Annotated in this window: 44 protein-coding genes and 8 pseudogenes; 29 read left to right on the forward strand and 23 right to left on the reverse strand. The window is 60.6% G+C overall.

Going from position 1 to position 48,060, the window contains the following annotated elements; all coding sequences use genetic code 11:
- The 9 genes from AC3WLT_RS32380 to AC3WLT_RS32420 form a co-directional block, all read left to right on the forward strand.
- Positions 1 to 171 (forward strand): PIN domain-containing protein (locus AC3WLT_RS32380; RefSeq protein WP_492595741.1); only part of this gene is annotated, 171 nt, incomplete at its 5' end.
- An 11-nt stretch (positions 172 to 182) separates the two neighbouring features.
- Complete coding sequence (locus tag AC3WLT_RS32385; RefSeq protein ID WP_492595701.1) at positions 183 to 464, forward strand: hypothetical protein; 282 nt, start codon at positions 183 to 185, stop codon at positions 462 to 464.
- Between the two features lie 19 nt (positions 465 to 483).
- The gene (locus tag AC3WLT_RS32390; RefSeq protein WP_492595702.1) at positions 484 to 1,257 is read left to right on the forward strand and encodes a TIGR02391 family protein; all 774 of its coding nucleotides are present in this window, start codon (positions 484 to 486) and stop codon (positions 1,255 to 1,257) included.
- Positions 1,254 to 1,544 carry a hypothetical protein gene (locus AC3WLT_RS32395; protein ID WP_492595703.1) on the forward strand — a complete coding sequence of 97 codons (291 nt, stop codon included), beginning with the start codon at positions 1,254 to 1,256 and terminating at the stop codon, positions 1,542 to 1,544. The genes AC3WLT_RS32390 and AC3WLT_RS32395 overlap by 4 nt, the downstream gene beginning before the upstream one ends.
- Before the next feature lie 768 nt (positions 1,545 to 2,312).
- Positions 2,313 to 2,531 carry a hypothetical protein gene (locus tag AC3WLT_RS32400; protein ID WP_492595704.1) on the forward strand — a complete coding sequence of 73 codons (219 nt, stop codon included), beginning with the start codon at positions 2,313 to 2,315 and terminating at the stop codon, positions 2,529 to 2,531.
- An 85-nt stretch (positions 2,532 to 2,616) separates the two neighbouring features.
- On the forward strand, positions 2,617 to 2,808 hold the full coding sequence (locus AC3WLT_RS32405; protein ID WP_492595705.1) for a hypothetical protein: 192 nt from the start codon (positions 2,617 to 2,619) through the stop codon (positions 2,806 to 2,808).
- Positions 2,809 to 2,901: 93 nt separating this feature from the next.
- Complete coding sequence (locus tag AC3WLT_RS32410) at positions 2,902 to 3,327, forward strand: hypothetical protein (protein ID WP_492595706.1); 426 nt, start codon at positions 2,902 to 2,904, stop codon at positions 3,325 to 3,327.
- A 36-nt stretch (positions 3,328 to 3,363) separates the two neighbouring features.
- On the forward strand, positions 3,364 to 3,540 hold the full coding sequence (locus tag AC3WLT_RS32415) for a hypothetical protein (RefSeq protein ID WP_492595707.1): 177 nt from the start codon (positions 3,364 to 3,366) through the stop codon (positions 3,538 to 3,540).
- A 95-nt stretch (positions 3,541 to 3,635) separates the two neighbouring features.
- Positions 3,636 to 4,031 carry a hypothetical protein gene (locus tag AC3WLT_RS32420; protein ID WP_492595742.1) on the forward strand — a complete coding sequence of 132 codons (396 nt, stop codon included), beginning with the start codon at positions 3,636 to 3,638 and terminating at the stop codon, positions 4,029 to 4,031.
- 139 nt (positions 4,032 to 4,170) lie between these two features.
- Here the strand turns inward: AC3WLT_RS32420 and AC3WLT_RS32425 are convergent.
- A pseudogene (locus AC3WLT_RS32425) lies at positions 4,171 to 4,455 on the reverse strand (VOC family protein); the annotation flags it as partial.
- Positions 4,456 to 4,610: 155 nt separating this feature from the next.
- Here AC3WLT_RS32425 and AC3WLT_RS32430 point away from each other — a divergent pair.
- Positions 4,611 to 5,252: a nuclear transport factor 2 family protein gene (locus AC3WLT_RS32430; protein ID WP_492595708.1), complete on the forward strand. Its 642-nt coding sequence runs from the start codon at positions 4,611 to 4,613 to the stop codon at positions 5,250 to 5,252.
- Positions 5,253 to 5,304: 52 nt separating this feature from the next.
- Here the strand turns inward: AC3WLT_RS32430 and AC3WLT_RS32435 are convergent, their stop codons facing one another.
- Positions 5,305 to 5,466, reverse strand: a complete 162-nt coding sequence (locus AC3WLT_RS32435) for a hypothetical protein (protein WP_492595709.1) — start codon at positions 5,464 to 5,466, stop codon at positions 5,305 to 5,307.
- Positions 5,467 to 6,146: 680 nt separating this feature from the next.
- On the opposite strand from AC3WLT_RS32435, the gene AC3WLT_RS32440 reads away from it, so the two are divergent.
- Positions 6,147 to 7,316: a hypothetical protein gene (locus AC3WLT_RS32440; protein WP_492595710.1), complete on the forward strand. Its 1,170-nt coding sequence runs from the start codon at positions 6,147 to 6,149 to the stop codon at positions 7,314 to 7,316.
- Between the two features lie 225 nt (positions 7,317 to 7,541).
- Positions 7,542 to 7,718: pseudogene (locus AC3WLT_RS32445) on the forward strand (hypothetical protein); the annotation flags it as partial.
- 680 nt (positions 7,719 to 8,398) lie between these two features.
- Here the strand turns inward: AC3WLT_RS32445 and AC3WLT_RS32450 are convergent.
- Positions 8,399 to 9,121 (reverse strand): methyltransferase domain-containing protein, encoded by a 723-nt coding sequence (locus AC3WLT_RS32450; RefSeq protein ID WP_492595711.1) that lies wholly within the window; start codon positions 9,119 to 9,121, stop codon positions 8,399 to 8,401.
- Positions 9,122 to 9,481: 360 nt separating this feature from the next.
- On the opposite strand from AC3WLT_RS32450, the gene AC3WLT_RS32455 reads away from it, so the two are divergent.
- Positions 9,482 to 9,769 carry a hypothetical protein gene (locus AC3WLT_RS32455; RefSeq protein ID WP_492595712.1) on the forward strand — a complete coding sequence of 96 codons (288 nt, stop codon included), beginning with the start codon at positions 9,482 to 9,484 and terminating at the stop codon, positions 9,767 to 9,769.
- Here AC3WLT_RS32455 and AC3WLT_RS32460 read toward each other — a convergent pair.
- Positions 9,766 to 10,845, reverse strand: coding sequence for a TIGR03118 family protein (locus AC3WLT_RS32460; protein WP_492595713.1), 1,080 nt, complete (start codon positions 10,843 to 10,845; stop codon positions 9,766 to 9,768). The genes AC3WLT_RS32455 and AC3WLT_RS32460 overlap by 4 nt on opposite strands.
- A 721-nt stretch (positions 10,846 to 11,566) precedes the next feature.
- Positions 11,567 to 11,983, reverse strand: a complete 417-nt coding sequence (locus AC3WLT_RS32465; RefSeq protein WP_492595714.1) for a plastocyanin/azurin family copper-binding protein — start codon at positions 11,981 to 11,983, stop codon at positions 11,567 to 11,569.
- A 1,276-nt stretch (positions 11,984 to 13,259) separates the two neighbouring features.
- Here AC3WLT_RS32465 and AC3WLT_RS32470 point away from each other — a divergent pair.
- From AC3WLT_RS32470 to AC3WLT_RS32485, 4 genes are all read left to right on the forward strand, one after another.
- On the forward strand, positions 13,260 to 13,382 hold the full coding sequence (locus AC3WLT_RS32470) for a hypothetical protein (protein ID WP_492595743.1): 123 nt from the start codon (positions 13,260 to 13,262) through the stop codon (positions 13,380 to 13,382).
- A gap of 1,032 nt (positions 13,383 to 14,414) precedes the next feature.
- Positions 14,415 to 15,038 (forward strand): DUF1571 domain-containing protein, encoded by a 624-nt coding sequence (locus AC3WLT_RS32475; RefSeq protein ID WP_492595715.1) that lies wholly within the window; start codon positions 14,415 to 14,417, stop codon positions 15,036 to 15,038.
- Positions 15,039 to 15,373: 335 nt separating this feature from the next.
- The gene (locus AC3WLT_RS32480; RefSeq protein WP_492595716.1) at positions 15,374 to 16,138 is read left to right on the forward strand and encodes a hypothetical protein; all 765 of its coding nucleotides are present in this window, start codon (positions 15,374 to 15,376) and stop codon (positions 16,136 to 16,138) included.
- 554 nt (positions 16,139 to 16,692) lie between these two features.
- On the forward strand, positions 16,693 to 16,899 hold the full coding sequence (locus tag AC3WLT_RS32485; RefSeq protein ID WP_492595717.1) for a DUF6494 family protein: 207 nt from the start codon (positions 16,693 to 16,695) through the stop codon (positions 16,897 to 16,899).
- A 175-nt stretch (positions 16,900 to 17,074) separates the two neighbouring features.
- On the opposite strand, the pseudogene AC3WLT_RS32490 reads toward AC3WLT_RS32485, so the two are convergent.
- The 5 genes and pseudogenes from AC3WLT_RS32490 to AC3WLT_RS32510 form a co-directional block, all read right to left on the reverse strand.
- A pseudogene (locus AC3WLT_RS32490) lies at positions 17,075 to 17,226 on the reverse strand (IS5/IS1182 family transposase); the annotation flags it as partial.
- Between the two features lie 501 nt (positions 17,227 to 17,727).
- Positions 17,728 to 18,573: pseudogene (locus tag AC3WLT_RS32495) on the reverse strand (KUP/HAK/KT family potassium transporter); the annotation flags it as partial.
- Positions 18,574 to 18,891, reverse strand: coding sequence for a hypothetical protein (locus AC3WLT_RS32500; RefSeq protein ID WP_492595718.1), 318 nt, complete (start codon positions 18,889 to 18,891; stop codon positions 18,574 to 18,576).
- A 1,190-nt stretch (positions 18,892 to 20,081) separates the two neighbouring features.
- Entirely contained in the window at positions 20,082 to 20,306 is a 225-nt protein-coding gene (locus AC3WLT_RS32505; protein ID WP_492595719.1) for a hypothetical protein, read from the reverse strand.
- A 1,051-nt stretch (positions 20,307 to 21,357) separates the two neighbouring features.
- A complete protein-coding gene (locus AC3WLT_RS32510) occupies positions 21,358 to 22,644 on the reverse strand; it encodes a tyrosine-type recombinase/integrase (RefSeq protein WP_492595720.1) in 1,287 nt (428 codons plus the stop codon).
- Position 22,645: 1 nt separating this feature from the next.
- On the opposite strand from AC3WLT_RS32510, the gene AC3WLT_RS32515 reads away from it, so the two are divergent.
- Positions 22,646 to 23,149 (forward strand): hypothetical protein, encoded by a 504-nt coding sequence (locus AC3WLT_RS32515; protein ID WP_492595721.1) that lies wholly within the window; start codon positions 22,646 to 22,648, stop codon positions 23,147 to 23,149.
- Here AC3WLT_RS32515 and AC3WLT_RS32520 read toward each other — a convergent pair.
- Entirely contained in the window at positions 23,066 to 23,548 is a 483-nt protein-coding gene (locus AC3WLT_RS32520) for a methyltransferase family protein (RefSeq protein WP_492595722.1), read from the reverse strand. The genes AC3WLT_RS32515 and AC3WLT_RS32520 overlap by 84 nt on opposite strands.
- 89 nt (positions 23,549 to 23,637) lie before the next feature.
- Between AC3WLT_RS32520 and AC3WLT_RS32525 the strand changes: the two genes are divergently transcribed.
- Positions 23,638 to 23,916 (forward strand): hypothetical protein, encoded by a 279-nt coding sequence (locus tag AC3WLT_RS32525; RefSeq protein ID WP_492595723.1) that lies wholly within the window; start codon positions 23,638 to 23,640, stop codon positions 23,914 to 23,916.
- A gap of 201 nt (positions 23,917 to 24,117) precedes the next feature.
- Here the strand turns inward: AC3WLT_RS32525 and AC3WLT_RS32530 are convergent, their stop codons facing one another.
- Positions 24,118 to 24,282 carry a hypothetical protein gene (locus AC3WLT_RS32530; protein ID WP_492595724.1) on the reverse strand — a complete coding sequence of 55 codons (165 nt, stop codon included), beginning with the start codon at positions 24,280 to 24,282 and terminating at the stop codon, positions 24,118 to 24,120.
- Between the two features lie 298 nt (positions 24,283 to 24,580).
- Between AC3WLT_RS32530 and AC3WLT_RS32535 the strand changes: the two are divergent.
- The 4 genes and pseudogenes from AC3WLT_RS32535 to AC3WLT_RS32550 form a co-directional block, all read left to right on the forward strand.
- Positions 24,581 to 25,984: pseudogene (locus tag AC3WLT_RS32535) on the forward strand (GGDEF domain-containing protein).
- A 99-nt stretch (positions 25,985 to 26,083) separates the two neighbouring features.
- The gene (locus AC3WLT_RS32540; RefSeq protein WP_492595725.1) at positions 26,084 to 26,479 is read left to right on the forward strand and encodes a response regulator; all 396 of its coding nucleotides are present in this window, start codon (positions 26,084 to 26,086) and stop codon (positions 26,477 to 26,479) included.
- 165 nt (positions 26,480 to 26,644) lie between these two features.
- Positions 26,645 to 28,780, forward strand: a complete 2,136-nt coding sequence (locus tag AC3WLT_RS32545; RefSeq protein ID WP_492595726.1) for a putative bifunctional diguanylate cyclase/phosphodiesterase — start codon at positions 26,645 to 26,647, stop codon at positions 28,778 to 28,780.
- Between the two features lie 40 nt (positions 28,781 to 28,820).
- Positions 28,821 to 29,222: pseudogene (locus AC3WLT_RS32550) on the forward strand (transposase); the annotation flags it as partial.
- A 56-nt stretch (positions 29,223 to 29,278) separates the two neighbouring features.
- Here AC3WLT_RS32550 and AC3WLT_RS32555 read toward each other — a convergent pair.
- The 9 genes and pseudogenes from AC3WLT_RS32555 to AC3WLT_RS32595 all read right to left on the reverse strand — a co-directional run.
- Positions 29,279 to 29,458: pseudogene (locus AC3WLT_RS32555) on the reverse strand (DDE-type integrase/transposase/recombinase); the annotation flags it as partial.
- A gap of 90 nt (positions 29,459 to 29,548) precedes the next feature.
- Positions 29,549 to 29,776 (reverse strand): HNH endonuclease, encoded by a 228-nt coding sequence (locus AC3WLT_RS32560; RefSeq protein ID WP_492595744.1) that lies wholly within the window; start codon positions 29,774 to 29,776, stop codon positions 29,549 to 29,551.
- 98 nt (positions 29,777 to 29,874) lie between these two features.
- A complete protein-coding gene (locus AC3WLT_RS32565) occupies positions 29,875 to 31,329 on the reverse strand; it encodes an ISKra4 family transposase (protein ID WP_492595727.1) in 1,455 nt (484 codons plus the stop codon).
- A 56-nt stretch (positions 31,330 to 31,385) separates the two neighbouring features.
- Entirely contained in the window at positions 31,386 to 31,628 is a 243-nt protein-coding gene (locus AC3WLT_RS32570) for a patatin-like phospholipase family protein (protein ID WP_492595728.1), read from the reverse strand.
- A 245-nt stretch (positions 31,629 to 31,873) separates the two neighbouring features.
- The gene (locus AC3WLT_RS32575; RefSeq protein ID WP_492595729.1) at positions 31,874 to 32,137 is read right to left on the reverse strand and encodes a PAAR domain-containing protein; all 264 of its coding nucleotides are present in this window, start codon (positions 32,135 to 32,137) and stop codon (positions 31,874 to 31,876) included.
- Positions 32,138 to 32,196: 59 nt separating this feature from the next.
- Positions 32,197 to 33,846, reverse strand: a complete 1,650-nt coding sequence (locus tag AC3WLT_RS32580; RefSeq protein WP_492595730.1) for an SEL1-like repeat protein — start codon at positions 33,844 to 33,846, stop codon at positions 32,197 to 32,199.
- Positions 33,847 to 33,857: 11 nt separating this feature from the next.
- On the reverse strand, positions 33,858 to 35,903 hold the full coding sequence (locus AC3WLT_RS32585; protein ID WP_492595731.1) for a phospholipase D-like domain-containing protein: 2,046 nt from the start codon (positions 35,901 to 35,903) through the stop codon (positions 33,858 to 33,860).
- A gap of 38 nt (positions 35,904 to 35,941) precedes the next feature.
- Positions 35,942 to 38,680: a type VI secretion system Vgr family protein gene (locus AC3WLT_RS32590; RefSeq protein ID WP_492595732.1), complete on the reverse strand. Its 2,739-nt coding sequence runs from the start codon at positions 38,678 to 38,680 to the stop codon at positions 35,942 to 35,944.
- A 661-nt stretch (positions 38,681 to 39,341) separates the two neighbouring features.
- Positions 39,342 to 40,265 carry a 2OG-Fe(II) oxygenase gene (locus tag AC3WLT_RS32595; RefSeq protein WP_492595733.1) on the reverse strand — a complete coding sequence of 308 codons (924 nt, stop codon included), beginning with the start codon at positions 40,263 to 40,265 and terminating at the stop codon, positions 39,342 to 39,344.
- On the opposite strand from AC3WLT_RS32595, the gene AC3WLT_RS32600 reads away from it, so the two are divergent.
- Complete coding sequence (locus AC3WLT_RS32600) at positions 40,225 to 40,713, forward strand: SRPBCC family protein (RefSeq protein ID WP_492595734.1); 489 nt, start codon at positions 40,225 to 40,227, stop codon at positions 40,711 to 40,713. The two genes, AC3WLT_RS32595 and AC3WLT_RS32600, sit on opposite strands and share 41 nt — an antisense overlap.
- A gap of 216 nt (positions 40,714 to 40,929) precedes the next feature.
- Positions 40,930 to 42,480, forward strand: a complete 1,551-nt coding sequence (locus tag AC3WLT_RS32605) for an EAL domain-containing protein (RefSeq protein ID WP_492595735.1) — start codon at positions 40,930 to 40,932, stop codon at positions 42,478 to 42,480.
- A 63-nt stretch (positions 42,481 to 42,543) separates the two neighbouring features.
- Here AC3WLT_RS32605 and AC3WLT_RS32610 read toward each other — a convergent pair.
- Positions 42,544 to 42,735 (reverse strand): annotated as a pseudogene (locus AC3WLT_RS32610) (transposase); the annotation flags it as partial.
- Positions 42,736 to 43,308: 573 nt separating this feature from the next.
- Between AC3WLT_RS32610 and AC3WLT_RS32615 the strand changes: the two are divergent.
- The 4 genes from AC3WLT_RS32615 to AC3WLT_RS32630 all read left to right on the forward strand — a co-directional run bounded on the left by AC3WLT_RS32615 (position 43,309) and on the right by AC3WLT_RS32630 (position 45,418).
- On the forward strand, positions 43,309 to 43,506 hold the full coding sequence (locus AC3WLT_RS32615; RefSeq protein WP_492595736.1) for a hypothetical protein: 198 nt from the start codon (positions 43,309 to 43,311) through the stop codon (positions 43,504 to 43,506).
- A gap of 241 nt (positions 43,507 to 43,747) precedes the next feature.
- Positions 43,748 to 44,323, forward strand: a complete 576-nt coding sequence (locus AC3WLT_RS32620; RefSeq protein WP_492595737.1) for a phasin family protein — start codon at positions 43,748 to 43,750, stop codon at positions 44,321 to 44,323.
- Between the two features lie 164 nt (positions 44,324 to 44,487).
- Positions 44,488 to 45,231, forward strand: a complete 744-nt coding sequence (gene phbB, locus AC3WLT_RS32625; RefSeq protein ID WP_492595738.1) for an acetoacetyl-CoA reductase — start codon at positions 44,488 to 44,490, stop codon at positions 45,229 to 45,231.
- A gap of 28 nt (positions 45,232 to 45,259) precedes the next feature.
- Positions 45,260 to 45,418 (forward strand): hypothetical protein, encoded by a 159-nt coding sequence (locus AC3WLT_RS32630; RefSeq protein WP_492595739.1) that lies wholly within the window; start codon positions 45,260 to 45,262, stop codon positions 45,416 to 45,418.
- A 779-nt stretch (positions 45,419 to 46,197) separates the two neighbouring features.
- Here the strand turns inward: AC3WLT_RS32630 and AC3WLT_RS32635 are convergent.
- Positions 46,198 to 47,889 (reverse strand): methyl-accepting chemotaxis protein, encoded by a 1,692-nt coding sequence (locus tag AC3WLT_RS32635; RefSeq protein WP_492595740.1) that lies wholly within the window; start codon positions 47,887 to 47,889, stop codon positions 46,198 to 46,200.
- Positions 47,890 to 48,060: the final 171 nt, after the last annotated feature.

Below are 48,060 nucleotides of genomic sequence, written 5' to 3' on the forward strand. Positions count from 1 at the left end.
GTGGACGAAGAAATCGGCCAACTATGGGGACGGCTCCGCGTGCCGCATCCAGAGCATGCCTTGGACAAACTGATTGCAGCCACAGCCTTGATTCATGACCTGACCGTTGTCACGCGCAACGTCGATGACTTTGCAGGAACAGGGGTCCGGTTGTTGAATCCCTTTGACTAAGGAAAAGCACCATGGACCATCTTGACATACGGACGGATTTGTCCGCTTTGCCAGGCGTATCGGACGTGTCAGCCGACTCCCGACAAGAGCGCGTTGTTGTGAGCTTCGTTGACGGGGCGAAGGCCATTGTCGAGCGCGATCCGTTGGACCTGTTTGCGCGACGCGACTCTTACATCATGAGCCTTTCCAGCCAGCCTCAGGCCTTGCAAGATGTGATCTTTGTAGGCCGGCCGCGAGCAAAGGTAATCGAGCATTTGGCGGAGCTGGCTGCTCGCGCCGCGGACGCCACATAAATATCGGAAAAGCCTCGCGATGACTACTCTGCACGCGCTGATTCCTGATGCGGACATGCTGCTCGCCCTTGCGCCCGAGGAGCTAGCGCCCATCCTCCTACGCCTTGCCAAGCAAGACCGCGTGAACCAAAACAACATGTTCACAACGGCAACCGCAACCCCATACCTGTATGGCGCGAATTTCGATTCGAATGGCGGCTATCCGCGGCTCAAGCAGGTGGAGATCGACATGGCGCTCGCTGAGGCATGGAACTGGCTGCAGGTGACCGGGCTGATTGTGCCGGCAAGCGAGCCGAACGGCCGCAATGGCTGGTTTGTTGTGAGCCGTCGCGGAGAGGCCCTGGTGGATGACCATGGGTTCCGTGCGTTCCGAGAAGCCTTCGAGTTCCCGAAAACACTTCTGCATCCGGTTTTCGCGGAAAAGGTTTGGCTGAGCCTTGCGCGTGGCGACTATGACGAGGCTGTTTTTGCTGCCTTCAAGTCCGTCGAGGTAGCAGTTCGGGATGCGGCAGGCCTCGCGGCTACCGACGTCGGCACAGATCTGATGCGCAAGGCGTTTCATACTGCGAACGGGCCGCTCTCAGATCCGTCGCAACCGACAGCGGAGCGCGAAGCGCTGCAACACCTCTTCGCCGGGGCGATTGGTTCGTACAAGAATCCGCATTCGCATCGTACCGTCACGATTGCCGACGCGCGCGAGGCGCAAGAGATGGTGATGCTCGCGTCACATCTAATGCGAATTGTCGACGCGCGCCGAACTCTGCGGCTGAAATCAAAAGGAATAAAACGATGAGCATCAATCCCGACGACATTGGTTTGCGCGGCAGAGTTAAGACGCCTGCCCAAGTGCTCGCCCAACTCGTACTTGACTATCGCGCCAGCGGCAAGCCAGGCCCGGATCAGGACTTGGCGGTGTGCGCGGAGCAGTTACGAGCGATTCAGCTTGCTGGAGCTACTGCGGCGATGATCGGCGGCCTACAGGCGATGCAGCAACTATTTGTGGAAGTCCAGGAAGTGGACCCGCAAGCAGCGTCGTCGCTCGATTCCCTGTGGGATTTCGTTGGCGACTGGCTCTCCTAACTCGACGGAAAAGCAAACGGCGCGCGAGTGCCCCGCATGTCGGCCGGTAGCCGGAGACGCTTGAGGCGTTGGCTGAGTCCCGTCCCGGACTGATGCCGGCAGAACCAGGAACGCCCGCCCCCTATGGAGATTTTGCCATGACGTTGATCGGATCCGTTACCTCTTTCAATGCGCCGCGCCGGCGTCTGGCGACTATTTGGCGGGCTGTGGATTTGGTCTGCGCGTTGGCCGCTTTTCACGCATTTCCCGCGCATGCGCAAGTGCAAGGCCCTGTGTCATGCCAAGCTGAGGTGCAGCGCGTCGGCCAACAACTGATGTCGGCGAACCGCCCTGCACCGTGCGCCACGTGTGCGATCAGGTTGACGCAGACGCTGGGGACCCTCTATAGCCACGGCACACTGCCAAACTTCTACGTGCAGGTTGCCAATGTCAATTGGCATGATCCGCAACATCGTCCGGCAATGATGTCGGGACTGAGCGTCGGGGGGATTCCAGCGGGCGCTAATCTGGCGGCCGACATCGACAGCGGCCACGGTCCACGTGGCTCCCTTCAGTTGCTCTACACAAAAGGGGGCCGACCGATCGCGGTCGCGTCGACAGATCGTAGGGTGTTGATTCCGGTTTCACCTTGCACACCTTCGCCTACGCAGTAGGCTGCAGAGGCATTCCGCGGAGAGCGACCGTTTCCTATCGAAGTTCGAAATCTGCCGAACGCGAATCAGCCGAAAGCGTAAGCGCCGCTCGGGTCAAATTGGAAGGAAAAGCCATATGAAACTCATCCCTATTGCGCTATCCCTGATCCTCACTGGCTGCGGCCAAGCATCGCATGATGCTTGGCCCACGGCATCAGGCCACTACCAACTGGCTGTGGATGGCGGCGGCAATGCGTGGAGATTAGATACGAACACGGGCGAAATGAAGCGTTGTTGGCAAGGCACCCCACCAGCAAAAACAGCGCCGAGTTGCTATACCGCGACTCAGGAGTGACGCGATCCCCACGCGCCTAACGCAAGGAACCGCGAGGCAGAATCGTCGTCGTAGCAGCATAAGACCCATCATCGACAGAGAAAACATGAATCGAACGATCATCGTCGTCGCGCTGATGCTTGCCGGATGTGCATCACCGGCGGTTTTTCGTGACCCCAAGACGGGGCAAGTGGCTCAATGCAATGCAACAACGCCGGGAATTTTCCCGATCATCGCTCAACACGAGATTGACGATTGCGCAGCAGCTTATGGGCGCATGGGCTGGCAGAAGCAGTAGAGCGTGAATCTGGAGCATGGAAAAGCCTTGGCGATGGTGAGTTAAATGACGCGGCCCAGCAGCAGGACTCGGGTATCACGAAAGAGGACAAGCATGGCATTCAAGATCAAAGCCGCCGATCAGAAGCGCATCGATGCAGCGTTCGGCGAACTGACGGCGCAGCGGAGCACGTTGGGAGAGTCTGTGCGTGTGTTCAATGAGGCGGTTGCGGCTGCACGTGCGAAGCTGGAACTAGACGTGGACGCATATAACGAAAAGGTCGATGCGGTGCGGGGCATGTTAGATGACGTGCATCGTGAGCTTGAAGATGAATTCGATGATAGGTCGGCGAACTGGCAGAACGGCGACAGGGGAATCGCGACGAAGGAATGGATCGATTCGATCAGCGCCTTGGCCGAGGAATTAACCGCGTCGGCGCTCGACGTCTTCCCCGAATCGCTCGAATTTGAGGATGTGATCGGCGATGACCCCGCCGAGGGCTACAACGAACTGGACAAGGAAGCGCCGGGCGCAGAGTAATCAGCGGCGGCCTGGCATACCGAGGAAAAGCAAACCATGTCGAAATTGACCCAAGCACTCGCACTGCGGGCTGCGATTAACGTGCTACGTGACTCAGCCGAGTCGCGCAAGATGCCATCAGGCGAGCCGTTAAATGACGCCGTCGTGCAACTGCACCTGGACGCAGCGGATACGCTCGATGAGTCGTTGGCCGACCTTCGGGACCACGAGTAGGAAAAGCGAACGATGGGGCATCGCGAGTGTCACGGATATCGATAACCGGAAGGCGCGTTCTTGTGGCGCTCGTGCTTTGCATAGGTGTTACGTGCATGGCAATTGGCGCAATGCTACTGTTTCAGTTGTCAGTGATCAACCGTGCCATCAGCGACTTCCGTCTGGACGAGGCAATCGAAAGAGCACGAATTAACCGTGGCGAAAAACCTACTATCGACGATTTCCTTAACCCGCCATACCTGAGGCGATACGGCTTGGACCTGAACTTGTACATGGACAAGCAAGGCCATTTTTCGCCAACCGGCTCTGACTGGCAACGATGGGGTCTTCGGACAAAGGCAGCGGCCACAGTGATGTGGCTGGGTCACGATCCACCCGGAACGTGGTGGACCTTCCTTCAGATAAGATGCGTCGACCGCTTTTACGAAGCTCACGCCGACAGCGAGCCGATTGTCGATGTCGCTGACGCTTGCCTCGGCCAACCACATTGACCACAGTATGCCCAACTGGCGAAGCACAGCCGATCAGGTCGGTCCGATCGGCAGCTGCCACGACATCCCCGTTGGGAACCTTTTCGAATACGGGCGCTTCCTGCATCCCTCCTTCGACACCGATCTCGCCGTCATGAGCGTTCGGTGCGAAGCCGAGTTCGACCAGACGTTGTCGTTCGGCTTTCGCGTCGCCGACGCAGACTGCGACATGGCCCTACCCGTCGCCATGCGTATAGGGTTCGGCGCGGCCCTTGTTCCACATCAGTTCGATCTCCGCATCGGCCTCGCCATTGCGCAGATAAACCAGTGTGAATTCGGGGAAGTCGAGCCGATGCGCGACGCTGAAATGGAAAGCTTGCTGGTAGAACTGCAGCGAGCGCTGCAAGTCCTGCACGCGGATCATCGTGTGGATCAGCTTGGCCATGTCGCACCCCCGTGTTGTTAAATTAAAGTAGGGACGCCAACACGAATGTGGTAATGCACGGCTAAATCGCCTTAGGGACTTGCCCTATGCTGCAAGCGCGTCGGTGTTGCAGGCTTTCGCGCTATGGCCCAGGTTCCAGGGCCGGCGCAGATGGCATGGCGACGCGGTTGCAATGCAGCAGGCCATTCGGCGCGGGAGCGGCGATGCGCCGGCAAGATCCGTCTCGTCGTCGCCACCTGCGGATCCTAAAGTCCTTGCAGCCGCCGGCTTTCAACGAAAAGAAGGGGACCGTCATGCCAAACAGAACCTCCCTGCTCCAGCGCGCGGCAGCCGCCGCTGCTTTCTTTGTGCTGATCGCGAGCCATGTGGCCCGCGCCGAAGATAGCGTCGCGCCGGTTCATCCGGCCGCTCGCGATATTGCCCAGGAAGAGCGCAACCGCGCGCTAGTCGTGAACTTCTACGAGGCGGTGTTCAACCGGCACGATCTCAGGACTGCTAGCACCGTGCTCGCACCGAATTACATTCAGCACAATCCGCATGTGCCCACCGGGTCCGCGCTGTTCATCAGCTTCTTTACCGAATACTTCAAGCATGCCCCTGATGCTCGTTCGGCCATCGTGCGCAGTGCGACTGACGGCGATCTCGTCTTTCTGCATGTTCACTCGACCAGCAACCCGCAAGACCGCGGCAACGCCATCGTGGATATCTTCCGCGTCGAGCACGGCAAGATCGCCGAGCACTGGGATGTGATTCAACCCGTGTCCGAGCAGTCGGCCAACGACAACACGATGTTCTAGTCGATCCGGCGAAACACGCTGTCTTCCGTGGGTCTCGACAGCGCGGCGCGGTTCAATCGCGGCTGCCGAACACCGCCTCCCCTTCGAACAGCGTTATCACCGTGTCGACCTCGGAGATTCGATGCGGCGCAACCTCGCGCAGATCGCCGCTCAAGACCGCAAGCGATGCCGGCCGTCCCGCCGAAAGACACCCCGCCTGATCGTCGAAACGCAAGCTAAACGCCGAATTCTGCGTATGGCGGCCCGCCTTTTCTCCGTTAGCGTTCTTTATCCAGCCGTGATAGCGGCGTTTGCTTCGTTCGCCGGTGCTGCTCTAGCTGCGGGAGGCGCTCTTGCGCCAACTGCATACGACGCTCGGTACTGAGCAATTCGACAAACTGCGTCAGGCAACCGTCACGCTTGCACTTAACGACCTTGAGCAAGTGTCAAATGACACAAAGTCGTCCGGACCCAAAGACCAGTTTATAAGGCACAGCGAGCAGTGCTGGACGACTTTGGGTCATTTCTCGGACAACTTTGTGTCGTTTGACAGCAACGCCCACGGTGTTTGCCGCAGAGGACGAGCAATCGATTGCCCGGACTGTTCCGGCAACTGGCGCAGCGCCAGATGAGTCAGCTCGCGTGAACCGTCTCGGCCCTTTGGACCCGTAACAGGAAGTTCCAGGCCGGCTACCCGATCCCACAAACGTTTGGAGCGGACAACTCATTCATGCGGACCGGTGCGATCCGCACTGCGCTGTCCGTCATGGCTGTGCAAATGCGAAGGAATAAAAGGCTTCGATGTCCGTTTACGCACAGCGACTACCCGCGTTGGTGCATCGCGAGCTCTCGCCGGATACCCGTTGCCTTGCCAATCGACAAGCGGGCCGATCTTTTGCGAAATGGAGTCACGACATGAAAACTCTACGCCATCTGTCTTCTCTCGATCCGATCGCTGACGTCACCCGGCTCGCGAAGCCAAAGCGGACATTTCATGCCGCTGCCCGTGGCCTGCGAAATGCGGCATGCGGGGTGGGCCTGCTTGCGCTGTCGTTGGGCTCCGCGTGGGCAGGCACTGACGCGACGATTCTGCCGCCGTCGTCCACGAGCGCATCGACCGTTCCAGCCAACGGCGACCTCAATCCGTACGGCATTGCTTTCGTGCCAAGCGGCGTGCCGTCATGGAGCACGCTGAAGCCGGGGGACGTCGTGGTGTCCAACTTCAACGCCAAGTCGAACCTGCAAGGCACCGGGACGACCATCGTGAAGCTCGTCACCGACAGCAAGCCGGTCACCTTTTTTCAGGGGCGCGACCTCGGTCTCACTACCGCACTTGCAGTGCTCAAGAGCGGCTTTGTGCTGGTAGGCAATCTTCCGACCAAGAGCGGCACAGCCGTCACCTCACCCGGCTCGCTGCTGGTGATCAACCCGCAAGGCGGGCTCTTCAGTGAACTGAAAAGTTCCACCCTGTTAAACGGCCCGTGGGATATGACGGTGATCGTCGATCAGGGGTCGAGGGTCACGGCATTCGTCTCGAACGTGTTGAACGGCACGGTGGCCAGGCTCGATATCAACATCGGGGAGAGCAACGCGACCCTTTTGCAAAGCTCGCTGATCATTGCGTCCGGCTATGCGCATCGGACCGATCCCGCGGCGCTCGTTGTCGGGCCAACAGGACTGGCCTACGATGCGGCCCATGATGTGCTCTATGTCGCGTCAACCGCTGACAATGCGGTGTTCGCGGTTTCAGGTGCTGCGTCGATCACGCACGATGGCGGCATGGGAAGGGTGATTTACCAGGACAACACCCACCTTCACGGGCCGCTGGCGTTGGCGCTTGCGCCCAATGGCGATCTCGTCACGTCGAATGGCGACGCGGTTAATCCCGACCCGCAGCAACCGAGCGAAATCGTCGAGTTCACGCCTGACGGACGCTTTATCGCGCAGATGCAGATCGATCCGACGTCGGGCTCGGCATTCGGCCTCGCGTTTGGGCGCAGCAGCAGTGGCCAGCCGCAGTTCGCGGCAGTCAACGACAACACCAACACTTCGACTGTCTGGACATTGCGTCAAAGCACACCTTGAGCGAATGCCAGAAGTGCGCGCTATCGAAGCCCACCTCGGCACTGAGCGCCGAGGTGGGTGTGGTTGTACACGGAATAAAGCGCCCACCCGGTCGTTTACCTGTTGCCGCGGTGCAAGACGCGGGCTAGGGCTGGCACGGCGGCTTGCCTCGTTTGCGATCGCGATGCCTCATGCGTCGTGGTTGCGTTTGCGCATTGCTGCCACGTTTCTATAAGGACGGAAATCATAATCAGGATCTTGCTGTGTGCCATTGCCTGCGCTGTGCCTGTCACCTGCCTTGCTGAGGCACCGAGGATTTCGAACGGCATGGTGATCGACGACGATGGGATGACGCTCTACACGTACGATAAAGACACGGTGCCGGGGAAAAGCGCCTGCACCGGCGGTTGTGCAACCATGTGGGTGTGCCGTCAGGAAACGGACGAAAACGTACGATAGCCGCACCGCACAATCAATATAATCAACAGCTTGCGAATGGACTCCGTTTTTCGGCCAAGGGTCGGAACGCAGCGTTAGCGCCAAGCCTTATGCGACAGGGCTTCCCGGACGTCTGGCGTACGATTTCGTCCGTTTCCTGACGGCACCCCTGGACGAGCGCTTCAGGGAATTCACCTGGTCACCGGCCAGGTAGCGCGGAAGACTGACGTCGCGATCCACACGCTGCGCCGTATGGATCTCGCGTCATTCCGGTACCGGTTTACGCGGACCACTATGGGTTGGTTGTTGGTCCGGCGGGTGGCCATCGATGTCGTGGCACGTCGATTTTTGCCCGCGGCGGCCAATCACGAAAGGGATCGTGACAACGGCTGCAGGGGCTACGGACTCGATGGCCATACGTTTGCCGGAAAACTTGTCGCAACTGGAATTTATCCCGCGGATTTCGGGGCCGCGCCCGAATGGCTGGGTGCCGTCAACGGCAACCTGAACCCGAATCGCTACCCCACGGTTTTCATCGCTCCCATGAGCGTCTCTACGAGACTGCGTCCCATCACATCAGGGGCGGCGCAAACGGGGATCGAGGTCACGTTCCGGTATAACGCCGTGACGCCAGACTCAGCACGTATAGTCGATGACCGCCCCGGTCACGGTTTGTCTGCACGTAATGAGACGCTCCTGACGCCGAATTTCTCCGTTGCCCGCTGGGCATTGTCAGACAGGAAGCGATACTTGTCGTTGACCTGCTGTGCGACGACGTGCAGGCCGGCCGCCTCGATTGTCTGCTTGTAGCGTTCGACCTGCCAGGCGCCACCGATGCAGGCGGCCCACAGCGTCGAGTTGCATGAAATGCTTTCGGGCAGATCGACATCGGTCACGATGTCTGCAAGCGCAAGCCGGCCTCCCGGGCGCAGCAGCCGCGCCACCTCGCGGAACACCTGAAGCTTGTCAACGGCAAGGTTGATCACGCCATTGCTGATCACCACGTCGAAGCTGCCATCTTCGAACGGCGCGGCGTCGATGTAGCCCTTGACATAGGTGATGTTGCGCACGCCGTGGCGCCGGCGGAGCGCTTCGGCCTTGGCGCGCTGTGCGTCAGTCATGTCCAGTCCGATCACCGTACCCGTCGGTCCGGTCAACAGGCTGGAGACGAAGGTATCCATGCCCGAGCCACTGCCGAGATCGAGCACGCGCGTGCCCTCCATCTCGTCGAGCAGGTGAAAGAAGTAGCCGACGCCGGCGAACGAATCGATGGCCTCGGCGGGGACGCGGTCCAGGTCGGCCGTCGGGTAGCCGAGCCGCTCGGCCAGCGCGCGGCCCATTTCGAAGTGGAATTCGCCGTGCGGATGCTCGGCGACGTCGCGGTACATCGCCTGGACCTTGGTTTCGAGCTCGCCGCGATCTACTTGGGTGGACATAGGGGGCCTCCAGTCCGGAAGTCGCCCCATTGCAAACGCCACTCGAAGCGCCCGGGTCGACGGTTCTCCCTCGGGAAGCATAGGTCAATCGACCGATGCATGTCATGTCCATCACGGTGGAATCGTCCTTTTCGTGGAAATTCTGGCGCTTTGCATTCAAAATCGCTTACTTATCAAGGGCTTATGAAGTAACGCCTCAACGGGGTGTTGTGATACCGCAAAGCCTTGCTGGACGGTGCACTGCGAGCAGCGACCGCCAGATTTGCGCGAAAAGGACGACTACCCCGAGGAGCGCGCCCCATCGGCGCGGCCGTGCTCAATCGCACGTCCGAAATCCGTACGCCGGGAGCGGCAGCTCGGATAACGTGTGGGGAAGGAAAAATCTCGTCCTCGCTTCGCGCCATGCAACAACGCTATCTCGCGATCAAGCGGATCGGTGCAAGACATCAATCGCCGACTGAACTGCATGCGAATCTGCGGCCGTTTGCCACCGGGATCTCCTTAGCATTCCGGGACGCGCTCAAGGAACGCAAGGTGACTTCCGGGCACACCCTGGTGCAGGTTTCTCCAGTCGCAACGAACGTGCGCGACGATCGCTAGTTCTGCACGTCGATGCGTCCGTAGACGCCGTCCGCTTCGTCATTAGGTCCTGCGGCAAAGAACAGCGTGTTCACAGGCTGATTATCGAGTCCATTACCGAACGCAATACCCCACAGCCCGGCCTGCACGAACGGGGCTCCATTCGGCATCTTGACGGTGCCGACGAATTGGCCGCTGGTCGGATCGAAAGCGTTGATGGTGCCCTCGCCGAAATTGCCGATCAGCACGTCGCCGCTCAACGGACCGAAGTTGGCGGGCGCCAGCGCGACGCCCCAGGGTGCATTCAGCGGACCGGCCGATGCGAAGCGCTGCATGAGATTACCTGCTGTATCGAATACATCGACGAAGCCGAGGCCCGGGCCGTCGAGATTGTCATGCAATGCCGCATTCTGTTTTGCGTAGGTCACGAAGAGCTTCGAGCCGATCGCCTGAATGCCGAACGGCGCGAATCCGGCCGGCAACGTCGGGTCCTGAAACTTGCCAGGCAGCGCGACTTTCGTGAAGGTCCTGTCGAAGACGTCGATCTTGCTGTTGTGAAAATCCGTGGCATACAGAAAGTTCGCGCCACCGTTGCTTGCGAGCGCAAGCCCTTTGTAGACCGCGCCCCCGCTGCCGTCGTCGAACACGGTGATCGCGGCCGTCGGACTGACCGCTGGCGACCATGCAGTAACCGTGCCGCCCTCGCCAACGAAGATGAAAACGCCCACGCCGGACTTGCCGCTCTGGCTGACGACGAAATCCGTGGTGCCGTTGAAGACGATGCCGGTCGGATTTGGCGGACCGCTGCTGCCGTCAGGGATGCTGACGACGAGCGATTGCGGCACGCCGTTGCCGTCATAGAGGGTGGCGACCGACATTGCGTTGTCCGCGACCCAGAAGAAGCCCTTCGGATTGAAAGCGATGCCCCAGGGGTTTTTCAGGTTCGCGTCGGTGTGCGGCGCGGGGACGGCGCCATCCGAAACCAGCGCGGTCGCTGTGAACGATTGCACGTGGACGGACCCGTCGCCACACGCGACCAGACTCGCCAAAGCCGCACCGCCCGCCACGATGCTCAATACCTTAAGCAGAGATTTCATGACAGCGCTCCTCATCTGACCGAAGGTCAACGAGATTACTGAACGTGCGGTAACGCCGCTTTATTCCCTTGCCGGCGAACTATTTCAGGGTGCGCGATGGATTTGCGTTCGGCGGGGTGTCGCCCGAGAGACACACGACAACCAGTAGATCAAGGAACGGCTCACAAAGCTGAACTCGCGGCAGCCTCAAACGCTGGGTTGTACTGCCTGCGGGATGCGGCGCCGTTCGCCCGCGTGCGCTTGAGCAGTGACTCCTGTGCATCTCGGAGGTTGGCCGCTTGCTGACGTTCCTCTCCCTTAAAGGCAGCCCGGGTGCGATCGGCACCCAGGTGGCCATCGCGCAAGAGATCATGCAACGCGGCGGAGACTATTGATCTGTGGGCAAGGACAATCAACCCAGCCTGGCTCTATCTAGGGCCATCGGCAAAGCCCAGGTTTGGGCGCCCAAGTTCATGCACACAATCAGGCAAGGCCAGCTCAGAACGGCTCGGAGTACAACGCCGTCCGCCGCCCAGTAGTCCTTTCGCTAGCCCCAACGCTCTTCCCGCGACAAAACCACCGTAGCAGGCTTGCCCTGGTTACCGGTCGTCCGTCGCCTTCACCCAGCGCTTCTGTTTGAATCTACTAGCGCCTTAACCCGTTTGACTCGACAGCCTCCGACCGACCTCACGCCATCGGCGATAAGTGAAGGCGCATCAAGGAACGCACGAAGCAGGTCGCGTCAGCGCGTGACGACCAAAGACGTATGCATCCCCATAGCGTAGTGTCCGGGCTTGTTGCAGATCAGTACGTAGTGGCCGGGTGCCAACTTGAGCGTCAGACGCCTGTTCTTGCCAGGAGCCATGTCCTGCGCCTCTCCCATTTTTTTGAACTGGCTCTCTGGCACTTGTTCCTTTTTAACTGGCAGCTTATCGGCGGCCAGGTCAGTTTTTAGCACGACCAGTTCGTGTGTCTGAGCCGTGTCCGGTGCGTTGCTTACCTCGAACGTGACTGTACCGGCCTTGACACGACTCACATCAAGCTGGATCGCGTTGTTGAGCAAGGTGGCTTTTATCGTCTCGTTTGCGTAACCGGGACTGCAGACGAGGCCGAGCGCGGCTGCACCAAGGAGGACCGCGGCGCTTGGACGGGAGATCATGACATTTTCCTCTGCAAATCGGCCCGAGCTTCCACGTATCGCTGGTCGCCCTACGCATCATGCCTTGGCCGCTCGCTTCATTGAGAAGGGCCGGAAGAAGCGCAAGGAAACGACGTGCGATCCATCGACCGCAGCACGAGTCAATAGCTAACGGCATAGCGCTGCTGACGCCGCCGTCCGGGTCGTGGTCGTCGCAAGCAACAATGAATCTCAGGATCGAATGCGCTTCGAGGGCTGACCATTCCGCCCGCCTGCTCACTACGGTATTAAAACGTCAGCGCAGCACGGTTATTCCTATGTCCAGGAATTATTTTCATGTCCGTCGCTGTCCAATGAAGATGCATGCCGGATGATGACGTACCCAGCGAATCGGAGTTGTACGCACGCGTTTCGCGCAACGCCAATCACCACCGTACGCACTGACATCGGCGTCGACAACCGGCCATGCCACACACCGATTTGGGGCAAGTCAGCGCCCACGATGGGCGTTGCCGCTACAAGCCCGTACGCGAACGCCGTGCCAGCGGCGCCACGCCGACGCAAACCATTGGCACGCTGACGCTGAAATGCGCGACGAGTCCGATGAAGCGAACTCGTTTCCTTTGAGCGCCCGCTAAACGCGACGGTCAAGTACGCCGTGCGCGGCGCCGATGCGGAGGGCGAATTCGACCGCGCGGATGGCGGCATGAACCGGAGTTAACGTTACGGCCACGGGACCCTGGCCACGCTGAAGGTTCAGGTGAGAGTCAAAAGCAGGACTGACGTGCTTCCACAGTGTCAGCGCGCAAGGGGAAGACCGGCGGGCCGCTTTTGCGGTTTGGTCCGTCCGGCAAAGCCGGAAGTGCAGCCGATCAACAAGCGTTCACGCTCGCCCCCAAGGTTGCGCCTTTGTGCCGAACGCAATTTCGGCTCTGTCACCTTCACCACACCCGATTGGAATAAAGCTGTCCCGTCGCACGTTTATTAACACCAGTGGCATGCGATGCTTCGAGCCCAGATCTGTACCCGGATGTCGTTCCTGACCGGGAAGAAGGCAACGTGCCAGGAACCTGGATCGTACTGCCCGCGTGCGCAAGCCTTGCTGCTCCCCCGTTTGCCGACGTACGCAAGACGGACCTCGGCAAATGGCTCGACGATGATGGCAAGACCCGGTGCGTCATCGACAAGGACACCGTTGCTTGGCGAGAGTGCGTGCGGCGATGCCTGTGCCGCGAACTGGCCACCGACGCCTCGCGGATCCATATGACAAGGCGGCGCGGCATACAAAGGACACCGCCTGTACCGGTTTGCGGCGGACAGGGAATACGGCGATATGAATGGTGACGGCTTGAAGGGCATGCGGCACAGCATGAAACTGCGGTCAGGCGATCGGCTCGCTGGCCGCGCTCACAGGAGATGACGTTGAAAGCAGTTCGACTATTTTCAACATTCCTGATGGTTCTCGCAGTCGCCGTGCGGGGATGCTCGTCCGACGGGAGCATGCATGGCGATGGCGCGACGTCCAGCGGTGGTAACAGCAGTGGCGGCGGCGGATATTGATGATCCTGACGACGTCTTAGGGGCCGCGATTGCCTCCATGCGTTTTCGAGGTCGACCCGGCAGCCCCGGCGGGGCGACGAGCGGGTCCTGCGCGATGTGCATTGCAGGGGGTATTGGTGCCTGCCCGTCGAGCAACGCCGGATCCTGCTGTTGGTCGACTCGCGGCGTTCAGGTATCACGAGGCATCGAACCAGGGTAGCGGGAGGCGGGCCATAATCTACGATAGTGACCGGAGGAGTCGAGGCTCGGGCGAGCCGGATCTGTGGCCGCTGTCGGCGTTTGCCGACAATGAGCTGTCCGCCACGGAGCGCGCGGCCACGCTCGACTGGCTAGCCAATGACCGGGAGGCAGCCGCCCGAGTAGCCGATTACCGCGCCCAGAAAGCTGCATTGATGGCACTGTTCGGCGACCCGCGAGAAGACACTCGATGCATCGTCGTGCGGCGCCGCACGCCGTGGTGGCGGCACGCGTGCGTGGCAGCCTCCTGCCGGGGCGTGGGCGTGGTGCTCAGGTCGGCACCCGGCTGGGTGTCGGCTGGATTCCCGGCCGATCAGCCCGTGTTTGCGAAGCGCGCCGACATCGCTTACGCGGTGTCGGCGCCCGAGCATCGCCACCCCGTGGATGTCATGGCGGCGAACGAGGATCATCTCGACAAGTGGTCGTCCATGCCCCTCCCTCGGCCGTTGCCGGTGCCTTCGCTTCGGGAATATGGCTATCCGCTGGTCGGCAGTCACATGCTGCACGACGAGTCCGGCCCTGCAAGGCAATTCATGTACCAGATCCCCGTCAAGGCCCCGCTTACCCTGCATGTCGCTGTGCAGTCAAAGGGCGCCACGGTGTTTCGCCTGTTTCGTGATGGCACCCGCAGCGCGTTCTTCTGGGTGAGTCAGACATGCTCCCCGATGGCGGCTGCGAATACCGGATGTTCCGGCAGGAGCGCGTGCTCGGGAGATGGCCTGACAGGCCCGATCACATGGTTGTCCGTTACCAGGACATCCCGCGAAAAGTCTACGCAAAATGGCTGCCTGACGGAGACCATGCGGGACAGGAGCTTCTTTACGACGAAACGACGGATCGGGATAGCATCTTCGGCCATCTGGGGGGCTCACTGCATTTCGTGTCAGGCAAGATCGCCATCGATGGCCCGCTCGCGCACACCCAGTCCCGCCATAGCGTCCGCGATCTCGGTCTGCAGTTCATCGCGCGCATCGTCGAGCACGACGCACGCAGCTTTCGAGAAGAGGGTCTTATTGAACGGCCGACCCGCATCGAACTCGTGAACGCCCATGGAATGCGGTTGCTAGCCTGGACGTGGATTGCTCCGTCGGGGCCGCCTGCGCATTATGCACAGCGCGTGAGACTGCTGTTCGATCTTCAGCACCCCTGGCCCCGTGGCGAAGCCGCGTGGGACGACAGCGGCCGGCCACTGGAACTGATCCAGTTCGAAGACGTCGTGCCTCACCACTGGAGCGAGACCACCTTCGACCGGCATAACCCCGAATACGACTTCCAGTGAGGAGGATGCGATGACCGAGACCGTCACGCAACCGTCAGAAAACGCATCCGCGAGCGCGGAGCCGGCGTATTCATCAACCCAGGAGCGTCGAGCTCGCCTGGTGAATGAGGCGCGAGTCAGCGGATTTCATAGTGGCCCTGCTCTTCAACTTCGGCGTATAGCGTGCTCGCCACGCCTGGCGCTTTATGCTGCGGAGTCGACGGAAGTCGGAACCCGGAAAGCCGAGGCTCTCTGCGCGGTCCAGATCCACTGCCCCAGGGCTGACCCTACTTTACGCTGCCGTGCCGTTGCCGTAAGCCACTATTGACGGGTCTGTTAAACACGCAGGTGAACTCATGAAGAAGCTATGGGTTTGGCTACTGTCGATCGCAATGCTTGGCAGCGTGGTGACATGCGGAGGCGACCACCACGATCATCGGCCGTTTGGGGTTGCCGGCATCATGGAGGGAATCTGGAACGGCCATGTGCACTCGAACCTGACGGGCCGCGAAACCGGCATGTTCGTGATCGTGACGGCAGGCGGCGCCCTTAGCCTTATCACCGACGACTGCGCCCAGACCTCTGCAAACATTGCAGCGAGCGGACCCTTTTTCTCCGGTGCCGGCACGACCTATACGCAGACAAACTGCGACGGCGTCGATGTCACTGTGGTGCCGCCGACCTCTAGTGAAGGTGCCGTGCAACCTTTCCAGATCGCTGGGGAGTTCGATGATCGGACCGGCACAGCATTCGCCAACTACACCACTGCGAATGACAGCGGAACGATCTCGTTCCTGAACTTCTATCCGGACTACTTTAACGAGTCGGGCACGCTGCCGCGCGCCGCAGGTGCCTACTCCATCAGCCAGAGACTTACCGCTCTGAACGTCGATGCGAACGGGAATGTCTCTTACCGGGATGCGGCCGGGCAAGCTTTCGCTGGCACATTGTCCGTTCTTGATCCGACGGTGGATGTCTATCGCATGACGTTGCAGGTGGGTAGCCAGACGCTGACCGGTCTGGCTACCCTCGTCGATGACGGGGATGGCAGGAGCAATGACTTCCTGTTTGCCGTCGCCAATGGCGCTCTGGCCTACAACGCGGAACTAAGACGCAACTGACTGAAGCCATCACCATTCCGCGGCCAAAGACCAGCGCGCGTGGCGCGCCTCAACCCGGCGTCGAAAGACTGCGGACGCTGGCCCCGGCGCTTCGGAAACTCGACGCGCCCGATGAGTCGTGGCCGCGAGCGGTCTGACCTGGCAGGCATATCCGGCCGGCGAAAATTGTTGCTGCTGTGGCGCGCAGTTCAGCTTGCGGCGCCGACGTGCGTACGGGTTGGTGTGCCGTCAGGAAACGGACGAAAACGTACGATAGCCGCAGCGCACAATCAATATAATCAACAGCTTGCGAATGGACTCCGTTTTTCGGCCAAGGGTCGGAACGCAGCGTTAGCGCCAAGCCTTATGCGACAGGACTTCCCGGACGTCTGGCGTACGATTTCGTCCGTTTCCTGACGGCACCCCAAATAGGCTTTTGTCCATGCTTGGCGACACCAATTTCGGTGGGACTCCTGCGCGTTGCATTGAGGTATCGCGCGCATACTTGAGGTCCCTCCCCCAACCCATCTGTGTCATCGAAAATTTTCAGGTTCACGGAAAACTGGAGAGCCCAAATGAACGAAGATAGCTTCAACCTCAGTGTACGTAAGTTCTTAAAAATGGTTGGCGTAAATTCTCAGCGTGAGATCGAGCATGCAGTGGCCAAGGCCATTGCTAGCGGTGCCATCGCAGGAACTGAATCTTTTCCCGCGAAAGTTACGTTGGAAGTTCCGGAAGTCAAGCTGAAAGTCGAATTCGATGACTTAATCAGGCTCGAATAAGAGCGCGAGGTACGCCACGGCCCATCGCGCCCACCGCCCCAGCGGCCACGCCCCTTTGCATTTCCAATCCGTCTGCAATGGAGGCTGACCAGGAATTCCGGGCTGGTCCGAACGTTTGTGATTCGAAGCCGGGCAGCTACTCCTCACCGTATGGTGCGCAGCTTATCGGGCGCTTGCGGCCCCGATTGTTTACCGCCTTGAACTTGCTGCCATCAATCGCGACGAGGGCATCGGAGAAAAGATCCAACTGCTCGCATTCTTCACAAACTGGCGGCAGACCGCCCGGATTGCTTTGCCGTTGTCTTTGCGGAAACGGGCGATCGTCTGGTTCTGTAGCTGTTGAGGTTCGTTAATTCCGCTAATGGCGTCCAATCACGCTGCTAATGAGAAATCCCTCTATCTCATTGATTTTTTGACCGAATCCAGAAATTCGCTTCACCGTGGCGCGTTGCGTTTTCGCAACGCGGCGCACGGCTCTTGTCCGTCATTTCTGCGAATACCCCTTTCATATCCGCTAATTGCGCTAATACGTCTTGTGGATGTGCGCGCACGATTTTTCGAATACCGCCCAATCCAACCAGGTTGGCTCGCCTCAATTACCTCGTGACCTGTGACAGTCAATACCGCGCAACCTCTTGCCACACGGCCTTCCTGCACATGCGGGCAGTTCCACCAGCAAGAGTGGAACCGTGAAAACGCTAATCGTTTCTTTACCTGGAATCATCTGATGCCATCAGCCATATAGCGAACTACAGTCGCTGCTCACCTGAAATCAGGCGGTATTAGCAGAATTGGCGTACCCAGTAGCGGAATTAACGAACCTCAACAACTACCAAAATGTCCCATGTCGGCATAGAGCGCTTCGGCGCCCGTGAACGCCAGCAGCACGGCACCCAGCACGGCAAACGAGGCAAACCCGTGCTGCGTCACGAAACCGAGCGCGTGCAGCGGGTTGAGCGCGTGCAGGATGCCAGGATGCTGGACGATGCCGTAGACGCCCGCCGCGGCCAGCGCGACGAACCACAATACGGTGATGGGCCCGAAGAGGGCTCCTATCGTCGCCGTGCCGTGGCGCTGGAGCACGAACAGTGCGATGAGCACGCCCACGGATACCGGGAGGACGTAAGGCTCGAGGGCGGTGGTGCCGACCTCGAGTCCCTCGACCGCCGAGAGTACCGAGATGGCAGGCGTCAGCACCGCATCGCCGTAAAAGAGCGCGGCGCCGAACAGACCCACCAGCAGGATCGGCGTGAGCGGGCGACCCAGCTTTTTCACGGATGTCGAGGCCAGTGCGAGCAGCGCCATGATGCCGCCTTCGCCCTTGTTGTTCGCCCGCATGATGAGGATCACGTACTTGAGCGAGACGACCACCATCAGCGACCAGAAGATCGCCGAGATGCCGCCAAGGATGTTTTCGGGTGCAAGCGGAATCCCATGCGCGGGGTTGAAGGTTTCCCTGACCGCATAAAGCGGGCTGGTACCGATGTCACCGTAAACGACGCCCAGCGCAGCCAGCGTCAGGGCTGCGCGGGATTGCTGCAGGTGCGAGTCGCGAGGCGTTTTGCGGTTCCTCGAATGAGAATCCACGGTTGATACTCCTGATCGGGTCTTATGCAACAGGGCTTTCCGGACCGCTGGCGTACGAAAAAATCCGAATCTTGACGGCACCCCCATCTACTCGTGGTCAACTCGCGGCAGGTCCGCAAGCGTTCGGCCGGGACCGGAATCGGCGGCCACCGTTTCGATACCTTCGCGACCCGCCTCATCCACGACGCGCCGGACCTGCGGACCCGCGACGCGTTGACCATCCAGCGGAAAGACGGTCACCACGTTGTCGCCTCTGGCCAGCGCGTCGACCACCTCAATCACCGGCGATTCGTGCGGCGTGACCTCAAACTGTTCGCCGCTCACGGAAACCTGCCCCCAGAGTACGTGGGTGACCCTTCGCGAATCCTGCTCAAGCCGGACTGCGGTAATCGCGTGTACCGTCATTTGCGCTTCCTCACTGGCTGGAGAAATCCTGGTATGAAGGAACGCCCGCTGCTTTTCAGCGGCGCCGTGGTATGCGCCTGGTGTCAAATGACACAAAGTCGTCCGGACCCAAAGACCAGTTTATAAGGCACAGCGAGCAGTGCTGGACGACTTTGCGTCAATCAAAATTGACGTAAAGTCGTCCATTTTGCTGAAATTGACTTAAAGTTGACAAGTCTTGCTGGACGGGATCGGCACGAGAAGCGAACCGGAAAATTAGCTATGTCGCGGCCGCACACACACGGTCTCCTGCATCTCCTGCGTCCAGTGGTGTTGACTTCTCCCTATCGGGTGCCGCTCACCTTCATGCTGGGCGCCGACTCTCGCTGCCGCGACCTATCGCGAGCGGCCTAACCCTCGAGATGGATCGATACACTTCAATCGATGATTGTTCGCATTGCAAAATACCTTCTTTGAATGCTTGGTTCTCGACGTCCCAAGCGCGCTCACGCCTGCTCCGCACGCTCTTGTCAGAGACGGCGTTGCTCCTGGTGCAATAAGCCCGGGGCACCTCGATGGCACGTTAGGAACCGAGCCTTAGCGCGTGTGGTGCGTATCGCGCGATTCATCGGTGACCACGTAACTCTATGTTCGGATTGCAAAAACGTTCAGCCAACCTCGCGAAATTCCGCAGCCCACCTATCAACCAAACAGGACGACTTTACGTCAATTTTACGGCAACCATTTGATTAATAACGATTTATCCAGATCGTGCGCTCTCGAATTTGCTATTTAGACGACTTTGTGTCATTTCTCGGACAACTTTGTGTCGTTTGACACCGGCGTCACCGGTTATTTCGAGATGACTCAGCCCCTCGCGGAATGCGGCCATCATCGCGTCGAGCCTGGACAGATACGAGCCGTCAACCCGGCAGCGCTGCTCGACCGCACCGATGGTCTGATAGTGCATCACGACTGCATGCCCTTCGAAGCCTCGTGGCGCGAAAAAGACGAGTCATCACGGCCAGCCTGTCGCTCCGGTACGCATTCAGCCTGCTTCCGTCGAACGAGCTGTTGATCGCGTACGGTCTCACAGGGTTGCTGCTGCGGATCACCGGCGTGCCGTTATCTTCATCAGACGACTCGCCGGCTACCCGGCCTGGCACCATGCTTTGCGCCGCTCGGGAAAACGCGCTGCGCGTTAGACCCGGTCAGGTGAAGAACACGAACGGCAGCGTCAGCGTCAGGTAGATCGCGAGACCGGTGGCCGGCAGGCCGGCGGCGATCGCGATTGCCGCGACCGCGCTTCCGACAAGCGCGAGCGCAACCAGCCAGCGTGGGGCAGCTTGCTGAGCGCTGACGTCTGCGCGTGGGCTTGTATCGACGCGATGTTCGTTGTGCCGTGCCACGCATTTTCGGATGTGCAGGTCAAGCATGGCTATTCCCCTCAAGACATATTCGTTGCCCACGATCGCGCGTCCCAGGTGCCTTCACGACCTTTGCGGTGCATGTGTTCGGTCCAGCCCCATTACAGGACCTTCACGCCTGGCACAAGCGTCTCTGCCCCCGTGCCCCGCATCGGTACTCTCATCCTTGCGGCGTCCTTCCGCCTGGATTTCTCTCTTCGCATCGGGACGACAGATTCCCAGGTTCCTAACCGAAGCCTGAATCAAGGTTACCCGCCTATATGCCGGACGCCAATTGGGGGTAGTCGTATTTCTCGTGCAATTTCTGGTGGGTGCTTCCCGAAATTTCATATTTATCAAAGTTATCAAAGGCCTGGAGAATCGCACTTTGGCGGAATGCCGTGCCGCCGGAACGCCTTGCTCCAAGCGGCTCGCCGTTCGACAAGCGCCAGATTTTGCGAGAATCGAACAATTAGCCGTATCAGCCAGCGGATGCTCGATCCCAACGCGAATCCTGACGTACCCCTCATCGCATACCATGCGGTCGGGGTTCCATTGGTAATGTGCTGAACCGCGTGGCTTCGGGTTCCTGCCACGTCCGTCCGGTAGTTCATCGACCGGTATCCCAAGCGCCTTTGCGCGTCGGCATACGGCATCTCGCGAATGCGAAGGTCATCTGGAAGATCCAACAAATCGGTAACCGAATCAGCCGCAGCGTCTGCGCAACGGTCGGCTGGCGCTGCGGAGGTTTCCGCGATAACGGCAAGCCGGGCCGTAACGCTTGCGCGAAGTGCCTGAATGGTAGCGGCCGTCGCTACGCATCCCTGCGTTGATCGGTCTGTTCAAGACAAGACAGGACATCGGCGCGCGTATTCCTCGAAAATCACGATGGAGGCGGAAATCGCAACGCAGATCTGGTGGCGTCCAGTGACAGCCCGGGCGGGCCGCACCCCGGATCCGGTTTGCTTCGCATGTTGGCCCTGTTTGGCCCTGTTTGGCCCTGTTCGTCCCGGTCGTCATCCGTGGCGACGGTCGCTGATGCGGCCTCGCGCCGGCGGGGCGGATCGGCCCGGGTTCGCGGCTAGTCGCGTTCCGGCCGCGGTGCACCGGCACCGGTCATCCGCTGGTAGTAGCCGGCGAGTTCGCGCCGCACGCGCTTCCTTTCCGCCTGCACATAGATCGTGGTGGTCTGCAGCGACGCATGACCAAGCACCTGCTGCACGACGTCGAGCGGCACGTCGACGGCCGCCTGGGTACCGAACGTATGCCGGAACGCGTGCGGGGTGGTGCTGGCGAGCTGCCGGCGCTCGTCTTCCGTGAGATCCAGCTGCGCGAGGATCTGCCGCACCGCCCAGCTGACCAGCTCGCGGAGCCCGTTGCCCGAATAGCCCACCCCACCCTGCTGCCCCTGCCGACCGTGCCCATCCTGCGCACCGGTATGCCGGCGCTGCGCCGCCGGCGTCGCCGGGATCACCAGCGGCGCGGACGGCGGCGGCGCCGCGAGTTCCAGCGCGCGATCCCGCCAGTGCGCGGCCAGCGCCTCGACGCACGCGCCGCTGACCGGCACGGTGCGCTGTTTGCGGCCCTTGCCGAGCACCTCCAGCTCCCAGCTGGCCGGCACCTCGCCATCGGCCGGCACGTAGCGCAGCTGCTCGCGGCGGGCGAGCGCCGCCTCGGCATTGCGCAGACCCGAGTCGCCCATCAGCAGCAGCGCCGCGCGCGCGGCGCGCCAGCGCGGCCCGGCCGGCCCCAGGTTCGCGCTGCGATCTTCGGCGAAGCAGCGCACCCGGCTCCACAGGTCGAGCGGCAGCGCCCGTTCAATGCGCATCGCGTGCGCACGCGTGACCGTCACCGGATCGTCGACCGCCTGCCACGGGTTGCCGGCCAGGTAATGCACGTCGACGAACCAGTCGAACGCGGCGCGCAGCGCGCGCACCGCGTAGCGCTGGCTGTCCGGGCTCAGGCCGTCCGGCGCGAAGGGTCGCCAGCGTGGCGAATTGCGCCGTGTGCGGGGGCCGGTAAAGGCCGCCGACGGTACCGCGAGGAAATCCTTGTAGGCCTCGCAGTCGTCGACCGTGAGCGATGACAGCGCCGTGCCGCGCACGGTGACCGCCCATAACACCAGGCGCTCGAGCTCGCGCGTGTACGCGCGCAACGCCTGCGGGCGGTCGCGGTAGCGGTGCAGCCAGGCCCGTACCGCGTCGAGGTCATGCTGCGCCTTCAGGTAGCACAGGCCCGGTGCGCGGTTGATGCCGCGCGTGCCGTTTCCCTGCGGCCCCTCCCCGCCGGACAGCGCGTGGGGCAGCGCGACGCGCGCGGCGCCCGCCGGCGCCTCGAGCGGATCGGCGAGCTCGACGTCGTCGGCCACCGTGACGCCCAGCGTGCCGGCGCGGCCACGCGACCAGCACCCGCGCGCGCAGCAGGCCGATGCGCGGCACGGCCCGCCACCAGACTTCACGGCGCTGCGCGCGTTCGTGCAGCGCGTGCCGCTGCCGACCATCGCGCGACTGTACTTCGATCCGGACACCGCGCCGCACGCGGCTAGCGCCGACGCGCTCGAGCGCTATCTGCGCACGATGCGCGATGACCTGGTGCACCTCGCGACCTTGCACGGCTCGTCCGTGCTGGCCGACCACCTGAAGGCGTCGACCCGCAACCACGGCAGCGCGAAGCTCACCGCCGTCACGCTGCGGATGGTCGAGCAGGCGTCCCGGCTGGCCGCCGCGGCGCCGGCCGCCACGCACCCGGTCGGCCTGTGGTTCCGGCCGCTGATTCCCGACGGCCGACGCTCACTGACCCCGACCGAGTCGCCAGCGGCGGCCGATCCATCGCGCTACGCGTCGTCGATACGAGAGGTACTGATCCCCGAATAGTTGGGCAAGCGCGTGTTCCTCAGGAATGATCTGCACGACCGTGATGACGATCACGAACAGCGGCGGAACGAGCCATGGACTCGCGCTGCCGAGCCAGACCGCCCAGCCGATCAGGAGCAACTCCAATCCCAGATACATGGGGTTGCGGCTAACGCAAAAAACCCCGTCGGTCACAAGGCGCGAGGCCTTGCTTGGGTCCATGGGATTGGTGGTCGTTCGCGCCTGACGAAAACGGACGAAGGCTGCCACGGCGATGGCGAGCCCGATCGCAGCGGGGAGGCTGCCGAATCGGTTCCATGGCGGGGCGATCCAGTGACCGAGCGGCATCCAGCGGTGCAGTGCCCACATGAGGGCGGCCGCGGCCAGCATCACGATTGGTGGCGGAATGCGAGGCTTCATAGGGGCGAACGAGCGCGGGCGTGGAGAGGCGCTTTGCCGAAAGGCGTTTTCGGACACCAACGGCGTTCAAATCTTAGCAAGCTTATCCGATGAGTGTCTCGCAAGCCACGCAGAGCACGCCACGCAGCAGCTCTCTGGTTGAAAACCTCAACTCCCGGCTGCGCAACTGCCTGACGCTCCGGCGCCATCTGAACGGTAGCCGCGCCTGGCTGGGCCTGCTGCAGTTCTTCTTCAATCACCGCCGCTTCACGCGCAGCCGGTGCGGCAAGCGGCTCGGCAAAAGTCCGCGTGAAGCGATGACGGGAGAAGATCATCCGCACTGGCTGACGCTACTCGGACTCGGTCCGCTTCAGCCCCGGCAAAGTTGATCGCCTGAGGCCGCAGACCTCAAACTGATTCGCATTCCATGTTAATCCTGCCTAAAAATGCAGGAAGAATCAGCTCGTCTGTGTAACGCAAAAAACACGGGTTTGAACCACGCCCAGAAACGCGGGGGGCCGTCACGATCGCTGGCACCGAGCTGGCACATCGCATTCGCAAAGCACAGTTCGATCTCACGAGTCTGCGTCTCAAAGATCTGACTGGGTCTGCTGTCTGGAAGAAAGTTCTTTCAGCTTGATAAGGTAACGGTGAGCACGCCGCTTTTCCTTGATCGCCGCTGTTTGCACCAGAGCCATTTCGCGGTCGAAGTGACGGCCGTTGAACAACCACTCGATGTCTTTCAGCTTACTCATTGCGGGTTCGTGCTCGTCAAAACATAAGCGTAACCCAACGGCCCGTCCGATTTGCACCACAACCTTCCCGGCTACATCCGGCATTGGGCTGAGCGTTACGGAGTGCGATACGGAAATGTCAGCTTTATAGTTCGCCGGCCGATCGTCGTACGCCTATACTTCATATTGAATGATTAATAGTTGAATGCCGCTCGGGCGCCCTGTACACGTTGATGCGAGCCACCGATAGCCTGCACGCGGCTTTGGAACCAATCCGGCGCCGGTGTTGGCGAAATCAACGTGAAACCGGAGGGGGCACATGAGCGCTGTCATCGTCGCCGACGAGCCGCCCCGGGCCGTCCGGCTTGTGACCAGGGTTTATGCCCGCCTGCTCCTCGCGGGCTTTGCGCTGCTTCCGGCCTGGCTGATTGCCTACCTGTTCTTTTTCCAGGATCCCGCCCTCAAATTCGAGAACCACGCGTTCCACGAAATGGCGATCGCCGCAGCCACCCTGGAAGGCCTTTTCGTGACTTACGTCACGTGGCGCTGTTACCGGTCATCCGGCGAACCGCTACTGCGCTGGATGACGCTCGGCTTCCTCGGTTTTGTGCTGGTCTATGCGCTGCATGGCGCGTTCACCGGGCTCGCGCACCACCATATCTGGCTCTTCCTGCTGTATGGGCCGGCGTCGCGGCTCGTGATGGCGATCCTGCTGCTGGTCGCGCTGCTCTCCTACCGCCGACCGTCGGACGCCGAGGACCGGCGCATGAAGCCTCGCCCGTGGCTGACCTGGATAGGACTGTTCGTGCTGGTGGACCTGGCGGTGGCGGGTGTCGCGAATTCGCCGATTGCCGGCAGCCTTGCGGTGCGCCTGGCGATGGAAGGCGGCGCTCTCGTTCTTTCCACATTGAATGTGACGGTGCTCCTGCTGCGCCGTATCCGTTCACCTCTGATGGTGATTTTCGCGATCTCGGTCACGGCGTTCGCGCTGTCGTCGCTTGCGTTCATCCTCGGGCGTCCCTGGAACCACATGTGGTGGCTCGCCCACGCGATTTTTGCGGGCGGCTTTTTCCTGCTGAGTTATGGCGTCGTATAGGCGTTCCACACCACGCGCTCGTTCTCGACGATCTACAGCCAGGAGGAACTGATGGCACGGCTCGCCGAGGCGATGGCGCGTACCGAAAGCGCGCTGCAGGAACTGAAGCGCACCAATCAGACGCTCGAGCATCTTGCCGCGACCGATCCACTGACCGGCGCGGCGAATCGTCGGCAGTTTATCGAGCACGTCGAAGCCGAGATTGCCCGGGCCAGGCGCGGCGGTGCGCCGTTCTCCCTGCTGGCACTCGACCTCGACAATTTCAAGTTAATCAACGATCGCTACGGGCACCAGGTCGGCGATGACGTCCTGAAGGGCTTCGTGCAGAAATGCCTCGATGCGATCCGGCCGTATGGCGGCGTCGCCCGGGTGGGCGGAGAAGAGTTCATGGTGCTGCTGCCTCAGGCGGCACTCGAAGCCGCGCGTGCGACCGCCGAGCGCCTCCGGGCCGCCATCGCAGGCGCATCGTTTGAGAGCGGCACGCAGCAGCTAGGCACGGTCACGGTGAGCATCGGCGTATCGGAGTTCGGCCGCGACGGTGACACGATCGACACGATTCTGCGCGTAGCCGATGAACGCATGTACAGCGCGAAACACCAGGGTCGCAACCGGGTAATCGCGGCATAGGTGTAGCAGTTGGTGCACGGACCTCCGCCTGCTGGTCGGACCTCGGCGGTGATGGATCTCCGGGCGCCCAGGCGGATACCGCCTGGGGAGGAGTGACGTATGACGACGGTGCTATTGGTCGACGACGAGCCCGAGACCCTGGCCGCTTGGGAAATCTGCTGCGAACGCGACGGATTCGAGGTGAAAGCCGCTGGCGATGGTCAGGCCGCGTTGGCCGTCCTGGCGGCGACCGCCGTCGACATCGTCGTGGCCGATTGGCGCATGCCGGTCATGTCCGGCAGTGCGCTCTGTCAGCACATCCGGAACACGCCAGGTCTTGCCGGCACGATTTTCATCCTGGTGTCGGCCGAGCCGAGCCCGCCCGCCTTTGTGCGGTACGACGGCTTTATGCGCAAGCCCGTCGAAGTACCGGAACTGCTGGCGACGATGCGGCGCCTGCTCGCGGAGCACGCGGCTGAATGTGCCGCTACGCGGAGTCACGCCCCGGCGCACTGAACGCGGGTGCAGTCGTCCCGGCCATGCAAACATCGTGACCACGCGCATCTAGGGGGTGGAGCAAGCTGAGCGCGATGCAAGTACTGCCACACACCGTGGCCGACGAGGTGCCGATCGACTGGGCGATTCGAGCCGACCAGTTGCGGCTGGACTCAAGGAGTTTCGATGTACGCTGGCAACTATAATGCGTCGCTTGTCCTGCTTTCATTGCTGGTCGCGATCCTCGCATCCTACACAGCCTTGGACATGGCTGGCCGCATTTCAGCCACACAAGGGCGCGCGGGGCGTTGGTGGCTTATGGCTGGCGCCTTTGCCATGGGTGCCGGCATCTGGTCGATGCACTTCGTCGGCATGCTGGCGTTCAGTTTGCCCATTCCACTGGGCTATGACCCCGCGATCACGTTCTTGTCGTTACTGATCGCGATCATTTCTTCGGCTTTTGCCCTGTGGCTCATCGGCCAACCAGCGTTACCCTGGCTTCGCCTGGGTTGCGGGGCGTTGCTGATGGGCACGGGGATTGCCGCCATGCACTATACGGGCATGGCGGCAATGCGCATGACCCCCGCGATTCGGTACGCGGCTTCGTGGTTCCTCCTGTCCATCGTCATTGCGGTCCTGGCCTCAGGGGCGGCGCTATGGATTGCCTTTCGGCTACGCCGCCATTCGTCCCGGGTTAGGCTGCTGCGCGCGGGTGCGGCACTGATCATGGGCTTCGCGATTGTTGGCATGCATTACACGGGGATGGCGGCCGCGCAATTTCCTCTCGGCAGCATATGTGGAGCGGCGCGCAACGGCGTGAATACGGGATGGTTGGCGTTCTCGATTATCGTCGGCACTGTGGCGATCATGGCGATCGCGTTGACCTTCTCGGTACTCGACCGGCGGCTGCAGGCGCGGACCGCTGCGTTAGCTGCGTCGCTGACCCAGGCTCAGGAACTGACCTACCTCGCACTGCATGACAATCTCACCAAGCTGCCGAATCGCACGCTGCTGGAGCAGCGCCTGGAGCAGGCGCTCCGCAACGCTGATCGCGACAACCGTCGGATCGCCTTGATATTCGTGGACCTGGACGGCTTCAAAGCAGTCAATGACGCGCTTGGCCACCATGCTGGTGATCTTCTGCTGATCGAAGTCGCCCAGCGCATGCGAGCAACCGTACACGTGGAGGACACGCTCGCCCGCATTGGTGGGGACGAGTTCGTACTGCTCATCGATGTCGAAGAACCGGCCGATGCCGCGACCGTGGCTGAAAGAATCCTCACCGCCTTCAGCGGGCAATTCGAGCTTGCAGGCCATGAGCTGCGCGTGTCGGCCAGTCTCGGCATTGCTGTCTACCCCGGCTGTGGCGAAACTCCGCACGACCTGCTGACCAATGCCGACGCTGCGATGTATCGCGCGAAGGCACTCGGGCGAAACGGCTATCGCTTTTATGACATTTCGATGAATGCCAATGCCCGTGAGCAACTACACCTCCTTCAGGAGCTGCGCTCGGCATTGGAGCGAGACGAGTTGGTCCTGTACTATCAGCCAAAATTCAAGGCACCGGACGGTCCGGTGGTCGGCGTGGAAGCCTTGGTGCGCTGGGCGCATCCGACATGCGGGCTGATTCCGCCTGACCAGTTCATCCCGCTGGCGGAGAAGGCCGGCCTGATCGTGCCGATTGGGGATTGGGTGCTGAACGAAGCATGCCGGCAGCTCGCGCAGTGGCGAGACACCGGCTGCACGGACTGGACCATGGCGGTCAATCTGTCGGCTGTTCAGTTCCGCCATTCAAGGCTGGTTCAGACGGTACGTGCGGCGCTGGAGCGTCACGCGCTGGAGCCGAGCTGCCTGATCCTGGAAATCACCGAGTCGACCGCAATGGGTGATGTCGACGCGAGCATGGTGATCCTGCAACAGTTGCATGAGATGGGTGTTCAGATCGCGATAGACGACTTTGGCACGGGCTATTCGAGCCTGCTTTACCTCAAGCGGTTGCCTGCCACTGAACTCAAGATCGACCGCGGATTCGTGCGGGATCTCGCGCATGACCCGGAGGATGCGGCGATCGTGTCGGCTATCGTTGCGCTTGGCAAGACGCTCAATCTCAGGATTGTCGCTGAAGGCGTTGAAACGGCGGCGCAGCAGGCATTCCTCACGCGCCTGGGCTGCCATTCTCTCCAGGGCTTTCTGTTCGGGCGTCCAATGCCGGCGATTCAGCTCATCAGATCGATAGCCCAAAACGATGCTGTGCATGATGTCGGGTCCATACCCCGCACGATTCGGACAATTGCCTCAGTTCCGTCGAAGTATCAGGGGTGAGCGTGAGCACGAAAATCGATGGGAATTCGGGGCGTTTTGAGCAACTTGCGTACCGGATGTCGAAGACGAGGCGTTCCGGGACCTGGCCCGCGCATGGGCAGCAGCGAAAGCGGATCTCAGGCAAGCACGCCAGCGGTTAAAGTCCTTTCTGCTCGCCCACGGCGTCCGCTATACCGGCAATGCCAACTGGGGACCCGCGCACCGGCGATGGGTGAACACATTCTCGTTCCCCAACCACTGGCAGCAACTGGCCTTCGACGAGTGCCGTCGCACGATTGAAGACAGGCTCGCGCAATGTGACCGCCTTGAGGCAGTTCTGCGTGAAGCCGTTGTCGACTGGCGATTCTATCCAGCCGTACTGGGCCTGCAAGCCATGCGCGGCGTCCAGTTCATCACCGCTGTGGGCATGCTCTCCGAATTGGGGGACTTCTCGCGCTTCGAGCGGTTGTGTCGCGATAAGGCGGGCGGGACGAGCAATCCAAATATGATTGGGATTGCTTATATAACCAGCGAATTGAATTGATCGGCTGCGGTTTTGGCGAAGCCATCATCGTGCATCTGCCCCTTGCGGATCATGTGCATCAGTTCGATGCCGGCCAGGATGATGCGAGCACACCGGAAATCCTTGAAGCCCATCATTGGTTTGATGATGCGTTTGATGGCGCGGTGATCCTGGTCGGGTAGCAGCAGCGCATTGCTGCGCTGCTGCCCCCTAAGAACCGTACGTGCGCCTTTAGGAGCATACGGCTCAAGCCTCTACAAAGGCATCTATCGACACCCGGTAGCACAACTTAATTTTCCGGCGTACTGCGGATTTCTACGGCAATTGAGATGGTTAACCTGGAGGTTGCTGGCTGCATCTGTCCCGCCATCGGCTTGCTTCACAATATGCGTAACATCCCAGCGGGTGTTCATTGTGATGGGCTGCTGACAGTTAGAACACAGGCTGTCAATCGAACTAAAGATGCAACCCCCTCGGTGGCCGAAAACCCACACCAATCAACGAACGACCCCACCCAGGGTTGCAAGTTTCTGTCAATTTTAATGAGAGCGTGCAAAAGTCGGGGAGCTTGATTTAATTGGGACTCCATAGTCTACGGCATGGTTGCACGGTCCATTCTGGCCGTTGGTCGGCGCCCGCCTACCGACACCGGCCCGATGCATTTGCCGTAGCCCGAGTCGACAATCTTGAGCGCCGAGATACGACGGGGCGAGAATTCCCCGTTCAGAACCGCAACCCTGACCTGCGCCATGCAGTGCGCTCCTTCGTCAGTCCAGCGCATCTGTCGCTTCTTGGCCATACGGTAGCTGACAACCTGGTTCACCGCAGACTCGGCGATGCTGCTGCTGATCGGCAGGCCCTTGCGATGCCGCGCGCTGTAGTTGACCAACGTGCGCGCGTTGTTCCTCAGATAACTGGAGACAGTGTTCAGATTCCACCACAGCGTTTTGAATTCGTATCCCTCCCTCGCCAGCAGCAGACTGTCCAGTGCCTTGATCCGCTCCAACGCCTTGCTGCCCTTGCCATGCCAGACCAACCACTTCGCGTGGGTGATTTCGGTCTCCACCGATTCCCGTTCCATCGAGTCGATCATCTTGCTGCCGAACACGGAACGCTGCGCCGCCTGGAACTTCATCGCGATGTGGAACCAGTCGAGGATCCGGCCGCGAGCCAACTGACTGCCCTCGACGGTCTTTGCAAATTCACCAGCGTCGTCGCTGATCACGGTCACGCGCTCATCGCTCGCCACACCGTTCCGGCTGAGGAACTGATCGAGGCGCGCTGCAGCCGAGGTGACTTCCCTGTGCACATACGCATACAGTTTCGGAGGACCATCGGTGAACGTCGCCCGCCCGGCGACGATATTCACGTGGCGGCCAGGGTCTCTCCCGGCGTCGCAATTTCGCAGCCACGCCGAATCGACGCTCACGGCGGCTACATGGCTGGATTCGCGAAGCTGTTCGTCTGCAACAGCCTGGGGCGGCCGCACGATCTCGCCCACGAAATCAGCGTCGAGCTGCTTTCCAATATCGAGAATCCGATTCCGGATGCCGCTCGACGAGATGCCCTTGTCAAGCGGCAGCACTTCTTTGAGCATGGCCGTAGCCAGCCGGTATGGCAAATGAGCTGCCCACTTCGCCTGGAGGTATTCCAGCTCCGGAGTGACGCGCCAGATTAGGTCTTTGGACAGGGGATGCACCACATGCTGTGGCGTCCGCGTAGTCCGCTGGCAAGCACAAGACCACAGCCGCGGACTCTTCACCGTCACTTTGCCGTAGACAGTGCGCAGCACCGTCGAGCGATTGTCCTTGTGCTTCAAGGCCGCACCGCAACTCCGACAATGGGTCTGGCCTGAGAGCCACGACTGCACCTGTTTCGAAATCAGTTCGGTCTGCACCTTTGCCAGCAGCGACCGCCCTTCCGCGAGAGTCAGGCCCAGTTCGGCAAGACAGCAGTCAGGGCGCTCAATCACAGCCAGAACTCCGTCACCTTCCTCGACCGTATCATTGTCTCCGTCGGCCAACCTTGCTTCGATGATCAACCGCATGGCTTGCTCCCACCGTTGCGAGACCGATCAGCCTACTCCAGACGAAGCCGATGCCGCTACCGGAAGCACAAGCGGCCCTCCTTGGGAGCCTCCCCAACTTTTGCGCGCTCTCGTTCGGGCGGTGGGGTCGCGCTGCTTATTTGGGCCGCGACCGTCGATCCGGCCGACGTCCCGATGATCAGATCGGCCTCGGTCACATCCAACCCGGCATCGAACAGGCCGGCGATGACGCCGATCTCCCAGGCATTGCCTGCCGATCCGCCACCACCAAGGACCAACGCTCGCTCACGGACAAACATTCTACGCAACCTCTCGGTGATCTCAGCCCGTTACCAGGTGGGTGATGGGGCGGTGCACGTCCGCTCCACGCATCGTCCGCAAGCCTCCGGTACTCAGACTGGAGCCATCGGGAACCGCGACGTGCGCGCCCTCGCGGAACTCCATGCAGTCTCCACTACCGCAATGACCGGCCGTCGTAGATCCGGTTGCACAGACCATATGCGCTTATTCAGCGTCGCGGATAGCGTCGGCTGAGTTCAACAGCCTACCCCATTGACAAGGTAGCACTGCGGCTTACGAGCGTACACCCACATGCAGCCCGGTGACCATGCAGGGCCGCCGGGCTGCCGCCGAACACGCTGTTTCCGTCGCCCTCCGCGATGGTCTGCGTTCCGTGTTCCTTGCATTCGACCGTATCGCCCTTGCGGGCAACCGGCTTGCCGTCCACGATGTCGGCGTTCGAACCGGTCGTGACGGTGCCGCCGTGCGGTGTCAGCGTATCGCCCACTACAATGACCTGACGGACCATCGGGTTCTCCCTTGCAGCTGTGTTTCGTGCCTTGTGGTGACGCGCCTGTCGAGCGTTGCCTACAGGCAGATGTCGCGTATCCCGGGCATCCCCGTGTCTCCGTTGGGACTGCCGAGGTACGTCCATTGCGGGTCCTGGGCGGCGACGTCGATGAACTGCGCCCCGGGCTGCGGGAACGCGTGATCCTTCTCGACAAACGCCTGGCGGTCCCACCGGTTGTACAGCGCGGCCATCGGATGATCGTCGGCGACGCGGCCTTCCCATATCCCTGTTTGCGGGCATTGCTGCTTGCCAGTGCACCGGACTGGCGAAGCGGGTTCAGGGATTTCGCGCAGGAACCCAGTATCGATCATGTGCTTCAGGAAATCGTCACGCTGCGGAGGCAAGGCATAGGCTTCGCCAAGGTAGTGCCATTGCACCTGATCGGCGGTGAGCCATTCGAACGACGACGCCTCGAAGCGCTCGCCGGTTCGATAGCGCTCCGGCGTGTTCCGGCGGGCGGGAGTCAGCTGTGTTTTAGCGGCCGATGCCGGGCCGTAAAGGGCAAGCCAATAGCCATCGCGCGGCACGACCTGGTTACCCGCGACCGCCATCGCGCTTTGTTCCAGCGATGACACGGCGTACCCGTGCGGGATGAATTCACGACCTTGAAGGGCTGCGCCCTGCTGAGCTTTGGGCGTAGGCGATACGGCCTTCGCACCGTCGATCAACGTCTGTGCGTTGCCGTCCCACTTGGGCAACGGCGCAGGAGGCAGCGGAAGCACCTTGTCGAGGTTTGGCAGTTTCAGTCGCCCGTCATAGAGCTTCAGGACATCGCGGATCTTGCTGTATCGCTGGGCACGTGCCTTGTCTACATGGCCGACTATGTTGGTTCCGTCGGTCAGATACATGCCGTTGAATTCGACCGACAGCTTGCTTGCACACTTTTCGCATCCGAGCTTCACGCCTTCGTGAAAAACCTGAAGTGCGCGGGTCTTTGCCTCGACCGTATTGGATCTCTTATAAATAAATCCCAGATCGTATGCTGCGGGACCATATCCTTGTGCAAAGGCACACTCCAACATCTTGACGGCTACCGGCACATTGCCCCAGAACTCACCCTCGGGGTCATCATATGTGCCGGACAGTTTATCGCCAAGGAACGCCATTGCCGCTGGGCTGCCCATATCTGCCGCTCGCTGGAAGAAGGCGTAGGCGCTCGTGGCGTCACCCCCCTTGACCAGCCTGTTGAGGTGATACACGCCCATTCGGTCGTAGGCATCGGGAGCACCCAGCTTCATTGCCTTCTCGACCCATTGGATTGCGGCTTCCGGATCCTGTTCCGGTACGCCGGGGCGTTTGCTCAAGATCAATGACGCGAGATTGAGCATCGCTTTCCAGTGGTTTCGATCAGCTGCCTGCAGATAGAGCTGATACACCTTCGCATAGTCAATCTTATCGATCGGCACATTGGGGTCATCCATTGCCAGTGCCTGCTGAAACCACATCTCGGCCTGCGGATCGAGAGTGGGTATCCGTTGAGCCTGATACACGCAGGTGAAGTCCTTGCGATGCGGGTCGAAGAGCGGCAGTTTTTCGTAACGTGGCAGGTCAGACATGGCAGTGGTCAGCTTGTTACCCAGAGAGGTCAGGGCGCCTGCGTGAGCCGGGGCTACCAGCAGCAGCAAGGCAGCGGTGGCAATACGCAACGCATTGAGAAGTGCTTTCATGCGAGGTCCGGTTAGGCGGCGGTATCGCTTGAGGACGGCACGGAGATCGAGCCGTACAGCGTGGTGGTCGAACGGTGATCTTCAAACGGCAGAAGGAAACCAACCATTGGCTGACCGTTCTTTCGCGAGTCACTGTTGGTTTTCATCAAGTCCTGCCAGTTGCTAAATTCGTCCGGCAGGAGTTTCGGATCGTTGGTACCTTGGACGTGGCCACCGGAGTGCAGCGCGAATACGCGCTGACGCAGATCGGCAGCATAGAGTTGGCCGGTAGCAGCAATATTGATTTCACTGTCGACAGACATGCTGCGCTGATTCAGGTTGGCGCTGCCTACGGTGATGAACACGTCATCGATGATCATCAGCTTCGAGTGGATATAGATTTCGCGATAAGCCATGTTGTGGTCCGCGTCGGGGCCACTTGTGCGCAGGCGTGCGATACACACTTCAAGACCCAGGGTCCGCTCAAGGTCTTCCGCACTCGGACGATCAAGTACTTCGCCATGCCCTCTGGTAGTCTTGCCATAGACAGAATTGAGCTCGCCCTTGTCCGCCAGATCTCCCTGTTCAGCCATCGATGTACCGGCTCCAAGCAAGGTCAGTGTATCGTAAGTACGCGGCACCATTTCTTCGCGCTCCGGATGTGGAATCACGACGAACAGGTGCAGCTTCGGCATCTCGGTGACAGGCTTGTGCGACGTTTTCATCCAGTCGTTGCAGTGCTTTTGCCGCGTCTTTATCAGATTCCGTGCAAACTCGGGGTAAAAGAAGTACTGGTTCTCGATGTAAATATAGTTGCGGGCGCTACTGGTTGCCTGGAAATAGACCTCCTTGATGGACTTCTCCCGCTCGTGGGGCTGCGTGCGCAAGATCTGAACAAGATGCGCCGGATTTCCCGCCACCTTCGGAATCTTCGCCGGTGGCTCTGGTGGAGTCTGGAACGGAAGCGCCTGACCGAGTGCCTCGGCCCACCCGTTCTCGAAGTTGAAGTGCAGTTGCGCAAGCGCTGGACCTTGGACCCGGCATGCGTAGTCCTGGTAAGGCCGGCCGTGCACATAGTGTTCGTGGCCTAACCCGTGTTGTTCCTCCTGTTTCGACACGCTGTTTTTCAGTCCCTGGTAGAGTCGGGTGGGCAGATTGTCCTTGTCCGGTGCTTTCTGCGTTGACAGCTCGCGGTCCAGCTCGTCCTTGATCTGATTGTCTGACAACACCTCACGCTTGGGATCATCGACCGCATGAGCGGTCCGGTCCCAGTAGTCCGTTACCGAATTCAGTCCCATGACGTAGCCGATCGCCTTGCTTCCGTCGTCGTAGTTGTAGTCGATCAGGACTGGTTTCTGGTGGTGTGTTCCATAGTCTTCCAGTTGACTTTTCTCGTCGGTAAAGCCGTGCGTACTTACGGGCTTGTCTTCTTCAACGGGCGCAGTCGTCAGCAATGCGGTCGCGTCACCGTGTGTGACCTCACGCAGGACGATGCGCAGGCGAGGATTCTTTCCGCTATTGCTTTTGCCGCCCGGCAGATTCTCGGCCCACCAGTCCACACACCACTTATGGCGGGGACTCGTTGCGTCACCGTACGGGTTGTCCTGCCGGAGATGGTGAACAATGGGACCGCTTACCCAGTAATCCTGAACATCTGAGAAACCTGGCATGTTGTTTTGCAGAGCGGAGCCCCGGGGAGTGGACCAAATCAGTAGCCGCACCGTGACAGGGTTCTCCTTGCGCTTCGTGATTTCGTCGAGCAGCTCGCCATAACGGATGCCGCGCGGCCAGGTGCCGCCGTCCCGCTCAAGCTCCATGCCCGGATCGAAACCCCAGCAGACGATGTCCGCCGACTGCTTCGCTTCTCGTAGGTCTTTGGCGATCTGCTTGAATCCATCTTCACCGCAGATCATGAAGCTCAGAGTGTTACGCCTGGTGATCGGGCTCGAGCCGTCTCCGTGTCTCTCCTTGATGTCCCGGTGCTCAACGAGATACTGAAGCGCATTCTTCGCCTGCCGGGTCTGCTCGTCGATAGCGACCTTTGCATGCTTGTGAGTTTTGAGTGGAAACTGGGCCAAGTCTGCGTCCTCATTGATAAATAGGGTAAGCGTCGCGCTCAGGTGTGTCGTTCGCCGCTGTTGCTACGCTGGTCAATGTGATCGGGATCGGCGTCAAGCTCGTTTTTCACACCCAGATCATATTCCGCACCGTTGCTCAACCTGGCCTTATACGCTGGTGTGCCGACCTGGTGATCATTCACAACAATTCGCCCAAACTCGTCTGTGACGCCTTCGCCGATCTTGGCGTCGCCCTTGAACAGCTCGTATGGTTCACTGACAATTTGATGCCCTTCGCCCGGCAATGCCTGTAATGCGAAGTGCAGTTGCTCCTTCTCAGGCGGCAACGCAGGAATGGCCGGCGTGCTCACGCTATCCGGTCCGACGAACGTCCGGCTTGCCGAGTGCACCTCGAAGCCGCCCGACGTACCGTGCTTGATCTGCCCAGCCGTCCAGCGGGTGTAGCTGCCGCCGCCGTTGATCTCAACCTCCTGCTGCGCGCTGATGGTGATCTTGGTGGCCGTGACCGTCACGTTGAGCTTCGCGAGGAGATTGATGCTGTCCTTCAGTGCCTTAATATCGATGTCGCCTGCCGCAGCAATGAGCCGCATGCCCGCCTCGGAGACGAACAGACGCAACGCTTTGCGTGCGCTGGCAAAGAAGCCGCCACCCGTGCTCACCGAGACGTGCTCGCCGGTCGTGACCGCAGTGCTCTTGCCGCTGCTCAGGTGAATCTGCTCCGGCGTGCTGGTGGCGACGCCTGCGGGACTCGCCAGCACCAGATGCGGCTGCTCGAACTGCTTAAGCGGACCGCCGCCCTGGATGGCTTTCGCCTGCGCTTTCAGGGTGCTGGCGACGGTCTTCTGCTCGCCATCCTGTGCACCTGCCGACTGCGCGGATTGCGCGAGGCTCGCGGCCGTGTCCTGGGCGCTCGCCAGTTGGAGGTTCACTTCGTCGACGCTGAACGCATCTCCGGTCGCGCCCGAGCGCGGATGAGTCGTCAGCAACAGCCCGCGCGCACCGCGCACGGCCGCATTTCCGTCGGTGCGCAGCTCCACGCCTTCGCCCCGCTTGTCGCCGCGGCCTGCGGGCTCGGTCACCCGCGTGAGGAAGCCCAGGTGCAGACCACTTTCCAGATGGTCGCTCCGCAGTTGGGTCTGCACCTCGCCCGGCGTATCGTCCTTGAGCCAGACGTTGTTCTGCTGGCCGCCGATTTCCTTGCTGACGAAACCCGACAGGGCCTGCTGGCCAGGCAGATTCCACTGCGGACGGTTGGCGCCGTTCCCGACGCGCCCGGTGATGAGAGGGCGGTCCGGGTCCGCGTCGAGAAACGATACGATCACCTCGTCTCCCGCCCTGGGCAACTGGACGCCACCGAAACCACCGCTCGACCAGGGCTGGGCGATCCGCACCCAGCAGGAGCTGCGCTCGTCCCGCTGGCCGATCCGGTCCCAGTGAAACTGTATCCTGGCGCGGCCCAGTTCATCGGTGTGGATTTCGGCTCCCTTCGGGCCGACGACGACCGCTGTCTGCAGGTGCATGACCGGCTTGCGGTGTTCGAACGGGCTGCGATACGGCACGGTCTTGCGCTGCGCTTCTATCTCGACCGCGAAGAAGCCTTCTGAGCCGTCCGCGTGTGCCGCGTTGAACGCCGGGTTACCCGACTGTGCCGCTCGTGCCGCACCGAGCCTGCCTGCCAGGCTATGCGGAAAGTTCGCGCGGGTGTTTGAGACCGGCAGGTTATTCTCGATCAGCCAGACGACCTCGACGACGGCGAAGCACCGCTGCTCTGAAGCATCGCGACTGTGCTCCGGATGATCGGCCAGTTCGAACCAGCGACCGGCATCCATTCCCCGCACTGAGCCCACGCCATAGAACCGCTTGGCGCCCGACTCCCATTGTTCAATCCGCATCTTCGAGAGGTGATCGCCGCGTCCCTGCTCCAGGTAGGTGTAGGCCCCCGTGTACTCGTACACCTCCAGCTGCTCGGGAAGGTCGCCCTGGTGGGGCATCGTCGGCGTGAGCGTGCCCTTGGGATTGAACTGCGACGACGGGGACTTGTAATCAGAGGTGCGCGTGGTCAGCGTCGTGCTTTGCAATGTCCGGCTGCCCGTCCATTGCACGAGAGCGTCGGCCTCGCTGCGCGTGCCGGCGCGAGAGAACTGGACCTGCTGCGGCGTTAGGGGCTCCAGCGTCTCCAGGCGGTCAGTGATGACGAGCGTATGTGATTTTCCGTTCGGGTCCTGCTTCCAGAATCCGAACAGACCTTCATCCTCGATCACGCGATGAACGAAGTTCCAGTCGTCCTCGTACTGCGTGCAGTAAGACCTGGATGGCAACGGTCCCGATAGCGCGAACTGGAACCGCCCCTGAGCCTGCGGGTGCGTGTTGAAAACGTCCGTGAGGATCTGGTCGGCGGACTTGTCCTGCCAGATCCGCTGGTCGCGACGGAATTTCAGAAAGTGCATCCACGACGCGAAGCTGATCTGGTAACTCGTCAGGCCGCCATCTGCGCCGAGCCGGCGTGCGGCGTGCACGTAGCCATGATGCGGCAGGTAGCTTTTATCGGTCTGCTGGAGCCACAGGGTGACCGGTTGGGCGATCAGTTGCTTGAGCTCGATATCATCCTTCGTCGAGACAAGATCCACCGTGAATTCGAAATGGCGGCCGATGCGCGAGCGGCCGGACACCCGTTGCGGCAGCAGCACGTTGTTGCCCAGCGGGGTGTCCAGTCTGAGCAACCGGTCCTGCTGGATTAAACCACCCTGTATCGCCCGCACGATGTCCTGCGCACTCATGGTCATCCTCTTATTGTTTTATGCTTTCTGGATAATTGGTAATTAATCGGCACTCTCAAGTTCGATTTTACAGACTATTAAAATACATAATGTTAATCAAGTTGAAACAATTGGCAATTTTTTCCTGAAAAGTAGCGCTGGCGATACCAGACGCTTCCTTTCCGGATTCGGACCCGAACCGGCTTCAAACAAATAGGGGTAGTGACCACATAGCCGTCAAAAGTGCCATCTGGCTCGGATTCCTCGATCAATAGGGTGCTTGATGTGCAGGAGACGCCCTATCGAAATCCGGAATCCGGTCTATTGATCGGGTTTTCAGCCACGGCGTGATGCTCTCACTGGACCTTGCCGTATCGAGAGAGAACCCGTCGAATGCCTTATGGATAAAGGCTTTCCGCTACAAACGGCACTTTTGACGGCTATGTGGTCACTACCCCAACATGCAAGAACTCGTCCGTCTGAAGGTCATCCAGATATCTTGTCGGACCATGGTCGTCCATCTGGGCGGCGGAGCCATACTTAAAACTTCGAGTTGTATTTGACTCGCTTACACGCATGGTGCTGCCCTTGACGAAAATTATTTCGTGTCTGCCAATTCATTGAATTTGCGCGACCGGCGTCAAGCGCCGAAACGATCAGGTCCCCGGAACGGCCTGGAAGATCATGATCGGCGTCTAAACCATCCCGTGAGCGACATCCGGTCGCGAGTCGCAGGCAATACTTCGTGCAGCATGTCGGCGGATAGAAACACTGCGAGCCGGCTGCCGACTGGCGAGATGTCCTGCGTGCTCAAGCCCTCAGGATGTAGCCGCAACGCACCGCCGTGCTCAGGCAGCCAGTCCGCATTCAGATAGACGATGACGGACACTGTGCGGCTATCGTCATCGCGAAATTGATCGCGGTGTCGCTGATACGAAGCGCCCGGGGCGTAGCATGCGAAGTGGCTTTCGTATTCTTCGAGTCCCAGAAAGAGCCCGCGATTCAACGCAATGCGCAACATTTCCATGATCGCGAGATACCGGTCGCGGGCTTCGGACTGGCCCGCCTCCAGCCACTGAATCCGGTCGCCGCGCACATCGGGCTGAAGAGAACGTGCCGCGCCCTGACCGACAAGCGCCAATGTGAGCGTCCCGGCCGTCGCAAGCGCTGCACATTCCAGCGCCAGCGCGAGCGTCAAATCCGGCGGGAAAAAATTGTCCTGTTCCGACCAGCCATGGTCATGAATGGCATCCACGATACGTCGATGCTGTTCATCTCCGGGTGCATCGAAACGCGCCGGCGAGTGTGATCGGGTCACTGCTTGTTCCTTCGAACGAAGGTGCTGGGTGGAAATTCGAACGGCCGTCCGGGGCGAGTATCGGCAAGGGGGCTTGATCTGAGCCAAAGATAGTAGCACCGACTTCTTTCCGGTCCTGTGGCCAGCTGTCCTCGCGGTCGCCGCATGTGTCCATGCGTAGATGTGAGCGGCGGTCATTTCGCCGGTGATGGCAAGTGCAGTGAGCATCTGACAAAATCTCAAGAAGAATACTAAGAATGGAGGCAGCTTGCGGACGATCGAATACCGCTTTTCCACCATTTGGCGCATCGATGCGCCAGTGCAGGAAGTTTGGGCAGCAATCCAGGATTCGGCGCGCTGGCCCGAGTGGTGGCATAACGTCGAGCGCGTGGACCAGCTAGAGGCGGGTTCCAATCAGGGCGTGGGCGCCGTACAACGCTATACGTGGAAGGGCTGGTTGCCCTATCGCCTCGTGTTCGATATGCGGGTGACGCGCGTCGACCCGTTGGTCGCGCTGGAGGGGGAAGCCAGTGGCGACGTCGAAGGCGCCGGCCGGTGGAGCTTTTCGACCGACGGACGCAACCTTACCGTGGTCCGCTATGACTGGTGCGTGCATATGAACCGCGCATGGATGAATGCATTGGCGCCGTTGTTGCGACCGGTTTTCCAGTGGAACCACGATGCAGTGATGCGCGAAGGCGGCGCGGCGCTAGCGCGGCGGCTGGACGCGCGGCTGCTTGGCATCGAGCATGGATGAAGCCAGCGCGGCAATGGATTGAACGTCAGGATGGGGTATGCCTCAATTTGACGCTCTCCGTTTCGACACAAACGCGCGGCAACCCGGCCCGGCAAAACCGCTGCGACGCTATACATCTTATAATTGCTCTTAAGCGTCGGCTTACCGGACGACAACCATTGCCGCACGGCGTGCGTCATGCAGGCCGAGGCGCGGCAAACGCAAAAGGGGAAGCGAATGCCTGCGACCGTCTTGTGGCGAGAAAGCGTCGCGTCCCGTCGGCGCACAGTGCTCGAAATGGTATTGTTCGTCGCGGTGATCCTGCTGGCACTAACGGGGGGCTATCACATCGCGTCCGAACGGGCGCAAGTCCAGCAAAAGGCCGTCGCCCAGGACATCGATGACTCGATCGACCGCATCGTCACCGATGCCCGCACTGACGAGCGCAAACTCATGAATCTGGCGGGACGGCCCTGTCCCGAGATCCAGGCGAACCTCACGCTCAGGGACGTGTTCATCCCCTATCGCCGGAGCGCGATGATGGTCCAGGATGGGAACGTGTACTGTTCAACCGTACTCGGAGCGGTGTCCATCCCGCTCGCCACCTATCTGGTTCCATCGGGCGATGCCCGGCAGATCGCCTTTCTCGGCGAAACGCAACCGATACCGGACGTGCCCGTCATGGCGATTTATGCTCCGGTCGACCACCGCCACGGCATCCTGTATATCGTCGAGGGTGTGTACGTTGTGGACATCCTTGCGCGGGCAAAGGCGTCGGGCGCCAGGAGCGCGTCGGTCTCCGACGGATCGGGGGCCACCCTCACCAGTGACGGACGCTTCTACAGGAGCACTGCCCGCGCGTCCAGCATGGGCGACATCCTCGTCCAGGTGCAGAGCGACGCCGACAGGCTGCGCACGGACCTGATCTTGACCGAGATTGTTGCATTGTTCGTGGGACTCTCCCTGTTCGCCGCACTGCTCGCCGGCTATATCGCTGGTTGCACGCCCCGTCAACGGCTGGAACGACAGGTCCGCGCGGGTTTGCGGCGCAATGAGTTTTACGTTGAATACCAGGCGATCGTCGACCTGCAAACCGGACGCTGGGTCGGCGCCGAGGCCCTGTTGCGCTGGAAACATCCGCGCCTCGGCCTCGTGATGCCGGGGAAATTCATCGGCGAGATAGAGATGACGTCCGTGATTGCGCCTTTAACGGATTTCGTGCTGGCCACGGCGCTGGCCGAACTGCAGGCCTGCGCCCTCCCGGACGGGTTCCGGGTGAACGTCAACCTGGCACCGAAGCACATCGAAATGCACTGTTTTCCGCACGACATCGGTTCGACGCTCAAGCGAAGCTCCTCCCGCTTTGAGGTCGTACTCGAGATCACTGAACGCGGGTTGCTGCGGGGGCTGGTGGCCAGCCATGACAATCTGATGAGCCTCAAGGTTCTTGGCGTCAAATTCGCTGTCGACGATTTCGGAACCGACAACAGCAACCTCGCGCTGTTACAGCACTTCGCCTTCGACTACATCAAGATCGACCAGCGATTCACCGCTGGCGTTGCGAGCCACGCCCGGCAGCTCGTTGAAGGCATTGCCTATCTCGCGAACAAGCTGGACCTGACCGTGGTGGCGGAAGGCGTCGAAGAAGTTGAGCAGCGCGACGCCCTGAAGGAGATCGGTATCAGGTTCGCGCAAGGTTTTCTGTTTCAGCGGCCCGCAAGTATTCTTGAGTTCGAGCGGATGTACCGCCATTCAACCCATGCCATGTCGCAAGCGGTGGCGTCCTGACCGGCATGATCGAGGCTGAAATTGTCAGCGGACGACTCTACGGATCCATTCACCCGGCGGCTCGGCCGATCCTTTGCCTGTCTCGAACACTTCGGCAACGCGTGCCTGCCATTGCTTCTTCCAGTCCGTTATCTGGTTCGGATGGATATCAAGCTACTGAGCGAGCTCTGCCAATGTCCTGTCGCCCTTGACCGCAGCTAGTGCCACCTTCGCCGTGAACGCCGGCGAGTGCGCACGTCGATTTCGTTTCGTCATCTTCTGGTTCCTTGTCGCCGGCGGACATGGTGAAAGTGCAACGAGCCGATGTGGTTTTGCCGATATCTCCTGGTCCTTCACAACAGCGGGAGAAGTCAATGCTTCGTGAGCCGTTTCGCTGGTCAGAATTCTGAAAATAAGCGATTCGCATGCGATGTAATAAATATTTCTCATTAACAGGTTAGAAGCGGCCCTGCCTGAAAAAGACAATGATTACCTATAAACGGAATATTCAAATATGAATTGGGACGCTGCGCGGTGCCATTGATTGGACTGCCAATTCAGACATCGGGTGCGCGGCCAGATCGACCTGGGCCATGCCAGTCAAGGCTTTCATGGCCTCCGCACCGGCATCGCGAGGGCAATGCGTTGTCGTCGATATGCAGACTAAATAGACAGACAAATCAAAAATGTACTCCGCATATTGCAATTGAAAATTGTGCGGTTATGATGACGTCTCCGTAAGGATTTCCTGAGCGCGCTTCGCAAAGGCGAGGAAATATTTGCCGCCATTCGGCCGCGGAGAAGGTAATTAATGCCCGCGGCGCAGACAGACTAAATCGAGGAGACGATATGCTGAGTCCCCATGAATTCGCCACCCTAATGCTCATCAAGGACGCGCCGGATCAGATCGAACTGGGCCGCGCCGAGCTCGACACGCTGCTGGAGCGTCAACTCATAGCACTGGAACGCCTCGCGTCGGGCCATCCACGTCCTCATGTCACAAGCGAAGGCGCTTCCATTCTCAAGGCGGTCGCGCGCAGGCGCTAGGAATTGCGGCGCGCACCGCTGCATCACGCGGCGAGCGCGCCGAAGAAAAGGTAAGCGAAGTAGCTTTTGTTGGACTGTAATGCGTAGTGCCTCTTGCTGTAACGACCCTCCGAAGTATTCGCGACGCATGCTGCCTGGCAGGCGTCCTTGCGCTTCGGGCCATCCATCATCGCCATTCGCCGTGCTACATCCGGTCGACCGGGGTTTCGCGCGGCGAACTGAATCCTGAGGAATTTCAATAATGGCTCTATCGAGTCCCGAGCAAATCGCCGCATCACAGAAGGCCAGCCTCGACGCATTCTTCGGGTTGACCGGCAAGGTCTTTGAAGGCGTCGAAAAACTGGTTGCGCTGAACCTGCAGGTCGTCAGGTCCACGCTGGCGGAATCGCAGGAGAACCTGACGAAGGCGCCCGGCACAACAGACCCGCAGCAGTGGTTCACGCTGCAAGCCGGTTTCGCCGCGCCTTTCGCGGAGAAATCACTGTCATACGGCCGCCAACTCTTCGACATCGCGTCAACCACGCAGGCTGAGGTCGCGCAACTCGCCCAGACGCAGTACGAACGGTATAACGCACGCGTGCAGGCACTCGTCGAGGAAGCGGCGAAGAGTGCTCCCGCGGGTTCCGAAGCGGCGATCGCCGCGTGGAAGTCCGCGATCAGCGCCACCACCACGCTGTGCGAATCGCTGCAGAAGACGGGGCAGCAGGCCGTGGAGATGGCCGGGACCAATCTCGAAGCCGTCACGGCCTCAGCGTCCAAGGCCGCCAAACGTAGTGCCGCCGGGTCGGCTGCCGTAGTCGCGAGCGCGAAGCACTAAGACTCACGCGGGCAGCGATGCCCGCGTTTCCGGTTCAATGCTGATATGTAGGATTCCTTTTATTCACTTTGGATAAGAATCCGGCATTTCAATGCATCCAATTTTTGACTGAAGGCAGTGTTGCTCCAGACGAGCACGCCGCCGGTATTTGTGAGGACGATTCGATGGCAAAGCAGATCGCGGTAGTAACGGGTGGCATGGGTGGACTGGGCGAGGCGATCAGCATCAAGTTGCATGACGCCGGTTATGCGGTCGTAGTCACCTATTCGCCCGGCAACACCGGTGCGAACGAATGGCTCACACGCATGGAAGCCGAGGGACGACAGTTCCGCGGGTATGCGGTCGACGTCGCCGACTACGACTCGTGCGAAAGATGCATGGCGCAGATCAGCGCGGAAGTCGGACCGGTCGACATCCTGATCAACAACGCCGGCATCACGCGCGACGCCAGCTTCAAGAAGCTCGACAAGGTTAATTGGGACGCGGTCATCCGGACCAATCTCGATTCGGTGTTCAACATGACGAAGCCGGTGTGCGACAGCATGGTCGAGCGTGGCTGGGGCCGCATCATCAACGTGTCGTCGATCATCGGCTCCAAGGGCGGGTTCGGTCAGACCAACTATGCGGCGGCGAAGGCCGGCATGCATGGCTTCACGAAATCGCTGGCGCTCGAGGTGGCGAAGAAAGGCGTCACTGTCAACACGATCTCGCCTGGCTATATCGCGACGAAGATGGTGATGGCGGTGCCCGAGGAAATTCGCGAGACGAAGATCATTCCGCAGATTCCGGTCGGCCGGCTCGGGCAGCCCGACGAAGTCGCCGCACTCGTGCTGTACCTGTGTTCGCGCGAAGCGGGCTTCGTGACTGGAGCCAACATCGCGATCAACGGAGGGCAACACCTGCAGTGAAGCGGATAGGTCTGCAATGGAGGTTCCAATGAGCGAAGCAGTGGCAATCGTTGTGGGTTCGTTCGTACTGGCGATGGCACCCGTGTTCGTCGCCGCTCATTATTACCGGGAGCAAATGCGTCGAAAACGGCTCAGACAACTGGATCACCATCACGACTGGCCGCACTGGAGCAACGCCCGGCATTGAACTACTGCGTTCGCTATCCTGTTATTGCGGTATCGAGGGTGATCGCATCGTTGCCTGAATGGATGGGCACATGCGTTTCATCAGTGAACGCGCACTGGCAACACCTACGCGATGGCTGCCGCCGCGTCGTACGCCATGGCGGTAAACATCGATTCGCGCGACGATGAAACGGCGATATCTTGTGACTGGGCTGCGGCGTTTTCAGACGCGGTGGCCACCCTCGGATTCTGCTGGTCCTCTCAACCAGCAGATTCCCCTGAGCCAAGGCTTCACCGCCTTGGTTTTTTTGCGCCCGGCATGGGCGCACTCTTGTGGGTGCAAGGCGATGTAAGAAACGGGGATGGCAGTTCTCTGGAGGCTGCCACACGCCTTGGGCCGACTGTGGAAGGGAAGCAGGCCTGGGTTCGGCCAAACCGCTTCGACATCGAACTTCCGAGTCCGGGGCCAGGAACGGTCCGTCGTCAACGGTTCCTGTACGTCCGTTCACGAGAAATGAACCGACCTTCGCTGCAGCAACGGCCACGCGGCCAGTCCGCCGGAGAGGTCCCCGGTCCTTTTCATTTTCGGCCTTCCTGGTATTCAATCCTTGATGCGCCGAACACGTGCACAACGCGATGACGGCGAGCGTCCACTGGCGCGCCCAGAATCTGCGAGCTCGCACCACGGCGGTGCTATCTGCGCGTACTTGTGGCCGCCCAAATTCCCCCACTGAATGGAGCGGGACAACGGGGTTATTTAGCTCGCTTTCGTTTTGCACCCAAGGGTTTCGGCGGCTTCCTTCAGTCCGTAACGGCGACCGTCGAACTCGAAGCGGCTCTCCGGTCTCGCGAACTGTTCCTGCCGGGCCACGAGCGCGGAAGCCTTGGGACGGATTCCGCCGGGTTCCATGCGCTCTCGCTGGTGTTCTCCACCCACTCCGGCACTGCGTCCGTACCGAGCCGGAACACCGCGATGGCATCGTGTAAATGCCTTGCCTGCTCCTCGAGCGAACCGGCCGCCGCTGTCGCCTCCTCCACCAGTGCCGCGTTCTGCTGGGTGACTTCGTCCATCTGCATGACCGCGCGGCTCACCTGCTCGATGCCGCTGCTCTGCTCGACCGACGCCGCCGAAATTTCGCCCATGATGTCCGTGACCTGCTTGACCGCCTGCACGATCTCTTCCATCGTCTGGCCTGCCTGCGCCACCATTGCCGAGCCGTCCGCCACTTTCCCCACCGAGACTCCGATCAGTTCCTTGATCTCTTTGGCCGCCGTCGCGCTTCGTTGCGCCAGCGTGCGCACCTCCCCGGCCACCACCGCGAAGCCCCGTCCTTGCTCGCCCGCGCGCGCGGCTTCGACCGCCGCGTTGAGCGCCAGGATATTGGTCTGGAACGCGATGCCTTCGATCACGCCGATGATGTCGACGATCTTTGTGGAACTGCTCGAAATGCCGTGCATGGTCCGCACCACTTGGCCCACCACCGAGCCGCCTCGCCCGGCGATGTCCGACGCGTTCACCGCCAGTTGGCTCGCTTGCCTTGCATGGTCGGCGTTTTGCCTGACGGTGGCGGTCAACTGCTCCATGCTCGACGCGGTCTCTTCGAGCGAGGCCGCCTGCTGTTCGGTGCGTGACGACAGGTCGGTATTGCCCGCCGAAATCTGCTGCGTGGCCGTGACAACGGCGCCGGTCACCTCCTGAACCCGCCCCACGGCGCGGGCCAGACCGTCTTTCATGCCTTTGAGCGCGCCCATCAACAGCCCGGTCTCATCGTTCGACTTGACCTCGATCGAACCTGTAAGATCGCCATCGGCGACCGCTTGCGCCACCTGTACGGCCTCGCCCAGCGGTCGTGTGATGCTGCGGGTGATCCACCAGGCAAAACCGATGCCGATCAGTATCGCTCCCGCCCCCAGCGCCATCACCAGGATGCGCGCCGAGTCGATGGCACGGCTGGCCTGCGCGCTGGCAATGGCCGTTTGCTGGCGCTGCAGTGCAACCATCGCCTTGATGTGATCCTGCAGTCGATCTAGCGCGGGGAGCGTCTCGTTGCGCACCAGTTGGGTCGCCTCGTCGCGTTGCCCGTCCTCCAGCAATTTTCCGATCCTGGAGAAAGACGCCACATACTGCGCACGGGTTTCCCTGATTTTTGCAAGAAGTTCCTTCCCCTGCGCCGACGCAACCCGTTGGTCCAGCGTTGCGATAGCCGCATCGATGGTTTTTTTGTTGTCCTGGGTCGATTCGTGAATCCTTGCCACGGATTCCTTGTCGGGCGCGATGAACAATTCCAGGGTATTTCTGGCGTTCGCGCGGGTGCGTACGTTGATGATTTGAACCGCGTCAAACTTTACGCGGCGGTCGTCGATTTCGCGGTTATTGTCAGAGATACTCGCGAGGCTGGTCGTCACCACCGTGACCACCATGGCCAGAAGCAATAGAACCAGCCCGAACCCCACGCCCAAGCGAGCGCCAATTTTCATGTTTGTGAAGGACATCGTGCCATTCCCCTGTTTGATGGCCGGACACCGTTGTTAACGACCGGTTGGCGGTGTTCTTGATATTTTCTCGGCGAGTTGAGTCATCTCAGTTGTAAGCACTCGATCTGTACCGTCTGTTCGTAATGGCGGGACTGGGGCAATCTGATTCCCATCAGATGTGATGGGGAT

Source organism: Paraburkholderia sp. FW306-2-2C-D06C, assembly GCF_058781505.1.

What these genes read in the sequence shown, in the direction of transcription:
- AC3WLT_RS32385 (WP_492595701.1), top strand. Translation starts at nt 183, where the DNA reads ATGGACCATCTTGACATACGGACGGATTTGTCCGCTTTGCCAGGCGTA.
- AC3WLT_RS32390 (WP_492595702.1), top strand. Translation starts at nt 484, where the DNA reads ATGACTACTCTGCACGCGCTGATTCCTGATGCGGACATGCTGCTCGCC.
- AC3WLT_RS32395 (WP_492595703.1), top strand. Translation starts at nt 1,254, where the DNA reads ATGAGCATCAATCCCGACGACATTGGTTTGCGCGGCAGAGTTAAGACG.
- AC3WLT_RS32400 (WP_492595704.1), top strand. Translation starts at nt 2,313, where the DNA reads ATGAAACTCATCCCTATTGCGCTATCCCTGATCCTCACTGGCTGCGGC.
- AC3WLT_RS32405 (WP_492595705.1), top strand. Translation starts at nt 2,617, where the DNA reads ATGAATCGAACGATCATCGTCGTCGCGCTGATGCTTGCCGGATGTGCA.
- AC3WLT_RS32410 (WP_492595706.1), top strand. Translation starts at nt 2,902, where the DNA reads ATGGCATTCAAGATCAAAGCCGCCGATCAGAAGCGCATCGATGCAGCG.
- AC3WLT_RS32415 (WP_492595707.1), top strand. Translation starts at nt 3,364, where the DNA reads ATGTCGAAATTGACCCAAGCACTCGCACTGCGGGCTGCGATTAACGTG.
- AC3WLT_RS32420 (WP_492595742.1), top strand. Translation starts at nt 3,636, where the DNA reads ATGGCAATTGGCGCAATGCTACTGTTTCAGTTGTCAGTGATCAACCGT.
- AC3WLT_RS32430 (WP_492595708.1), top strand. Translation starts at nt 4,611, where the DNA reads ATGGCGACGCGGTTGCAATGCAGCAGGCCATTCGGCGCGGGAGCGGCG.
- AC3WLT_RS32440 (WP_492595710.1), top strand. Translation starts at nt 6,147, where the DNA reads ATGAAAACTCTACGCCATCTGTCTTCTCTCGATCCGATCGCTGACGTC.
- AC3WLT_RS32450 (WP_492595711.1), bottom strand. Translation starts at nt 9,121, where the DNA reads ATGTACCGCGACGTCGCCGAGCATCCGCACGGCGAATTCCACTTCGAA.
- AC3WLT_RS32460 (WP_492595713.1), bottom strand. Translation starts at nt 10,845, where the DNA reads ATGAAATCTCTGCTTAAGGTATTGAGCATCGTGGCGGGCGGTGCGGCT.
- AC3WLT_RS32465 (WP_492595714.1), bottom strand. Translation starts at nt 11,983, where the DNA reads ATGATCTCCCGTCCAAGCGCCGCGGTCCTCCTTGGTGCAGCCGCGCTC.
- AC3WLT_RS32475 (WP_492595715.1), top strand. Translation starts at nt 14,415, where the DNA reads ATGCTCCCCGATGGCGGCTGCGAATACCGGATGTTCCGGCAGGAGCGC.
- AC3WLT_RS32480 (WP_492595716.1), top strand. Translation starts at nt 15,374, where the DNA reads ATGAAGAAGCTATGGGTTTGGCTACTGTCGATCGCAATGCTTGGCAGC.
- AC3WLT_RS32485 (WP_492595717.1), top strand. Translation starts at nt 16,693, where the DNA reads ATGAACGAAGATAGCTTCAACCTCAGTGTACGTAAGTTCTTAAAAATG.
- AC3WLT_RS32500 (WP_492595718.1), bottom strand. Translation starts at nt 18,891, where the DNA reads ATGACGGTACACGCGATTACCGCAGTCCGGCTTGAGCAGGATTCGCGA.
- AC3WLT_RS32505 (WP_492595719.1), bottom strand. Translation starts at nt 20,306, where the DNA reads ATGCTTGACCTGCACATCCGAAAATGCGTGGCACGGCACAACGAACAT.
- AC3WLT_RS32520 (WP_492595722.1), bottom strand. Translation starts at nt 23,548, where the DNA reads ATGAAGCCTCGCATTCCGCCACCAATCGTGATGCTGGCCGCGGCCGCC.
- AC3WLT_RS32525 (WP_492595723.1), top strand. Translation starts at nt 23,638, where the DNA reads ATGAGTGTCTCGCAAGCCACGCAGAGCACGCCACGCAGCAGCTCTCTG.
- AC3WLT_RS32530 (WP_492595724.1), bottom strand. Translation starts at nt 24,282, where the DNA reads ATGAGTAAGCTGAAAGACATCGAGTGGTTGTTCAACGGCCGTCACTTC.
- AC3WLT_RS32540 (WP_492595725.1), top strand. Translation starts at nt 26,084, where the DNA reads ATGACGACGGTGCTATTGGTCGACGACGAGCCCGAGACCCTGGCCGCT.
- AC3WLT_RS32545 (WP_492595726.1), top strand. Translation starts at nt 26,645, where the DNA reads ATGTACGCTGGCAACTATAATGCGTCGCTTGTCCTGCTTTCATTGCTG.
- AC3WLT_RS32565 (WP_492595727.1), bottom strand. Translation starts at nt 31,329, where the DNA reads ATGCGGTTGATCATCGAAGCAAGGTTGGCCGACGGAGACAATGATACG.
- AC3WLT_RS32570 (WP_492595728.1), bottom strand. Translation starts at nt 31,628, where the DNA reads ATGTTTGTCCGTGAGCGAGCGTTGGTCCTTGGTGGTGGCGGATCGGCA.
- AC3WLT_RS32575 (WP_492595729.1), bottom strand. Translation starts at nt 32,137, where the DNA reads ATGGTCCGTCAGGTCATTGTAGTGGGCGATACGCTGACACCGCACGGC.
- AC3WLT_RS32580 (WP_492595730.1), bottom strand. Translation starts at nt 33,846, where the DNA reads ATGAAAGCACTTCTCAATGCGTTGCGTATTGCCACCGCTGCCTTGCTG.
- AC3WLT_RS32590 (WP_492595732.1), bottom strand. Translation starts at nt 38,680, where the DNA reads ATGAGTGCGCAGGACATCGTGCGGGCGATACAGGGTGGTTTAATCCAG.
- AC3WLT_RS32595 (WP_492595733.1), bottom strand. Translation starts at nt 40,265, where the DNA reads ATGCGCCAAATGGTGGAAAAGCGGTATTCGATCGTCCGCAAGCTGCCT.
- AC3WLT_RS32605 (WP_492595735.1), top strand. Translation starts at nt 40,930, where the DNA reads ATGCCTGCGACCGTCTTGTGGCGAGAAAGCGTCGCGTCCCGTCGGCGC.
- AC3WLT_RS32615 (WP_492595736.1), top strand. Translation starts at nt 43,309, where the DNA reads ATGCTGAGTCCCCATGAATTCGCCACCCTAATGCTCATCAAGGACGCG.
- AC3WLT_RS32620 (WP_492595737.1), top strand. Translation starts at nt 43,748, where the DNA reads ATGGCTCTATCGAGTCCCGAGCAAATCGCCGCATCACAGAAGGCCAGC.
- phbB (WP_492595738.1), top strand. Translation starts at nt 44,488, where the DNA reads ATGGCAAAGCAGATCGCGGTAGTAACGGGTGGCATGGGTGGACTGGGC.
- AC3WLT_RS32630 (WP_492595739.1), top strand. Translation starts at nt 45,260, where the DNA reads ATGAGCGAAGCAGTGGCAATCGTTGTGGGTTCGTTCGTACTGGCGATG.
- AC3WLT_RS32635 (WP_492595740.1), bottom strand. Translation starts at nt 47,889, where the DNA reads ATGTCCTTCACAAACATGAAAATTGGCGCTCGCTTGGGCGTGGGGTTC.